Origin of the sequence: Streptomyces sp. CB00455 (genome assembly GCF_001905445.1) — a bacterium.
In the GTDB taxonomy this organism is placed as follows: Bacteria; Actinomycetota; Actinomycetes; order Streptomycetales; family Streptomycetaceae; genus Streptomyces.
Map to the genome: position 1 here is coordinate 1,012,324 of NZ_LIVQ01000001.1, position 57,066 is coordinate 1,069,389.

Consider the following 57,066-nt stretch of genomic DNA (forward strand, 5'->3'; position numbering starts at 1 on the left):
GACGCCGACACGGCCCACCGTATCGGCCTGCTCCACCGGACCGCCCCGCTCGACCAGCTGGACAAGGTGGTCGATTCCTGGACCAGGCCCCTCGTCCGACGCTCGCCCGAAGCACTCGTCCTGACCAAGCGGATGCTGGCCGGCTACGCACGGGCGGACAGGACGGCAGACGTCTCCCTGCTCGACTCCCACCTCCTGGCCGCCACTCTCCACCAGCACGCAAGGGGCTGACCCCTCCCCGGCCGACGCGGGCTTCCGGCCGCCCGCGGCCCGCCACGGCATGGGGCGGCCGGGTGCCTGTCCGCGTGGCGGGCACAGTCCGCGCGGCGAGGTACCTGCCCACGCACGACCGGATCGGGCACCTCGCGCCGGGCTCGCAGCCGCGTCGGCTGGTACTCCAGCTGGACTTCGGCATAGGTCCTGGTCAACGGCCCCAGCATGGGTACGGTCGCGGGATGATGCCGGGTTGTACCCGTACCTCGTGGACCAGCTCTCAAAAGGCGGCACAGCGGGGGCGGTGCCAGCCACTGGCACCGCGGTCCGGACGAAGCAGCGCCGGCCGTACGCCAACGGGCCCTGGCCGAAGCATGCGACCACACCGCGACCACCAGGGCTCCGGACGCACGGAAGGCCGCCCTCCCATGGATGAGAGAACGGCCTCCGACCTGCGTTTCCGCACAGTCGGGACGACAGGATTTGAACCTGCGACCCCTTGACCCCCAGTCAAGTGCGCTACCAAGCTGCGCCACGTCCCGATGCCCGCTGACCTGGGGTTTCCCCAGGTTGAACGCGCAGGAGAACAATACCGCACTTCACCGGGTGGTCGCGCGCACCTTTGCCGCCGGCGTTCCCGTGGGGACCGTCGGCGTCCATCCCGTGGACGCGGCTCACGAGGCCGTCGGCGGTGGCAGTACGGCGCTGCGCGTGTACGGCACGCGCTGGACGAGGCCGCTGAGCAGCCAGTCGAGGTCCGAGAGCAGGCAGCTGGTCTCCGTCGCCGCTCCGCTGCCCATGGGGGTGCGCTCCTTGCCGGGGTGAGGGGTCGGGATCATGCCTGGCTCTCCGACTGGGCGAGGCCGAAGCCCCGTCGGAAGGCGGCCATCAAGCCGGGGTCGTTCACGGGTTGCTCCCTGTCGTCGAGCGCGAGCCGGGGAGCGGGCGCGTCCCGCAGTTGTGGTGCGAGGTGCTGCTGGGCGTGGCGGCGGGGCAACGGAGGCCGGTCATGGACGGAGCGCACGGCGGGGACGGGCACGAACGCGTGCGACGGCGGCCCGACCGGGACCGGCACGACCGGGGGCGGCACGGACAGGGCCGGAACAGGCACGACCGGCACCGGCGCGAGGACGGGCGCGACGGGCACCGGCGTGACCGGCCCCGGCGCGAAGACGGGCGCGACCTGGACCGGCGCGAACGGCACCGGCGTGGAGACGGACGTATCCGGCGCAGGCGCGAACGGCACCGGCGTGGAGACGGACGTATCCGGCACAGGCGCGAACGGCACCGGCGTGGAGACGGACGTATCCGGCGCAGGCGCGAACGGCACCGGCGTGGAGACGGACATATCCGGCGCAGGCGCGAACGGCGCCGGCCCGAAGACGGACGCGTCCGGCGCAGGTGTGACCGGGACCGGAGCCGGTACGCCCCCGTGCGGCGCGGCCACCGGCGCCGCACGGGCCGCCTCCCGGACTGCGGGCCCGGTCGGGGAACCGGCAGCGGCAGCGGCGCCCGGCCACCTCCCGGGGGCCGCCCGGGGGGCGGTGACGCGTACCGGCTCCAGCGGCGGCGCCGCCTCCCCCGTCCCCCACGACGCGGCACGGGAGCCGTCCGCGGCGTCGGCGGCGCCCGGCCCCTGGGCGCCGAGCAGTTCCTGCGGCAGGACCAGCACGGCGAGCACCCCGCCGTAGATGTTGGACTTGAGCTCGACGGCGATCCCGTGCCGCCGGGCCAGCGCGGCCGCCACGAACAGGCCGATGCGCCCGTCCGCCGGCAGATGCCGGACGCCGACCTGGTCGGGGTCGCCGAGCAGGGCGTTCATCCGGCGCTGTTCCTCCGCCGACATGCCCAGCCCGCGGTCCTCCACCTCGACGGCGATCCCGGCCGTGACCCGCTCCGCCCGAAGCACCACGTCGGTGTCGGGAGCGGAGAACACCGTGGCGTTCTCGACCAGTTCGGCCAGCAGGTGCACGACGTCGGCGACGGCGTGGCCCCGGACGCTGCCTCCGGCCGGCGGCACGACCTTGACGCGGGTGTACTGCTCGACCTCGGCGGCCGAGGAGCGGAGCACCTCGCTCAAGTCGACGGGCCGGGTCCACTGGCGCCGGGAAGCGGAGCCGCCGAGCACGGCGAGGTTCTCGGCGTGGCGGCGGATCCGGGTCGCGAGGTGGTCGACCTGGAAGAGCTCCTTGAGCAGGTCCGGGTCCTCCACCGTGTCCTCCAGTTCGTCCAGCAGCGAGATCTCGCGGTGGACCAGGGACTGGAGCCGGCGGGCGAGGTTGACGAAGACCTCGATCTTCCGTTCGCTGTCGGACGGAGCGGCGGGGCCGGCCAGCCGTACGAGGGTCGCGTGGGCCTGTTCGCGGGCGCCGCGCAACTCCTGGGAGAGCAGCCAGAATTCGTCCACCCCGGCCGGGTCCGCGCCGGGCGGGGGCGCGGAGGGCCCGGCGCGCACCGCGCGCGGCGGGGTCTCGCCGCGCTCCAGCCGGTCGGCGGCGGTCCGCAGCTCCTGGCGGCCGCGCACGCTGGAGCGGCGCAGCGCCTCGCACCGGTCCCGGACGGCCGAGGCCGCGCGCCGGGCTCCGAGGAGGGCGGCGGCGAGGGCCCCGACGACGAGGAGGCCGCAGCCGGCGAGCACGGGCCAGAGCCGGGCGTCGCGGTCTGCGGCTCCGCCGCCGAGCTGGAGGGTGAAGATGACCGCCGCGGCGCCGCTGAGCCCGGCGGCGAGCGTGGGCAGTACGGCGGCGCGGACCAGCTGGGGCCGTATCTGCCGGGCGGGACCGGTGACGGCGTGTCTCGACGGGGCGTGGCGGGCGGCGCGGGGTCCGGACATCGGCGTCCTCGGTACGTGGGACCCGGCCCCCAGCGATCCCGGGGCCCGGTGTTGATCACCGGATACCCACGCTAGACCGCACCCTCCCGCCCCGGGCGGCCGGTTGGGGAAATTCGCGGGGGTGCTTCCCGCTCCCGGTGGAGCGCTCGTACAGCCGCCCGAATCCGCCGGACCCCGCAGTCGCGGACAGGGACCGGGCGCGAGCCCCCGGGCTCGGCACGCGCCACCCGCCGGAACGCACGTACCGGAGGCCGCCGGGCCGGAGCCGGCCTGGTCGGAAGGCCGGGTCGGAAGCCTCACCGGAGCCGGCCGGGCCGGAGCCGCCCAGGTCGGAAGCCTGGTCGGAAGCCGAGCCCGGAAGCGTGGTCGGAGCCGGCCTGGCCGGAGGCCACCCGTCCGCGACGCACACCGCCGACCGCCCACCACCCGCCACCCGCCACGGACGGACCCGTCCGCCTGCTGCCCGGCCCACGGCCTCACCCGCGGCTCCGGCCGCCCCGGGCCGAAGGCCGATGAACGGGGCCGGCCGTTACGACTGGACCGCTTCGGGCTCCTCGCGGACCACGCCCGTCACCCTGGCCGTGGCGACCACGGCCGAGGACACGGCCGGCGTGGCGGGGCCCCCCGCCACGAAGGGCCGCCACCACGGCTGCGCCGGGGCCCCGGCCGCGCCCGGCTCGAAGGGCTGGCCCGGGATCGGCAGGGCGACCGCCGCTCCGGCCCCCTCGGCGGCGGCCAGGGTGCCCCCGCCCGGCTCCTCCCACGGGTGGGGCGCCAGGTTGAAGGTGCCCCAGTGGATCGGCAGCATCGTGCCGTGCGGGGTACCGCCCTGGAGGTCGAGGTGGGCCCGCATGCCCTCCTCGGGCGTCATGTGGATGTCGGGCCAGTATTCGGAGTAGGCCCCGATCTGGATCATCGTCGCGTCGAAGGGCCCGTGTGCGGCGCCGATCTCCTTGAAGCCGGGGAAGTAGCCGGTGTCACCGCTGTGGTAGATGCGGTGCTCGTCCCCGGTGACGACCCAGGACGCCCACAGGGTGTGCTGCTGGTTGCGCAGGCCGCGCCCGCAGAAGTGCCGGGCGGGCGTCGCGGTGAGCGTGAGCCCGGCGACCTCGGTGCTCTCGTTCCAGTCGAGCTCGCGCAGCCGGCCGGCCGGGACGCCCCAGCGCTCCAGGTGCGCGCCGACTCCCAGCGGGACGGCGAAGAGCGTGTCCGTACCGGCCAGAGCCTTGATCGTCGGAAGGTCGAGGTGGTCGTAGTGGTCGTGCGAGATGACCACGACGTCGACCTCCCCCAGCGAGGCCAGCGGCACCGGCACGGGGTGCAGCCGCCTGGGCCCGGCGAAGGGGAAGGGGGAGCAGCGCTCGCCCCACACCGGATCGAACAGCACCCGCCGGCCGTCGATCTCCGCGAGGACGCTGGAGTGCCCCATCCAGGTGAGCCGCAGCCCGCTCGCGGGCGGCTTCGCCAGCTCCGCGAGGGTCGTCGGGTAGACGGGGACGGGCGCGCCGGGGTTGCGCCGGATCCGCTGCTCCTTGCGGAAGTAGATCTTGGCGAACTCCGCCATGGAGCCCGAGGGCCGGGTCCGGGCGCCGACAGGGTTCTGGAAGGTGCCGTCGGCGAAGTTCGGCGAGCGGTGGATGCGCTCCAGCCGCGCCCCGGACGGGTCCGCCCCGAAGGCTTCGGGACGCAGGGCGCGCAGCCGGGGACGCAAGGGACGGGAGCCGGTCAAGGCGCCTCCTGAAGGGATGGGGTCGGGACGGTCGTCGGTCTTCGACCATCCCAACGCACACGTGCCCCGAAGGATTCCGTACACGCGCCCCGAAGGATTGCGCTCACGGTCCCGTCCTCTTCCGCCGCGCCCGGCACGGCGGAAGAGGACGGGGACTACAGCGGCAGCAGGTCAGGCCGCTTGGCCTCGACGCGGTCCCCGGAGGACTCGCCCCGCAGCCGGCGGCCGATCCACGGCACGAGGTGTTCGCGCGCCCACTGGATGTTGTCCCGTGTCACGTCCACCGAGCCGCGCGGCCGCTGCGGGGGCCACGGCTGGTCCGGGTCGGTGGGGACCTCGAGACCGAGCACCTGCGCGGCGCGCAGCGCGACCCGCGTGTGTCCCTCGGGCGACAGGTGCAGCCGGTCGGTGTCCCAGGCCCGCCGGTCCTGTACGGACCTCAGCGACCAGAGGTCCAGGACCGGGCAGCCGTACCGGTCGGCGATGGCGCGGACGTGCGCGTTGTACGTCGCTATCTTGCCCCGGAGGTGCCGCAGGACCGGCACGCCCCGCGTGTCGAACCCGGTGGTGATCATGACCAGTCCGACGGACCCGGTGAGGTCGGCGAGGGCGGCCTCGAACCGCTCCGCCACGTGGTCGGGGTCGCTGCCGGGCCGGATGATGTCGTTGCCGCCCGCGCAGAAGGTCACGAGGTCGGGCGCGAGCGCCTTGGCCCGCGGGACCTGTTCGGCCACGATCTGGTCGAGGAGCCGGCCGCGCACGGCCAGGTTCGCGTAACGGAAGTCGTGCTCGTCACGCCGATCGGCCAGGAGCACGGCGAGCCGGTCCGCCCAGCCGAGGAAGGAGCCCCCGGGTCCTGGGTCCCCCACGCCCTCGGTGAAGCTGTCCCCGATCGCCGCGTACGAGCCGATGGTCTTGGGTGTCGTCGTCGTCGCTGCCACGGGACACCATCCTTCACCCGCACAGGTGACCTACGCCAACGTAAGCAGGGGTTGACGGACCGTGATCTACACCACCCCGGGCACGGGGGACAGGGAACAGGTCAGGCCGGGACCCCCCTCGGGCCCCGGCCTGACGTGTGTCCGCGCTCCGCGGCGGCTGCCGTCAGATGCTGACGCCCTTGGAGCGGAGGTAGCCCAGCGGGTCGATGTCCGAGCCGTAGGACGGGCCCGTGCGGATCTCGAAGTGCAGGTGCGGGCCGGTGACGTTGCCGGTGGCGCCGGAGAGCCCGATGCGCTGGCCGGCGGTGACGCTCTGGCCCGTGGAGACGGACAGCGAGGAGAGGTGGCCGTACTGGGAGTACTTGCCGTCCGCGTGCCGGATGACGACCTCGTTGCCGTAGGCGCCGCCCCAGCCTGCGGAGACCACGGTGCCCGCGCCGACGGCCTTGACGGTGGTGCCGGTGCTCGCGACGAAGTCGACGCCGGTGTGGTAGCCGGAGGACCACATGGCGCCCGCGGTCTTGTACGCGGTGGAGATGCCGCCGCTGACGGGGGCCACGAAGCCGGCGCCGCTCGGGGCGGTCGCCGGGGCGGTCGCCGGGGTCGTCGTCGTCGCGGCCGAACCGCCGCTCTGCGCCTTCTGCTTCTGCCGGGGAACCGGCCGCGGGGCGGCCGGGGCGTCCTGGACGTCCGGGGAGACCGCGCCGGCGGCCGGGGAACCGGTCGACGACCGTTCGGCCGGCGCCGGGGCAGGGGCCGCTTCGGCCGGTGCCGCCTCGCCCTTCGCGCCGAGGGTGAGCTTCAGCCCCGGGTGGATCAGGGAGGGATTGCCGCCGACGGCCTCGCGGTTGTCGGCGTAGAGCCGCTCCCAGCCGCCCCGGAGGTGGCGCTCGGCGGCGATCTTGGAGAGGTAGTCCCCCGGCACGACCGTGTAGACGGTCGGCGCGGCCTGCACGGCCGCGGCAGGGGCGGCCTGGAGCGAGACCGGGAGCTGCGGGGCCGGGGCCTGCGGGGGCATGGCGGGAGTCACGGCGGGGGCGATGGCCGGAGCGCCGGCCGCGTGGGCACCGGCGGCGCCCATCAGCGGCAGGGCGAGAGCCGCGCCACCGGTACCGGCGACGGCGAGACCGCGGGACAGGGAACGGGACTTGGGGCGGCGGTGCTTACCCTTTGCGGGCATGATTTTTTCCTCTCCGTCGCCTGCGAGGTGAGCTGTCGGGTTCGGACTGGAGATGTCCGGCCGTCCGTGTCCGGGACATGTGCGGCTTCACCCCTAGCCGTTCCGGAGGAAAGATCCCGGACGGCGGCTTACCTGGTTCCCCCGCTCCTGCCGCGCGCGAATAGTCGGGTGCGGTTTCCGGGTGGCGGCAGGATTCGGCGGTCCGCCCGGATCGATCGCGAAGGTAAACCAGTACCGCCACGGGGAACAAGCCGTGAATTCCCTGACGCATTCACAAAAATGAGGGGCCGGCGGAATTCCGGTCACCCTGCGTCCATTCCCCCACCCCAACAACCGCCCCGGCCGGGCGGTTCGCCTTTTGTGATCAGGCACGCACGGTCACCGTATGATCTGGCTCACGGGGACGTGCCCGATCTCGCCTCCGCGTACGGCAAGTTAGCGCCTAGTAGTGCAATTCGGACACCACACGACGATGCGGAGGAGTTCCCGTGACCCAGCAGATACCCACCCCGCCGGCACCTCCGCAGCCGGAGCCGGAATTGACCGGAGTGCGTAATTTCCGCGATGTGGGCGGATTGCCGACTTCTGATGGGCGAACGGTCAGGACGGGACGACTGTTCCGAAGCGGACATCTGGCACATGCCACCGAAACCGATGCGCAATTCCTCGTCTCGCTCGGGCTCCACACCGTCTTCGACTTCCGCAACGCCGCCGACCACGCACTGGAGGGCCCGGACGTCGAACTGCCCGGCGTACGGAACGTCAACATCCCGCTCTCGGACCCGGCCGACGGGCGGGAGTTCTGGAAGATGGTCCGCGACGGCGACCTCGCCCAGCTCCACGCGGTCCTGGGCGACGGCAAGGGCGCGGCCCGGATGGCGAACTCCTACCGGGGCATCATCCGGCACCGCACCGCCGAGCACGGCCGGGTGCTCCGCGCCCTGGCCGAGGACAGCGTGCCCGCGCTCCTGCACTGCGCCGCCGGCAAGGACCGGGCGGGGCTGTCGATCGCCGTCACCCTGCTGGCGCTGGGTGTCGAGCGCGAGGCGATCGTGGCGGACTACCTGGAGTCGAACGCCCCGCACCGCCGCTACCCGGTGCGCCGCAGCGGCGAGTCCGCCGAGGCCCGCTCCCCCGAGGTGATGGAGCTGCTCGCCCCGCTCTTCGACGCGCGCGCCACCTACCTGGAGGCGGCCTTCGCTGCCATCGACGAGCAGTGGGGCGGCGTGGAGCCCTACCTGGCGCAGGGCCTCGGGCTGACGCCCGCGACCCTCGCCGCGCTGCGCGACAAGCTGCTGGTGTGATCCGCAGCGGGCCGTCAGCGGTTGCCGACGGCCTGCTTCACCAGGGTCCTGCCGAACTCCCACATCAGACCCGAGCCGCCGTGTGCCTCGTCCATGACCGCGCGGAAGGCCGTCACGAACCGCTCCACGTCCCGCTCGTCCACGATCAGCGGCGGGATGAGCTTGATGACCTCCAGGTGGTCCCCGGAGACCTGGGTGAGGATCCGGTGCTTCTGCAGCAGCGGCACCACGACCATCTGCGCGAAGAGCCCCTTGCGGGCCGCCTGCAGCATGGTCCACCTGCCCCGCAGCCCCAGCGAGGACGGCCGGCCGAACTCGATGCCGATCATCAGCCCGCGCCCGCGCACCTCGTGCAGCAGCTCGTACTCGCCGACCAGGGCGGTGAGCCGGCCGCGCAGCAGGTCGCCCGTCGCCCGGGCGTTGGCGACGACCTCCTCGTCCTCCATGACCGAGAGCACCGCCAGCCCGGCCGCCATCGCTTGGGCGTTGGACCCGAAGCTCGCGGAGTGCACCAGGACCCGGTCCATGGACGAGTAGACCTTCTTGAAGATCCAGTCCTTGCCCAGGGTCGCACCGACCGGCACGTAGCCGCCCGAGAGCGCCTTGGCCACGCACACCAGGTCCGGTTCGACGCCCGGTTCGTGCTGGTACGCGTAGAAATCACCGGTCCGTCCGAGACCGGTCTGCACCTCGTCCGCGATCAGCAGGGCCTTGTGGCGGTGCAGCAGTTCCTGCGCCGCGAGCAGGTAGCCGGGCGGGGCGGAAAGCACCCCTTTGCCCTGGATCGGCTCGACCACGAGGGCCGCCACGTCACCCCGCGCCAGTTCCCGCTCCAGGGCGGTCAGGTCGCCGAGCGCGATCTTCGTGTCGGGGAGCAGCGGCGCGAAGCCGTCCCGGAAGCCGTCCTCGCCGTTCACCGAGAGCGAGCCGGTGGTGAGCCCGTGGAAGGCGTGGTCGCAGTAGAGGATCCTGGTGCGTCCGGTGGCGTACCGGGCGAACTTCAGCGCGGTCTCCACCGCCTCGGTGCCGCTGTTCCCGAAGAAGACCCGGTCCAGGTGCGGGCTGTGGGAGAGCAGCTTCTCGGCGAGCAGTCCGGGCAGTGGCTGGCAGTCGAAGCGGGTGAGGTCGGCGAGCTGGGCGTCCAGGACGTCGTGCAGGGCGCGCCGGACCACGGGGTGGTGCCGGCCCAGGCCCATCACCCCGAACCCGGCCAGCATGTCGAGGTAGTCGTTGCCCTCGGCGTCCCAGAAGTGGGCGCCCTCGGCCCGTACGTACACCTTGTCGAAGCCGATGGTGCGCAGCATCCGGGGCAGCTGGTGGTTGAGGTGGCGGGTGTGCAGCTCGTACCGCTCCCCGCCCCGCTCCGCCAGCAGGGCGCCGAGGTCGAAGCCCTGGCCCCGGCCGCCCCCGTCCCGTTCCCGGCGGCCCTGTCCGGCGGGGGTCATGCCGAGCTGCCCCGGTTGCCGGCGATCGTCTCCCGCGCCGCGCGCAGGGACTCCTTGAGCGAGCCCATGGTGGCGAGGACGGCGGTCGGCTCGTAGCCGCAGTGGGCCATGCAGTTCGCGCAGCGCGGGTCCTTGCCGCGGCCGTAACTGTTCCAGTCGGTGTCCTCGATCAGTTCCCGGTAGGTGCTCACGTATCCGTCGCTCATCAGATAGCAGGGGCGCTGCCACCCGAAAAGGGAGTAGTTCGGAATGGCCCAGGCCGTGCAGGGGAAATCGGCCTTTCCTTCCAGGAAGTCCAGGAAGAGCGGCGAGTGGTTGAGGCGCCAGCGCCTGCGGTTGCCTCCCGCGAAGGCTTTGCGGAAGAGTTCTCGGGTCTGTTCCACACCCAGGAAGTGCTCCTGGTCGGGGGCCTTTTCGTAGGCGTAGGCGGGCGAGATCATCATCTCGTCCACCTGGAGGTCGTCATTCAGGTAGTTGAGCACCTCGATGATGGTCTGGGGGGTGTCCGTGTTGAAGAAGGTGGAGTTCGTGGTCACCCGGAAGCCGCGCCTCTTCGCCTCCTTGATGGCCTCGACGGCCTCGTCGAAGACGCCCTCCTTGGCCACCGACTCGTCGTGCCGCTCGCGCAGGCCGTCGATGTGCACGGCGAAGGCGAAGTAGGGGGACGGCGTGAACTTCTCGATCTTCTTGCGCAACAGCACGGCGTTGGTGCAGAGGAAGACGTACCTGCGCCGCGCGACCAACTGCCGCACGATCTCGTGGATCTGGGGGTGCATCAGGGGCTCTCCGCCCGCGATGGACACCATGGGAGCGCCGGACTCCAGCACGGCGCCGACCGCCTGGGCGACCGGCATGCGCTGCTTGAGCACCCCGGCCGGGTGCTGGATCTTCCCGCACCCCTCACAGGCCAGGTTGCAGGCGTAGAGCGGTTCCAGCTCGACGATCAGCGGGAACTTCTCACGCTTGCGGAGCTTTTGTTCGAGAAGATAGGTCCCGACCCTGACGGTCTGGCGCAGCGGCATGGCCATCTGGCTCACCTCCTGGGGAGCAGCAAAGAACGGTGCCAGTCATAGAACGCGGGCAGTACGGCACGCAATACACGGAAGGCCGATATTCCACCGCGGACGGTGCCGATGCGGACGAGCTCGTGCTCCGGAGCGTCCACGATCACCCGGACGGCCGCAACGGCGCGGTTCGCGCCGCGGGTGGCGGTCCACAGGGTGGCCGCGGACTCCATGTCGACGGCGACGGCGCCCGTGGCGCGCAGCCGCGCGCGCTCCTGGCCGCGGACGACGTGGTCGGATCCGGTCAGAGCGCCGGTGTGCACGGTACGGCCGGGCACGGCCCGCGCCAGTGCCTCGGCGAGCAGGGCGGTCCCGGTGCACGGGACGCTCCCCCGCGGGTCCCCGGCCGCCGCGGCGACGACCAGGTCGCCGGGGTGCATGCCGGGGACGAGCCCCGCGCAGAAGCCGGTCGCCAGGACGGCGGCCCGGTCCATCCCGGGCCGCTCCAGCGCGCGGCGAACGGCCCGTTCGGCCGCCCGCGGCCCCATCCCGGTGCGCAGGATGGCGTAGGAGGCCGGCCGTTCGCCGCGTCCGCCCCGGTCCGCGCTGCGCAGCGCCGTGCGCTCGATCCGCAGTGCGCAGGCGACCAGCAGGGGATCGGGGTTGCCGGGCCGGTCCCCCTCGCCGCCGCCTGTGCCGGCGGGCATCAGGACTTCCCGGCCGGGCCGGTACGCGCTCCGGCGGGGGCGAACGGTTCTCCGTACAGGTAGCGGCCCAGCGCGGTGAGGGGGAACACCTGCCGGTACAGGTGGTAGTTGATGGAGAAGTCCCAGGGGAAGCCGGTGCCGGTGAAGTGGGGCTCGTCCCAGGAGCCGTCCTCGGCCTGCGTGCGCACCAGGTGGGCGATGCCCCGTTCGACGGCGTCGCCGTCCCGCTCACCGGCCGAGAGCAGGGCCATCAGGGCCCACGCGGTCTGGGAGGGGGTGGAGGCGCCCTTGCCGGCCCACGAGCGGTCCTTGTAGGAGCGCTGGTCCTCGCCCCACCCGCCGTCCTCGTTCTGTACGGATTCCAGCCAGCGCACGGCCCGCCGGACCGCCGGATGCCCCGGGGCGATGCCCGCGGCGGTGAGGGCCGGGACCACCGAGCCGGTCCCGTAGACGTAGTTGGTGCCCCAGCGGCCGAACCAGCTCCCGTCGGGCTCCTGCTCGGCGAGGAGCCAGGCGACGGCGCGCCGGGTCCGCGGGTCGCCGGCCCGGCCCTCGAAGGCGAGCATCTCCACCACGTGGGCGGTGACGTCGGCCGAGGGCGGGTCGATGACCTCGCCGAAGTCGCAGAAGGGCAGACGGTTGGGGAAGGGGCTGGTGTTGTCGGCGTCGAAGGCGCCCCAGGCGCCGTTCTTCGACTGCATGCCGAGGTTCCAGGACACCCCGCGGGCGATGGCGGCCTCCACCCGCGCCGGATCGGGGTGCTTGACGCGGCGCAGCGCGAGGACGACCTCGGCCGTGTCGTCGATGTCGGGGTAGGTGTCGTTGTGGAACTCGAACGCCCAGCCGCCGGGGGCGAGCCCGGGGCGGCGTACCGCCCAGTCCCCGCTGCGGACGACCTCCTCGCCGAGCATCCAGTCGGCTGCCTTGACGAGCGCCGGGTGGTCGGGGCGCAGGCCCGCGTCGGCCAGGGCGATAGCGGCGAGGCAGGTGTCCCAGACCGGTGACTGGCAGGCCTCGACCATCCGGGCGCCGTCCTCGCGCCACACCGTGAACCGGTCCAGGGATTCCAGCCCGGCGCGCATCACGGGGTGGCCGAGGTCGTAGCCGAGCAGGTGCAGGGCGATGACGGAGTACACGGCGGGCGGCTGGATGCCGCCCCAGCAGCCGTCGTTCTCCTGGCGCTCGATGATCCAGCGGGCGGCGGCGGCCATCGCCGCCTTGCGCAGCCGGCGCGGGGCGAAGCGCCGGTAGGCGTGCAGGACCCTGTCCACCCGCTGGAACGCACCGTCCCAACTGGTCAGCGGGGCGCGCCGTCTGGCGGGGTTCGGTACCTGTGCATCGGTGTGGAGCTCGTCCAGGGCGAAGGGGGCGGGGCGGACGGGGCGCAGGGCGGAGACCACGGTGAGCGGGACGATGGTCTGGCGGGCCCAGCAGCCGAAGTCGTAGATGTTCAGCGGCACCCAGGGCGGCAGGAACAGCAGCTCGGGCGGGAGTTCGGGCAGGTGGTCCCAGTTCCACCAGCCGAAGAGCGCCAGCCAGATGCGGGTGAAGACCCGGGCGGAGGCGATCCCGCCGTGGGCGCGGACCCAGGCGGAGGCGCGGGCCATGTGCGGTGCGCCGGGCGCGTCACCGGCCAGGCGCAGGGCCACGTACGCCTCGATCGTGGCGGACAGTTCGGGCGGGCCGCCGTGGAAGGTCGCCCAGGTGCCGTCGTCGCGCTGCTCGCCGCGGATGAAGAGGGCGGCGGCGTGGGTGGTCGCCTCGTCGCGGATGCCGAGGAACTGCCGGAGCAGGAGGTCCTCGGCGTCCATGGTGACGTTGGTCTCCAGGTCGCCCTTCCACCACCCCTCGGGGTCCTGGCGCTCCAGCAGGTTCCGCGTCGCCCGCAGGGTCGCCTCGTACGCGGCCAGGTCGGCCGGGTCGGCGGGCGCGGGCTGTCCGGGGAGGGAGGGGCCGTCCGGCCGCTCGCGGCCGTCCGCCGGGGGCAGGAGGAGGTCCGCGGTGATCCGGGCCGTCATCGGCGTCCCGGTCCGTGTGGTGGCGCGCCCCGCCGGCTGGCCGCCGGGGGGCGCCGTGCGGGGCCCCCCGCGCAAGGGCGCCTCCGCGAGGGCACTGGCGGTGGCCGTCGCCGTCGTGGTGGTGCCCGTGGCCGTACCCGCATGCGCGTGGATCCCGCCGCCGCCGGTGTCCGGCCCGTCGGCGGCGAAACCCGGCGGGGCGCTGCCCGCCGCTCCCCGGCCCGCCGGCCCCCTGCCCTGCTGCGCCGGGGCCGCAGCTGCGGCGGGTCCGCCCACACGGACCCGGATGGCACCCGCCTCCCCGCCGCCCGCCCGGGCGGGCGCGGACGGTGCCGGGCCGCCGGCGTGGCCGGGCCCGGAGAGGCCGGGGCGCGGCTGCGCACCGGTCCCGTTGCCGGCGCCGGCGCTCTCGGCGCTGCCGTCGGTCGTCGCTGTCATGGCTTCCCCTTCGAACAGTGTGTCCTCTGCTGTGCTGGGGTCTGCCGTCGGCCGGTGCCCGCCCTGTCAGGCAGGGGCGCCGGCCGGCGACTCGCGAGTCATATCCTCGATCGGGTGGCGATCACCGCTTGCGCACGACGACGAAGTCGGCCAGGGCCACCAGCTGGTCGCGGACCCGCTGCGGCATGTCGACGTCGTCGAGGGCGCGGATCGCGACGGCGTGCTGGCGGCGGGCCTCGTCGGCGGTCCACTGCCGGCCGCCGGCCGCCTCGATGAGCGCCGCTCGGGCCGCGAACTCCTCCTCGGAGAAGTTCTCGAAGTCGTTGCTCTTGGCATCGGCGGCCAGCAGCTCGGCGAGCTCCTCGCAGGCCGGTCCGCCGGCCGCGAGGGCGGCGACGACCGGAAGGGACTTCTTGCGCTGGCGCAAGTCGCTCCAGGTCTGCTTGCCGGTGGCCTCCGGATCGCCCCAGATGCCGAGCAGGTCGTCCACGGCCTGGAAGGCGAGACCCAGGTGGTAGCCGTACTCCTCCAGCTTGTCGGCCGTACGGTCGTCCGCGCCGCCGAGGACGGCGCCGATGGAGACCGCGCAGGCGAGCAGCGCGCCGGTCTTGTTGCCCTCCATCTCCAGGCACTCCTCGACGCTGACGCGTTCGCGGTGCTCGTAGGAGATGTCCTGCGCCTGGCCGTCGATGAGCCCCCGGCTGGCGGTGGTCAGCCGGCGCGCCGCGCGGCCCGCCTCGACGGTGCCCAGCTCCAGCAGGACCTCGTTGGCGAGGGCGAAGAGCGCGTCGCCGACGAGGATGGCCTGGGCCGGACCGTGCACCTTCCACACCGTGTCGCGGTGGCGGCGCTGCTCGTCGCCGTCCATCAGGTCGTCGTGCAACAGCGAGAAGTTGTGCACGAGTTCGACGGCGACGGCGCCCGGGATGCCGACCTCGGCGGCGACACCGGCGGCTTCGGCGGAGAGCAGCGCGAGGGCGGGCCGCACGGCCTTGCCGCCGTCGCCGTCGGCCGGGTTGCCCTGGGCGTCGATCCAGCCGAAGTGATAGGCGGCGACGGTGTCCATCGGCGCCGCGAGCCGCTCGACGGCGGCGCGGAGAGCGGGCGTCGACAGCGTGCGGCCGCGCTCCAGGAGGGCGATCGTGTCGGCCTTCTCCACTCCCCCGCCGGCCGTGCCCACAGTGGCATCCGCGTTCTCGACAGCCGGATTCCCCGGGTTCACTGGCTCTCCTCTTGTTCCTGTACGTGCTGTGCCGGTCGTGCTCGTGGTCGTCGTCATGCCGCCTCCTGCAGAGGGTGTTGGCGGGGGCGGCCGAGTGCGGCGAGCGCGGCGTGGGCCGCGTTCAGTCCGCTGCGGACGGCGCTCTCCATGGTCGCGGGCCAACCGGTCGCAGTCCACGCACCGGCCAGGTAGAGCCCCGGCGTGTCGGTCCGCGCGCCGGGGCGCAGCCGGCCGACGCCGGGCGTGGGGGCGAAGGTGGCCGTCCGCTCCCGGGTCACGAAGAAGTCCCGTACCTTGGCGCCGCGGGCGGCTGGCAGCAGCCGTTCCAGCTCGGGCAGGTACTTGCCGCGCAGCAGGGAGACGGGCTCGTCGATGTCGTCCTGGGCGACGGACTGGGACAGCGCGAGGTACTGGCCGCCGTCGGTGAGTCCGGAGGCGTCGGTACGGTCGAAGACCCACTGCACCGGGGAGCCCAGCGCGGCGAAGAAGGGCTGCTTGAGCACCTTGCGGTCGTAGACGACATGGACGTTGAGGATGGGCGCGGTGCCGATGTCGAGGAGCTTGTCCGGATCGGCGAGCGCGCCCGCGGGCAGCAGCCCGTGGGCCTCGCGCTGGGGCACGGCGAGGACGACGGTGTCGGCGGGAATCGTCTCCTCCTCCGTCCGGACGAGCCAACCGCCGCTCTGCGTACGGGAGATGTTGGTGACGCGGGTGCGCAGTGCGGTCCGCACCCCGGCCGCGTCGAGCGCCTTGCGGGCGAGGCTGTCGTGCAGGTCGCCGAGCGGTACGCGGGCCCAGCCGATGTCGGCGGCGCCGTTCTCGGAGAGCAGGCCGGTCTTGAAGACCATGGCGGCCAGGCCCAGCGAGGACTGCTCGGCGGTGGCGTTGAGCGTGGCGATGCCGACGAGGTCCCAGAGGGCTTCGATGGTGCGGGCGGACTGGCCGTAGCGGCCGAGCCAGGTCGCGAAGTCCAGGCCGTCCAGTGCCGGGTCGGCGGGGTCGAGCCGGCGCAGCGCGAGGGCGGCGCGGCCGACACGCGCGCGCTCGGCGAGGGAGAGGTGCGGATAGCGGGCCAGGGATCCCGCCAGGTGCAGGGGCACGGGCAGGGCGCTGCGGCGCAGCCGTCCCAGGCGCGGGCCGCCGGGGTGGGCGACGTCGAGGACGGGCACGTCGAGCCGGCGCTGGAGCGGGGCCAGTTCCGCCCCGCGGACGCGGTCCAGGAACCAGCGGTAGGCGGTGCAGCAGCGCAGGTAGACGTGTTGGCCGTTGTCCACGGTCAGCTCGCCGCGCTTGAAGGAGAAGGCGAGCCCGCCGAGCCGGGGGCGGCCTTCGAGGAGGGTGACCTCGATCCCCGCGTCGGCGAGTTCGAGGGCGGTGGTGACGCCGGCGAGGCCGCCGCCCACCACGACGGCGTGGCCGCCCCGGTGGTCGCTGCCGCTCATGAGCCCTCCCCCTGTGTCTGGTTGCCGGCCCATCCGGCCGGCCGGTGCCGTACGGGGCGCGCGGTCCGCCCGGCGCGGGTACGGCCCTGGTGGACAGACGCCGCCCCCGGCCGGCGGGTTGCCCGCACCGTGCTCGGGACCGGCGCGCGGCGGCCCGCACGCACGGGACGCACGGGAGCGTACCGCCGCGCCGGGGCGGTCGTCCGGTGGTCCATCAGGCCCGCCTCCGGTTGCTCTGGCGGGAGATGGTCCGCGCGTCGAGGCCGGAGAGCCCGCGCACGGCGACGTACGCCTTCTCGTGCGGCGGCAGGGAGACGCGCCCGCGCAGGACCGCCTCCGGCTCGCGCTCGATGCGGTCGAGAAGGCGGCGGTAGATGCCGGCCATGGCCGCCACGCAGGCTCCGCTGCGCCGGTCGAGCATCGGCAGGAGCCGGTAGCCCTCGGCGAACAGGGCCCGGGCGCGGCGGACTTCGTGATGGACCAGTCCGGCGAAGTCGGCGCCCGCGGGGGCCCGGTCGTGTCGGAAGGCGTCCGTGCAGCCGAATTTGGCGAGGTCCTCGGCGGGCAGGTAGGTCCGTCCGTTGGCGGCGTCCTCGCGGACGTCCCGGAGGATGTTGGTGAGCTGCAGGGCGAGGCCGAGCGTGTCGGCGTACTCCGCGGCGCGCGCGGCGCCGGCCGCTGCGGGCCCGGTGGCGGGCGCCGTCCCGAACACGCCGAGCGAGAGCCGTCCGATGGCCCCGGCCACGCAGCGGCAGTAGGCCTTGAGGTCGTCCCAGGTCTCGTAGGTCTCCCCGCGCACGTCCATCAGGACGCCGTCGATGAGTTCGTCGAGGCCGCCGAGCGGGATCGGGAAGCGGCGCGCGGCGTGCGCGAGGGCGACGGCAACGGGGTCGGTGTCGTCCTCGTCGATCTCCTCGGCCCGGATCCGGCCGAGCAGGGTGCGGGTCTCCTCCAGCCGGGCCAGCTTCACCTCGGGGGCCAGCGTGCCGTCGCCGATGTCGTCCACCCGCCGGGAGAAGGCGTACAGCGCGGACATCGCCTGCCGCTTGTCGACGGGCAGCAGCCGGATGCCGTAGGCGAAGTTGCGCGCCTGCGCGCCGGTGACGGCCTCGCAGTAGCTGTAGGCGGCCAGGACCGGTGCGGACGGCGCGTACGGTACGGACGTGTGTGCGGGGCCCTCCACGGTCGGGCTCACCCCTTTCTCGGCGCTGTGCGCAGGACGGCGGCCACCTCGCGGAGCAGGCCGCCCTTGGTGGGTTTGGGTGGGCCGGGAAGCACGTCGAATCCCGCGCCGGCGACCGCGTTCAGGGCGGCGCGCCCTCCTCCCACGAAACCCGCGAGCAGCAGCCGGAGCCTGCCGTGCACGCTGCCCACGAGCGGGATCCCCTCGTCCAGGAGCTCGCGTGCCCGTGCGGTTTCGAACGCGACCAGCGAGCGTACGGACGCGCCGGCGCTGGCGGCCTTGAGGTCGGGCTCGCCGACGTGGAAGCGCCCCATGTCCTCGGCGGGCAGGTAGATCCGGTTCCGGCCGAGGTCCTCGGCGACGTCCTGGAGGTGTTCGGCGATCTGCAGGGCGGTGCAGACGGCGTCGGAGCGGCGGATGCGCTCGGGGGTGCTCGTGCCGGTCAGGGCCAGTACGAGGCGCCCCACCGGGTTGGCGGAGAGCTCGCAGTAGGCGAGGAGTTCTCCGTACGTCTCGTAGCGCGCGACCCGTTGGTCCTGCCGGTTGGCCTCGATCAGTGCGAGGAAGGGCGCCGGAGTGAGGCCGTGGGTGCGGGCGACGGGCAGCAGGGCCCGTACGAGGGGGTGTCGCGGCAGCCCGTCGGTCCTCCCGAACACGCGCCGCAGGTCGGCCTCCAGGGCGTCGAGCAGGGCGAGCCGGTCGTCCGCCGCGGCGGGGTCCAGTCCGAGGAGCACGGCGTCGCGGCCGCCGGGGGCGAGGTCGCCGTCGCCGATGTCGTCGACGAGGCGGGCGTACCCGTAGACCGCCATCAGGCCGTCGCGCCAGGCGCGGGGAAGGAACGCGGGGGCGACGGGAAAGTTTTCGGCCGATGCCTTGGCGAGGGTGGCGCGCGTGTGGAGCGTGTCGGACAGAGGGCGGATGCCGTCCCCCCGGGTCACCGCCCGCCGCCCGGGGCGGGGACGGCCGTCGTGCCTGGGGGCCGGAGAATTCCCGTAGCCATTGCCGTCACATCTCCCGTTCTACACTGCCGACCCAATACATCCTATTTCGGACACGCCGCCTGGGTTTCCCCGGGGTGACCCTGGGCCGTTCACCTGCGGTGAATCGTCCCCTCTTGCCGCGATTGAGGACTGCTTCAGCTTACGCTGTACAACGCCGCGGAAGCCGCCTGGGTATTCGCCGCGCCACCGAATGTCGCCGGGGAACCGGACGGACATGCCGAGGCCCCCGCCGCTGAGCGGCGGGGGCCTCGGAGCCGGGCCGGGGCGCCCGGCCCGGCGGTCAGCCGTTGGACGCCTTCTCGTACGCCGAGACGACTTCCTCCGTGGGCCCGTCCATGAGGAGTTCGCCCTTTTCCAGCCACAGCACCCGGTCGCAGGTGTCACGGATGGACTTGTTGTTGTGGCTCACCAGGAAGACCGTGCCGGCCTTCTCCCGCAGTTCGCGGATGCGGTTCTCGGAGCGCACCTGGAAGCTGCGGTCACCCGTGGCCAGGGCCTCGTCGATCATCAGGACGTCGTGGTCCTTGGCCGCCGCGATGGAAAAGCGCAGACGCGCGGCCATGCCGGAGGAGTAGGTGCGCATCGGCAGGGAGATGAAGTCGCCCTTCTCGTTGATGCCCGAGAAGTCGACGATCCCCTGGTAGCGCTCCTTGATCTGCTCACGGCTCATGCCCATCGCCAGACCGCCGAGGACGATGTTGCGCTCACCGGTGAGGTCGTTCATCAGCGCCGCGTTGACACCCAGCAGCGAGGGCTGGCCGTCGGTGTACACCTTGCCCGCCTCGCAGGGCAGCAGCCCCGCGATGGCGCGCAGCAGAGTCGACTTGCCGGAACCGTTCGATCCGATCAGACCGATGGCCTCGCCGCGGTACGCGGTGAAGGTGACGCCGCGCACGGCGTGGACCCGGCGCACGCCCGGTGCATCGCCCTTGCCCCGGCGGATTATCTTGCTGAGCGCGGCGGTGGCGCTGCCCTTGCCGGAGCTGCCGGTGTTGACGCGGTAGACGATGTGCACGTCGTCCGCGATGACGGTGGGGACGCGCCCCTGGGTGTTCTCAGCCACGGCCGTACCGCTCCTCAGCCTTCCAGAAATACACGAAGCCGCCGAGGCCGATGACGACGGCCCAGCCGACAGCGAACGCCCAGACGTGCGGCGGCAGGTTCTCCGCGCCGTATTTGTCGATCAGCGCGAACCGGATCAGGTCCATGTAGATCGCCGCCGGGTTCCACTGGAGCGCATCGGCGATCCACTGGGGCCTGTCCTTGAGCATCGTGCTGATCGAGAACATGACGCCGGAGGCGTACATCCACGTACGCGTGACGAACGGCATCAGCTGCGCGAGGTCGGGGGTCTTGGAGCCCGCCCGCGCGAAGACCAGGGCGAGACCGGTGTTGAAGACGAACTGCAGCACCAGCACCGGGACGACCAGCAGCCACGACAGCCGCGGGAAGTTCCCGAAGGCCATCACCACCACGAACACGACGATCATCGAGTACAGCAGCTGCTGGAGCTGCTGCATCGAGAACGAGATCGGCAGGGAGGCGCGCGGGAAGTGCAGCGCGCGGACCAGGCCGAGGTTCCCGGGGATCGCGCGGACACCCGCCATCAGCGAGCTCTGGGTGAAGGTGAAGACGAAGATGCCGATCACGAGGAAGGGGATGTAGACCCCCTTCGGCATGCCGCGGTCCGCCTTGAGGATCAGCGCGAAGATCAGCCAGTAGACCAGGGCGTTCAGCAGCGGGGTCGCCACCTGCCAGACCTGTCCGAGCTTCGCCTGGCTGTACTGCGCGACCAGCTTGGCCCGGGAGAAGGCCATGATGAAGTGGCGCCGACCCCAGAGCTGCCGCACGTACTCGCCCAGACGGGGCCGTGCGCCGCTCACGGAGAGGCCGTACTTCCTGGCGAGCTCCGCGGGGCTCAGCCCCGCGTCGTCGGACGGCGGCCTGCTCGTGGCGAGGGCGCCGTCGTGGGTTGTGTCACTCACAAGTTGAAACTTTCGTCTTCAAGATGCGGCAGGAGGGGCATCAGGCTGGTGGCGCGAGGCCCGTGATCGCGCCATGTTCCCAGACGCGGGCCTGTCAGATGACAGGTGGTCGACCCAGTCGGGTCAACCGCCAGACCGTACGCCATCTCATCGGGCGGCGGGGACCGCAGGGAGTGGTCCACCCCTCCCTGAATCCGCCGAACCAGGCCTTCAGCGCCGGTCCGGAGGGCCTGCGCAGGAGCGTCAGCAGGAGCCAGACGCCCAGGTAGACCGGGACCAGCGGTGCGGGCAGGTTGCGGCGGGCGAGCCACACCCGGTTACGGGCCACCATACGGTGGTAGACCGCGTGCCGGGAGGGGGCGGTCTTCGGGTGCAGCAGCACCATGTCCGCCCGGTAGTCGATCAGCCACCCCGCGTCGAGCGCCCGCCAGGCCAGGTCGGTCTCCTCGTGCGCGTAGAAGAACTCCCCGGGCAATGCTCCGACCTGCCCGAACACCGTCGTGCGGACGGCGTTCGCACCGCCCAGGAAGGTGGTGACGCGCGAGGAGCGCATCGGGTCCGAGGCGCGCAGCCGCGGCACGTGGCGGCGCTGGGTCTCGCCGGTCTGCGGATCGGCGATGCGGAAGCTGACGATCCCGAGCCTGGGGTCCTCGGTGAATGCCTGCCGGCACAGCTCGGCGGTGTCGGTGCGCTCCAGGAGGCCGTCGTCGTCCAGGAAGAGCAGCACGTCGACGTCGCTGCCGCCGGGCCCGAAGGCCTCGATGCCGACGTTGCGCCCGCCGGGGATGCCCAGGTTCTCGGGCAGGTCGACGGTGCGGACGCCCTCGGGCAGCCCGGTGACCCGCACGCCCTGGCCCACCACGACGACCTCGACGGGGTCGCCCTCCTGGCGGGCCACCGAGTCGAGGAGCGCCTTGAGCTCGTCGGGCCGGTTGCCCATGGTGATGATCACGGCGCCCAGCCGCAGCGGGGCGGTCACTTGAGCCTGCTGGAGGCGAGGACCGAGACCAGGTGCAGCACCGTCTGGAGCATCGCGATGCCGGCGAGCACGGCGACCCCGAGCCGGGAGAAGAACAGGTCCCCGCGGATCTGGTCCAGGACGGCCAGCACCAGGATGAGCAGCGAGGCTTCTATGCCGAGGACCAGCCGGTGGAACTTGAGCGCGGCAGCGGCCCTGCGGGCGAGCGCCATGCCCGAGGAGCGCGGCTCGGACGCCGATTCCTTGACCGGCTCCTTGCCGACCTGGTGCCGGGCTACGCCGACCAGGTCCGTCTCGGCCTTGATCAGGATCGCGCCGAGCGCCGCGAGGGTGCCGAGGAAGGCCCACAGCCAGTCGATCCGGCCGGTGCCCCACGGGTCCGCGGCGCGCAGGCCGAAGCCGACCAGCACCGCGGCGTCGCACAGGTAGGCGCCGACGCGGTCCAGGTAGACGCCGGAGAGCGAGAACTGCTTCTTCCAGCGGGCGACCTCCCCGTCCACGCAGTCGAGCAGCAGGTACAGCTGGACCGCGACCACGCCGAGGACGGCGCCCCCGATGCCGGGCACCAGCAGAGCGGGTGCGGCGAGGACGCCGGCCAGCGTCATCACGTAGGTCAGCTGGTTCGGCGTGACCTTCGTGGTGACCAGGAGACGGGTGATGCGCAGCGAGACCTCGCGCATGTAGAGGCGCCCGCCCCAGTGCTCGCCGCTGCGCCGGTCCTTCACGCCCGCCGGGTGCACGACGGGCCGGAGTTCAGCTACGGATGGTCTTGGCATAGTCGGCGTAAGCGTCCCTGATCTCGGCGGCGGACAGGTTGAGGTGCTCCAGGATCGTGAAGCGTCCCGGGCGGGTCTGCGGGGCGTACTCCACGGCGGTGACGAACTCGTCGATGCTGAAGCCGATCTCCTCCGGGCTCACCGGCAGCCCGTGCCGGCGCAGCACGTCGACGAAGAGGCCGGACTGCTCGCCGGAGCCGCGCAGGTGCATCGCGAAGGCCGCGCCGATGCCGACCTGCTCGCCGTGGAGCGCGGAGCGGCCCGGGTAGAGCAGGTCGAAGGCGTGGCTGATCTCGTGGCAGGCGCCGGAGGAGGGGCGGGAGTCCCCGCTGATCGACATGGCGATGCCGGAGAGGACCAGCGCCTCGGAGAGCACGGTGAGGAACTCGTCGTCGCCGCATCCGCCGGGGTGGCGCAGCACGGACTCGCCCGCGGTACGGGCCATGGCCGCGGCCAGGCCGTCCACCGGCTCGCCGGTGACCTTGCGCGAGAGCTCCCAGTCGGCGATGGCCGAGATGTTGGAGATCGCGTCGCCGATGCCGGCCCGGATGAAGCGGACCGGGGCTTCCTTGATGACGTCGAGGTCGATCACCATGGCGATCGGCGTGGGGACGCCGTAGGAGCCGCGGCCGTTGTCGTTGTCCAGGATGGACACCGGCGAGCAGATGCCGTCGTGCGAGAGGTTGGTGGCGACGGCCACCATCGGCAGCCCGACCCGCGCCGCGGCGTACTTCGCCACGTCGATGATCTTTCCGCCGCCCAGGCCCACCACGGCGTCGTAGCGGCGGCCCTTTATGTCGTCGGCCAGCTTCACCGCGGAGTCGATGGTGCCGTCGACGACGGCGTACCAGTCGGCGTGGGGCAGTACGGGCTCCAGCTTGGCGCGCAGCGCGACGCCGGAGCCGCCGCTGATCGCGATCGCCAGCTTGCCGGACGCGGAGATCCGCTGGTCGGCCAGGAGGCCGGCCAGGTCGTCCATGGCCCCGCGGCCGATGTCGACGACGACGGGCGAGGGGATGAGCCTCGTCAGTACTGGCATGCGATCGTCCGGCCCTTGGCGAGGTCGTCGTGGTTGTCGATCTCGACCCACTTCACGTCGCCGATGGGGGCCACGTCGATGGTGAAGCCGTCGTTGACGAGCTGCTGGTAGCCGTCCTCGTAGTAGAGGTCGGGGTCGCGCTCGAAGGTGGTCTTCAGGGCCTCGGCCAGCTGCTCGCCGGCCTCGGGCTCGATGAGGGTGACGCCGATGTACTCGCCGGTCGCGTCGGCCGGGTCCATCAACTTGGTGATCTTGCGGACGCCGCGCTCGCCGTCCACCACGACCTTCATCTCCTCGTCGGCCAGGTTCTTGACCGTGTCGAGGGCGAGGATGATCTTCTGGCCGTCGCCGCGGGCGGCGAGCAGGGTCTTCTCGACGGAGACCGGGTGGACGGTGTCGCCGTTGGCGAGGATCACGCCCTGCTTCAGGACGTCACGCGCACACCACAGGGAGTAGGCGTTGTTCCACTCCTCGGCCTTGTCGTTGTCGATCAGCGTGATCTTGACGCCGTACTTGGCCTCCAGCGCCTCGCGGCGCTCGTAGACGGCCTCCTTGCGGTAGCCGACGACGACGGCGACCTCGGTGAGGCCGACCTCGGCGAAGTTGCCCAGGGTCAGGTCGAGAACGGTGAGGCTCTCCTCCTGGCCTTCGGGGCCGACGGGCACGAGGGCCTTGGGGAGGGTGTCGGTGTAGGGACGCAGACGGCGTCCCGCACCGGCCGCGAGTACAAGGCCGATCATGCTGGTTCTCCTTCGTCATGTACGGCGGGTGCTCCGGAGGAGACCCAGAAGCGGATGCTCTCCACGAGCACCACGAGTGCCACGGCCACGGCCATGGCCGTGAGCGCGACGGGGAAGTCCGTCTCCCGCGTCGCCAGGACGGCCGCCAGGACCGCGGTCAGCAGGACCCGGCCTTCCTGGCCGCCGATCGTCCGCACCAGCCAGTGCGGGGGCGCGCCGGTGCCTCCGCGGATGCGGTACACCGTGTCGTAGTGATGGTAGGCGACCGCCGCGACCAGTCCGAATGCCGCCGGAAGGGCTCCGGGGACGCCGGCCCCGGCCGCGAGGGCCAGCACGGTGGTGTACTCGGCGGCGCGGAAGACCGGCGGGACGAGCCAGTCGAGTGCCCCCTTGAGGGGGCGGGCGAGGGCGGCGCCCGAGAGCAGGGCGTAGAAGACGGCGGCGACGACCACCTGGCGGCTGCCGAAGGGCTGGGCCCACGCCGTCCAGAGCAGTGCGCCGGCGCCGACGACGGCTGCGGCGAGCCCGGCGCCCGGCAGCGTCCGGCCGATCAGGCGGCCGGTCAGTTCGGCCGCGGGCCCCGGGTCGGCGAGCTCGGCGAGGGCCTGGGCGGCCCGGTCGGTCCGCTCGGCCCTGCGGGTGAGCGAGCGCAGTACCCGGCCGGCGGTGGTGTACAGCGCGCCGAAGGCGCAGCCGATCAGGAGGGCGTAGAAGACGGTGCGGGGGGTGGTGACGGCGGTCAGGACCGCGATCATCGCCCAGCGCTCGCCGATCGGCAGGATGATCATGCGTCGCACCCAGACCGTCCAGCCGACGCTGTCGAGCCGTCCGGACAGCGCGGCGGTGGGGCTGGTGTTGGCGGTGGCGTCGTGGTTGGCCTCGTTGAAGGCGAAGTCGACGACGTGCCGGCAGGTCATCAGGATCATGGCGCCGAGGGCGAGGCCCCAGACGTCGTCCCCGTTCCTGGCGGCCCCCAGCGCGAGGCCCGCGTAGAAGGCGTACTCCTTGGCGCGGTCGAAGGTCGCATCGAGCCAGGCGCCCATCGTCGAGTACTGGAGCGAGTAGCGGGCCAGCTGCCCGTCGGTGCAGTCCAGGACGAAGGAGACGAGGAGGAGGACACCGGCGGCGACGTAGCCCCAGCGCTCACCGGTGGCGGCGCAGCCGGCCGCTATCAGCGCGGTGATCAGCGAAGCGGTCGTGACCTGGTTCGGGGTCAGGCCTCGGCGGGCGCACCAGCGGGCGATGTACCGCGAGTAGGGGCTGATGGCGAAGGTGGTGAAGAAGCCGTCACGGGACTTCACGGCGGTGCGCAGGCGCACGGCCTCGTCGTCGACCGCGGCGACGGCGGCGGTCGCCGCCTCCCGGTCCGCCGCGGTGGCGGGGACGGCGGCGACGAGGGTGCCGAGCTCGGGGCGCTGGACGGCCGTCCCGGCGGTCTCGACCTCGGCGGCGAGCCGGTCCGCGTACGACACGGTGCCGGTGCCGGTGCCGGCGCTGTTGTGGGATCCGGCCGCCGCGGCGGCGCCGGTGCCGGGGGCGTCATGGGCGCCGGCCCGGGCCACGGCCTTGTCGAGGGCCTCGCGGGCGCCCGGCTGCACGGCGAGGGCGCCGGTGACCGCGCAGGCGTCGAAGCGCGGGTCGGTCAGTGCGAGGCGCAGCGCGTGCAGGTGGCCGACGAAGGCGCTGTCCACGACGGCCACGCGCTGGTCGCGGGGTACGGCCGACAGCGCGGCCACGGCGTCCTCGGAGCCCGTGGCGGGGCGGACGTCGAAGCCGAGGGAGCGCAGCTCGTCCGCGAGGGGTGATCCGGGGACCGGCAGGCCGGTGAGGATGGCGGTCGGCAGACGAACTCACTCCTTGTAACGGGCGCCTCGGGGGGCGGCGGCACGTCGGCAGAGGCTATCGGATGAATGGAAGCGGGGGTTCACCGCCCGTTTGCACCCCGACAACCCTGATGTCCCGGGGCTCCGGGCCCTGCCGGGTCATCATTGACGATCACCGCGCGGTACCACAAACGGCGGCGGTGTTACGGTGGACACGCCCTTGACCGTGCCGAGTGATCGTGTCGAGTGGGAAGAGGTGGGTCGATGACCGTCGCAGTGACCGCGGCCGTGCGCCGCGGACTCCGGTTCGTCCCCCCTTCCTTCCGGGCATCCGGCCGGTCCTGATCCTGCGCTGAGCCGTCCCCGGCGTCACCGGGGCGGCCCCCGGCCGGCCGCAGCCCCCGTTCCAAGGGTCCGCATTGACCGACGACACGGGAACCATCACGTCCGGCGCCTTCCGCGAGGCGTTCCTCACCCTGCACCGCGACCTGCCCCGGCAGGCTCCGGGCTCCGACGCGTCCACCCGGCGCCTGCTGTCCCTGTGCGGACCGCTTCCCGAGCGGCCGCGCGTCCTCGACCTGGGCTGCGGTCCGGGCCGCAGCGCCCTGCTGCTCGCCGCCGAGGCGGGCGGGCACGACGCACGGGTCACCGCCGTCGACCTGCACGTCGGCTTCCTCGAAGAGCTCCGTACGGCCGCGGCGGCCCGCGCTCTCGCCCACCGCGTCCGCGCCGTGCGGGCGGACATGGGCGCGCTCCCCTTCCGCGACGGCTCGTTCGACCTGCTCTGGGCGGAGGGCTCCGCCTACGTCATCGGCTTCGACACCGCGCTCGCGCGGTGGAAGCGGCTGCTGGCCCCCGGCGGCACCCTCGTACTGACCGAGTGCCAGTGGACGGTCGGCCGGCCGTCCGCCGGGGCGCGCGCCTTCTGGGACGCGCAGTGCCCGCTGCGCTCCACCGCCGGGAACCTCGCGGCCGCCCGCGCGGCCGGCTACCGGGTGCTCGGCATCCACCACCTGCCCGACTCGGACTGGTCCGAGTACTACGGTCCGCTCGCCGAACGGGTGCGCGCCCACCCGGCGCCGGGGACCGCCGCGATGGAGGCCGCCCTGGCCGCCACCCGCGAGGAGCTCGACGTGCGGGCCCGGTACGGGCACGAGTACGGGTACACCGGGTACGTCCTGCGCGGGTGACCGCCCGCGGGCCGGGTGCGTGGAGGTGATCTGCCCCTCGTCGCTTATCACGCGGCGGGGGGCAGACATGCGCGGATCCCCGAAGTGCGGACAAGCCCCTTTTGTACGGCAGACTGAGGGCCGAAGTCCGAAGCGAAGGATGGGTATGCCGACCACACCAGCCACCGCCGCGAACAGCGCGACCAACGGCGCCGGAGCTCAAGAACCGATCATGCTCGAACTGGTCGACGAGTCCGGGAACACCATCGGCACGGCGGAGAAGCTCTCCGCCCATCAGGCTCCCGGGCAGCTGCACCGGGCGTTCTCCGTGTTCCTCTTCGACGAGCACGGCCGGCTGCTGCTCCAGCAGCGCGCCCTCGGGAAGTACCACTCCCCCGGCGTCTGGTCGAACACCTGCTGCGGTCACCCCTACCCCGGGGAGTCGCCCTTCGCCGCGGCCGCCCGGCGGACCCACGAGGAGCTGGGTCTGTCGCCCTCGCTGCTCGCGGAGGCGGGGACGGTGCGCTACAACCACCCGGACCCGGCGTCGGGCCTGGTGGAGCAGGAGTTCAACCACCTGTTCGTGGGACTGGCCCAGGCGGCTCTGCGACCGGATCCGCAAGAGGTCGGCGAGACCGCCTTCGTCAGCGCTGCGGAGCTGGCGGAGCGCCACGCCGAGGCACCGTTCTCGGCTTGGTTCATGACCGTGCTGGACGCGGCGCGGCCCGCGATCCGCGAGCTGACCGGCGAGGCCGCGGGCTGGTAGCCCGTGCGCCCGTCGGAGTCAGAGGGCGGGCGCGACCGGTGCGACCGGCGCGTTCGGCGTCGTGAGGGGCAGGGCCGCCCAGATGACCTTGCCGCCCGTCGAGGTGTGCTCGACGTCGCAGACCCCGCCGGCCTCCAGCGTGATCTCGCGCACCAGGAGCAGGCCGCGACCGCCGGTCTGGCCGAAGTCGGCCTCCAGCGCCTTGGGGCGGTACGGGTGGTCGTCCTCGACGGCCACCCGTACCCATTCCCGGCCGATCGCCACCTCGACCCCCACCTCCGGCGAGAGCAGGGCGGCGTGCCGGACCGAGTTCGTCACCAGTTCGGAGACGATCAGCAGCAGCGCGTACACGAGGTCCTGATGGGCGGGCACCCCCTGGCGCCCGAGGAGGTCCCGCACCGCGCGGCGGGCCTGCGGAACGGATTCTTCTACCGCGGGAGCGGTGAACCGCCACACTCCCTCGTAGGCGAGGGGGTCGGCCGCCGACTCCGGCTCCCCCTCCCTGGCCGGCGGGACACTCCCGCTGACGTCCATGTTGCGTCCCCCGTCTTCGCGCTCGATCGTCTCCACGCGTCCAGAGTGGTGAACACCCCGGTCCGGACCGGACCCCTGACCAGAAGTCAGCGTCAATCGGACGCTTTTTGACCACTGGCGTATGACACCGTCAATTGTTCGACTGTTCCTGATCTTCTCCGGGACGATGACGGGCCGCCACGGGCACCCCGCCCGGCCCGCCCGCCTCGGGCACCGCCTCGTCTTCCCTGACCAGACCCGGAATGCGCCGGGCCTCCGTGCCGAGCGCGATCAGGCTCGGGCCGTCGAACAGCAGGGCGAGCGAGAAGAAGGTTCCGATCACGTACGGGCTCGTGCCGGGCCGGCCGAAGGGGGGCAGGCTGCCCAGCAGGACCCGAAGGGGCCCGGTACGAGGGCGAGGCCGACCTTCCACGCCCCCCGCGGACTCCCCCGATCATGGGGTCGGGGGCCCGGGATAGCATCCGGCCCATGGACGCAGCCCACGACGCAGCCCTGCTGCACACGGTCTCCGACGGGGTCGCCACGGTCGTCATCTCCCACCCCGCCAAACGCAACGCCATGACGGCCGCGATGTGGCGGGCCCTGCCGGAGCTGCTGGCGACGCTGGCGGCCGACCCGGCCGTGCGGGTACTCGTCCTGACCGGGGCCGGGCCGACCTTCTGCGCGGGCGCGGACATCTCCTCCCTGACGGGCGACGAGGACCCGCAGGCGCTCGCCGTGGCGGCGGAGGAGGCCCTGGCCGCCTTCCCGAAGCCGACCCTCGCGGCGATCCGCGGGTTCTGCGTGGGCGGCGGCAGTCAACTGGCGGCCGCCTGCGACCTGCGGTTCGCGGAGGAGGGCGCGTCGTTCGGGGTGACCCCCGCCAAGCTGGGCATCGTCTACCCGGCCTCCTCGACCCGGCGGCTGGTGCGGCTGGTCGGTCCGGCCGCGGCCAAGTACCTGCTGTTCTCCGCGGAACTGGTGGACGCGGAAAGGGCGTTGCGGACCGGCTTCCTGGAGGAGCTGCTGCCCGCCGGCCGCCTGGACGAGCGGGTGGCCCGGTTCACCCGGGTGCTGGCCTCGCGCTCGCGGCTGACGCAGGCCGCGGCCAAGGAGTTCGCGGACGGGCGTACGGACCGCGACGGCCACTGGAGGGCCCAGGCGGCCGCGAGCGGCGACACCGCGGAGGGGGTCGCCGCCTTCCTGGAGCGGCGCCCACCCGTCTTCCGCTGGCCTACAGCGGACTGACCGCCCGGAGCCGGGCGACGAGCTCGGCCGGGGCCTTGGCGGGCGAACCCGCGTCGTAGGGCGGCTGCGGGTCGTACTCGGTCATCAGCTGGACCGTCTGGGCGTACTCGTCCCCGGCGATCCTGCCGAGCAGGGTCAGGCCCATGTCGATCCCGGCGGACACCCCGGCCGCGGTGACGTACTTGCCGTCGAACACCACCCTCTCCCCCGTGGGCTCGGCCCCGAACCGGGGCAGCCGGTCCAGGAACAGCCAGTGCCCGGCCGCCCGCCGCCCGTCGAGCAGGCCCGCGGCGGCGAGCAGGAGGGAGCCGGTGCAGACGGAGGTCGTCCAGGTCGTGGTGGCGTCGACCGCCCTCAGCCAGTCGAGGACGGCGGGGTTCGCCATCTCCACCTCGGGATGCGGGCCGCCCGGCACGACGACGATGTCGGGGCGCGTCACCTCTCCGAGCGCCTTGTCGGCGACGAGGGCGAGGGAGCCGTTGTCGGTCCGGACGGGACCGGAGCGCTCGGAGACGAAGACGGTCTCGGCGCCGTCCAGGCGGCCGAGGGTGTCGAAGGGTCCGACGGCGTCGAGGGCGGTAAAGCGGTCGTAGAGCAGTACGGCGATCTGCATGGCTCCTCCGGAGCAGTCGGGGGTGGCGCCCCTCGCCTCGGGCGGGAGCGGACCAGGGGGCGCGGGCAGGGGCGGGGGCCGAAGCGGCGGCAGTACGCGGCCGGGGGCCGGCCCGGGGTCTGCACGAAGGTTCGCCGCAGCGCCCGCGGCGTGCCGTAGCCACAGGTCCGGGCTCTGCGGGCCACACCGTCGGAGCTGTCCTCCAGGAGACGGCGCGCGTGCCCCACGCGGACGCGCTCCGCGTATCGCCCCGGCGTCATCCCCGTCTCCGCCCGGAAGGCGCGCACGAGGCGCCTCGGCGACAGGCGGGCCCGCGCCGCGATCGCCGCCAGGCCCTGCACCCCGCAGGGGAGGGCGACGAGCACCTTTCGCAACGACATGACCTCATGGTGTGACGCGTGCGCGGTGGCCGCAAGGACGGACCTCCCACCTGTCCGCCCGCCGCCCGCCGCCCTCCCCCGACCGTGCAGGGACGGCGCACCTCACCGCGCCCGGCCCGGACGCGGGACGTCGCCGGGACCTGGGCCGGACGCGGGACGTCGCCGGAACCTGGGACGTCACAGGACCCGGGTCGTCGCCGGGACCTGGGCCGTACCCGGCCCCGGCTCGTCACCCGGCCCCGGGGCGTCGCCGGGACCTGGCCCGTACCCGGACCTGGCCCGTACCCGGACCCGGCTCGTCACCCGGCCCCGGCTCGTCGTCCGGACGCGCGCGATGCCATCCTTGTCCGGGTCCCCCGCGCGACCACCCCTGTCGGAGCCTCTCCTGAACACCGTCACCGCCGAGTCCCTGTCGGTCGTCCTGCTGCTCGGGGTGCTGGCCTTCGCCGTACTGCGCCCGCGCGGGCTGCCCGAGGCCGCGGCGGCCGTCCCGGCCGCCGGGCTGCTGGTGGCGCTGGGAGTCGTCTCCCCGGCCGACGCCTGGGCGCAGCTGCGGGAGCTGCTGCCGGTCGTCGCCTTTCTCGCGGTCATCCTGGCCCTCGCCCGGCTGTGCGCCGACGAGGGGCTCTTCCGGGCCGCCGGCGCCGCCGTGGCCCGGCGGTCCGCCGGCCGGGGGCCGACCGCGCTGCTCGGCGGGGTCTTCGCCGTGGCCTCCCTCGTCACGGCGACCCTGAGCCTGGACGCGACCGTGGTCCTGCTCACCCCGGTGGTGCTGGCCGGCGCCGCCCGCCTGGGGGCCCGGCCCCGGCCGCACGTCTTCGCCACGGCGCACCTCGCGAACTCGGCCTCGCTCCTCCTGCCGGTCTCCAACCTCACGAACCTGCTCGCCTTCACCGCGAGCGGGCTCTCCTTCACCCGCTTCGCCGGGCTGATGACCCTGCCCTGGCTGGTGGCGATCGGCGTGGAGTACGCGGCGCTGCGCCGCTTCTTCCGGGCGGATCTGGCGGCGCCGGCCGCGCACGTCCCCGAGGCGGCGGAGCGGCTGCCGCTGCCGCGCTTCGCGCTCGCCGTCCTCGTGCTGACGCTGGCCGGCTTCGCCGTGGCCTCCTTCGCCGGGGCCGGCCCCGTCTGGGCGGCGCTGGCCGGCACGGTGGTGCTGGCCGTACGGGCGCTGCACCGCCGCGAGACGACGCTGCGCCGCGTCGGCGCCTCTGCGGCGCCCGCCTTCTGCCTGTTCGTACTGGCCCTCGGCGTGGTGGTGCGGGCCGTGGTGGACCACGGCCTCGGCGACGGGCTGGCCCGCATCCTGCCGGACGGGAGCTCGCTGCCCGCGCTGCTGGCGACGGCCGCCGTGGCCGCCGTACTGGCCAACCTGATCAACAACCTGCCGGCCGTGCTCGCCCTCCTCCCCCTCGCCGCCCCGCTCGGGCCGGGCCCGGTGCTGGCCGTGCTGATCGGCGTGAACATCGGCCCGAACCTGACCTACGCCGGCTCCCTGGCCACCCTGTTGTGGCGCCGCATCCTGCACGAGCACGGCGAGCGCATATCCCTGTCCGACTTCACCCGGGTCGGTCTGCTCGCGACGCCCCCGGCCCTGGCGGCCTCCGTCACCGCCCTGTGGGCCGCCCTCGGGCTCCTCGGAACCTGACGGCCGGGCCCGGATAGGATCGGCGGACCATGACTGCAACCCTCGTCGCCAAGAAGCTCACCGCCGCGCACGGTGAGCGCACGCTCTTCGCCGATCTCGACCTCGTCGTCGCCCCCGGCGACGTCATCGGCCTCGTCGGCGTCAACGGCGCCGGGAAGTCGACCCTGCTGCGCCTGCTGGCCGGGCTGGACACCCCCGAGACCGGTGAGCTGCGGCTCTCCCCGCCGACCGCCGCCGTCGGCCACCTCCCGCAGGAGCCGGACCGGCGGCCCGGGGAGTCGGTACGGGAGTTCCTGGCCCGCCGCACCGGCGTGGCCGCCGCGCAGGCGGAGCTGGATGCGGCGACGCAGGGCCTGGTGGACGGGACGCCGGGCGCCGACGACGCGTACGCCACCTCGCTGGACCGGTGGCTGGACCTCGGCGGCGCGGACCTGGACGAGCGGGCCCAGGAGGTCGCCGACGACCTCGGCCTGTCCGTCGGCCTGGACCTGCCGATGACGGCGCTCTCGGGTGGCCAGGCGGCCCGCGCGGGCCTCGCCTCGCTCCTGCTCTCGCGCTACGACGTCTTCCTCCTCGACGAGCCCACCAACGACCTGGACCTCGATGGTCTGGAGCGTCTGGAGCGGTTCGTCAAGGGCCTGCGCGCGGGCACGGTCGTCATCAGCCACGACCGCGAGTTCCTGACGCGGACCGTCACCAAGGTCCTCGAACTCGACCTGGTCCAGCAGCGGATCAACCTCTACGGCGGCGGCTACGACGCCTACCTGGAGGAGCGCGAGCGCGCCCGCGACCACGCCCGTGAGGAGTTCGAGGAGTACGCGGACAGGAAGTCCGCCCTCGAAGGCCGGGCGCAGATGCAGCGCAACTGGATGGACAAGGGCGTGCGCAACGCCCGCCGCAAGGCGAGCGACAACGACAAGATCGGCAAGAACCTGCGCGGCGAGTCGAGCGAGAAGCAGGCCGCCAAGGCACGCCAGACGCAGCGGGCCATCGAGCGCCTCGAAGTCGTCGACGAGCCCCGCAAGGAGTGGGAGCTGCGCATGGAGATCGCGGCGGCTCCGCGGTCCGGTTCGGTGGTCGCCACCCTGCGCGAAGCGGCCGTCAAGCGCGGGGACTTCGCCTTCGGTCCGGCCAGCCTGCAGATCGACTGGGCGGACCGGGTGGCGATCACCGGGGCCAACGGGGCGGGCAAGTCCACCCTCCTCGCCGTCCTCCTGGGCCGGCTGGCACCGGACTCCGGCGCCGCCACCCTCGGCTCCGGCGTCCTGATCGGCGAAGTGGACCAGGCGCGCGGTCTGTTCCTCGGCGGCGAACCCTTGCTGGAGGCCTTCTGCGCGGCGGTCCCGGAGACCGAGCCGGCCGAAGTCCGCACCCTGCTCGCCAAGTTCGGCCTCAAGGCCGCCCACGTGCTGCGGCCGGCGGCCACCCTCTCCCCGGGCGAGCGCACCCGCGCGGCGCTGGCCCTGTTGCAGGGCCGAGGGGTGAACCTGCTGGTCCTGGACGAGCCCACCAACCACCTCGACCTCCCGGCGATCGAGCAGCTGGAGTCCGCACTGGAGGCGTACGAGGGCACCCTGCTGCTGGTCACGCACGACCGCCGGATGCTGGACGCCGTCTCGGTGACCCGCCGCCTGCGGGTCGCCGACGGCCGGGTCACCGAGCTCTGAGCGGTGTCCCGCCCGTCGCGCGTGCGTCCGCAGGGGTGGCGGGCCGGCCCGGGCAGGCGGCCCGCCGCGGCTCGAGGTGCCGACCGGCGCGTACCCGACTAGCGTGTGTGGGAGAGAGCCGCAACCGCGGAACACGCCCCTGTGGCCGAAGTTCTGGGAGGGGACGGCAGGGATCGACCCCCTGGCGTCCGCCCGCTTCGGGGCCCGGGCGGCGGCTGATCCCACCGGCCGGACGTTCCGCACGTACGCGGCACCGCACCATGACCGCGCCGCAGCTGTTTCCTCCCGCGGCCGCGGCCCACCCCCTGACGCCTCGCGACGGCGCGGGAGGTGAAGGAAAGGAAATCCCATGCATGCACAGAGAGCCAAGCGTCTCTTCGCGGTTTCCGCTGCCGGCCTCCTGATGGCGGGTGGAGCCGCGCTCGGCACCGCGGGTACCGCCTCGGCGGCCGTCCCTGCCCATTCCGTCAGTTACGTCGCCGGCGGCGGCTGTTACGACGACGACGATGACGACTACGACTACGGCTGGTACGGCAACGGCGGTTGGGACGACGACGACGACAACGGTTACGGAGGACACGGCTGGTACTGACCCGTCCCGCTTCCCGGCACGATGTGCGCGGACCCTTCGCCGGTCCGCGCACCGGGGTGCCGCGGCGCGGTGTCAGTCTTCGGCAGGTCCGCCCGGCTCGCCGGCCGGGGGCCGCCGGGTCCGGGCCATCCTGCGCGCCACGAAATCGCGCGGAAGGTGGCGCGCGGCCAGCGCGTACATCCGGTAGCGGCGGCCCGTGATGCTGAGCGGGCGGCGCAGGGCGAGGTCGCGCAGGGCCTGGGCCACCACGGCCTGCGGCTCCAGCCATACGGCTTCGCGCAGGGAGCTGACGTCCATTGCGGCGCGCTCCTGGAACTCGGTCCGGGTGAATCCGGGCACCACGGCAAGGACCCGGACGCCGTACGGCTCCATGTCCACCCGCAGCGACTCGCTGAAGGCGGTGATCCATGCCTTGGCGGCCCCGTAGGTGCCGGTCGGCAGCAGACCGGCGACGGAGGAGACGTTGAGCACGGCGCCGCGGCGGCGTTCGCGCAGGCCCGGCGCAATTGCGTGGGTGAGCCGGAGCGGGACTTTGACCAGCAGGTCGAGCATCCGCTCCTCGTCTTCGACCGGGCTGTGCGGGAAGGGCGCGGGCAGCCCGAAGCCGGCGTTGTTGACGAGCACGTCCACGGGCCGGGCCCGGTCGGCGAGGCGTTCGGCGACGGCCGCGCAGTCGGCCGGGTCCAGCAGGTCGGCGGGCAGCACTTCGGACACCGTCCCGAATTCGCGGCCCAGCGCCCGCGCGACGTCCTGGAGGCGGTCCTTGTCGCGGGCCACGAGGATGAGGTCGCAGCCCTTGGCGGCGAAGCCGCGGGCGAAGGCGGCGCCCAGGCCGGCGCTGGCCCCGGTGATCAGTACGGTGGTCATGACGACTCCACTTCCCGGTGGTCCAAGGGTTCACTGCGGGCGGTGTAGGCCCTGGCCACGTCGACGAGGAACCGGGCCTCGTCCGCCAGGTCCGCGCCCTCCTGCGAGGTCTGGATCGCGGCGGGCAGCTCCAGGCCGGCCGACTCGCCGGTCTGCCCGGGCAGGCCGGCGAGTTTCGCCCGCCGCGCCTCCCGCAGTACGCAGGCCAGCGCGGCCGCGGTGCGCCGTTGCTCGGGGACCCCGTGCCCGGCGACCCGGCCGCGGGCGGTTTCCAGGGCGCCCGGGGCGACGTACTCGCCCAGGATCAGGATCGCGTCGCGCGTCTCGATGACCTTGCGGTACACCAGCAGGTTGCGCGGCACCGGCGGCCACAGCAGCTCCAGCAGCCGTCCGGCCCGCGGCTTGTTCAGGGCCACGTGCGGCACGGCCTGGACCAGGTCGCGCCACAGCGGCCACAGCCGCCAGGCGGTCGCGACGTCGGCGGCGGTACGGCGGAAGGTGAACAGGGTCGGCACGAGGATCGCGGCGGCGCGCAGCAGGCCGTGCACGTTCATCAGCAGCGGCAGGGCGGGCATCGCCCAGGTGCTGCCGGACAGGGCTTTGAGGAGGTACGCGAGCCAGAACAGGCCGGCGAGGGCGGTGCCGAGGCCGAAGAGGCGCAGCCCGGCGGCGAGGCCCCGGCTCCCGGTGCGGCGGCTGTAGCGCCAGCACAGGGCGACGCAGATGGTGTTGGCGGTGACGTGGGCGGAGATCAGCACCAGCCAGTACGCGAACGAGGGCACCGGATCGCCCACCGGCGGCATGGTGTGGGTGCCGTGCCGGGGCGCGGCCAGGTCCAGCGCCACGAGCGCGGCGAGCCAGCCCACCGTGGCGGTCCAGGCGGCGAGTTGCAGCCGGCGGCGGCCGGTGGCGGCGGCCACGAAGTAGAGGACGGCGCCCGCGGACAGGACGCCGATGAGGTTGCGGACGAGGCCGATGGTGTGGGCGTAGGCGGCATCGCGGCTCATGGCGTAGGCGACGACGGCGGGGAGGTTCAGGGTCATCGCTGCCGCGGCGGTGGCGACGGCCAGCCACAGACCGCGCTGCTGCGGGGAGCGCAGGGCGCCGGGTGCGCGGAGCAGGACCGCGGTCCACAGGCACAGCACGCTGGGCACGGCGAGCCAGTCGCCGAAGGCGGTCAGGTCAGCGGACATCGCTGCCCCGCTGATATCCCATGGCGGACTCCAGCCGGGCCAGGGTGCCCCGGGCCGGGACGGCCGAGGGCGGGCCGGCGTTCGCCGTGCGGATGCGGATCATGCTGGCGAGCATCTCCGCCTCCTGTTCCTGGCGGGTGGTGTAGTTGGTGCGTCCGAGGACGACCGGGGCCCCGTCCGCGCCCTCCTCGCCCCCCTCGCCCTCCAGGGAGTGGTGGCCGAAGAGGATGTGGCCGAGCTCGTGGAGCACGATGTGTTCGCGGTGCAGCGGGGTGGTCTGGGCCTCGTAGAAGACGTAGTCGACGCTGGTGGTGCCGACCCACAGGCCGCAGACGCCGGATTCCGCCGCCTCCCTGGGCAGGGGGTGGAGGCGGATGGGGCGGCCGCGCTGCTCGGCCATGCGGCTGCACAGCGCATCCAGGGAGAAGGGGTGGGTCAGATCCAGTTGGCCGAGAATGTTCTCGCACCGTTTGCGCAGGCTGAGTTGCCGATGGGGCATGTGATCCCTCTTCGGACCCTTTCTCGGGCAGCGTCGGTAGGCGTGTGGTGGCATGGGCATGGCGTCCTGCGCCTTCAAGGCGGCCTCGGAGAATGCGGTCCTGAGGGGGAAAAAGCGGAGGCCCGTCCGCCGAGTGACGAACGGGCGTTCCACCATGCCTACAGATCTTGTACGCGAGTTGGCAAGGGAGGTCTCCGGCTGGGGAACCTATTCGGCCACCGCATCACAAAACCCTCACACACCGGGTGGCCGCATGTCTTCGCTCACCGCTTGCGGCGCTCCTCGGGGCCGGTGAGGCCGGCGCGCCGCAGGGCGTCGGCCATCGCACTGTTGGCGGGCGCGGGGGCGGAGGCGGAAGCGGAGGCGCCACCCTGCCGCCGGCCCTGGTCCCGCTGCTGGTCCTGACCGCGCCGGCCCTGTCCCTGGCCCTGCCCGCCCTGGGAGCGCTGGCCCTGGCCCTGGCCCTGGGCGCGGCCGCCCTGGTTCCGGCCGCCGTCCCGGGCGTCCGGCCCGCCCCGCTGCTGCGGCGGACGGCCGGCGCCGCCCCGCCGTTCCTGCCGGTCCTCGCGCTGCCGGGGAGCCCCGCCGCCCGCACCGCGCTCCGCCCCCGCCTCGTCCTCCAGCCGCAGCGTCAGCGAGATCCGCTTGCGCGGGATGTCCACGTCCATGACCTTCACGCGGACGATGTCGCCCGGCTTGACCACGTCGCGGGGGTCCTTGACGAAGGTCTTCGACAGTGCCGAGACGTGCGCCAGACCGTCCTGGTGGACGCCGATGTCGATGAAGGCGCCGAAAGCGGCCACGTTGGTGACGACGCCCTCCAGGATCATCCCGGGAGCCAGGTCGCCGATCTTCTCCACGCCCTCCTTGAAGGTCGCGGTCTTGAAGGCCGGCCGCGGGTCGCGGCCCGGCTTCTCCAGCTCGCGCAGGATGTCCGTGACCGTGGGCAGGCCGAAGGCGTCGGTGACGAACTGGTCGGGCCGCAGGGAGCGCAGCACCGCGGTGTTGCCGATCAGAGCCGCCACCTCGCCGCCGGCGGTCTTGCCCATCGCCCGCACCAGCGGGTACGCCTCGGGGTGTACGGCCGAGGCGTCCAGCGGGTCGTCCCCGCCGCGGATCCGCAGGAAGCCCGCGCACTGCTCGTACGCCTTGGGGCCCAGGCGGGCCACGTCCTTGAGCCCCTTGCGGCTGCGGAAGGGGCCGTTGGCGTCGCGGTGCGCGACGATGTTCTCGGCGAGCCCGCCGCTGATGCCCGAGACGCGCGAGAGCAGCGGCGCCGAGGCGGTGTTGACGTCCACGCCGACACCGTTCACGCAGTCCTCCACCACGGCGTCGAGCGAGCGCGAGAGCTTCGTCTCGGACAGGTCGTGCTGGTACTGTCCGACGCCGATCGACTTCGGGTCGATCTTGACCAGCTCGGCGAGCGGGTCCTGCAGGCGGCGGGCGATGGAGACCGCGCCGCGCAGCGAGACGTCCATGCCGGGCAGTTCCTGCGAGGCGAAGGCCGAGGCGGAGTACACGGAGGCGCCGGCCTCGGAGACCATCACCTTGGTGAGGTTCAGCTCGGGGTGGCGCGCGATGAGGTCCCCGGCCAGCTTGTCGGTCTCGCGGGAGGCCGTGCCGTTGCCGATGGCCACCAGCTCTACCGCGTGCTCCTCGGCGAGGCGGGCCAGCTTGGCGAGGGACTCGTCCCACTTGTTGGCGGGCACGTGGGGGTAGATGACGTCCGTGGCGACGACCTTGCCGGTGGCGTCGACGACGGCGACCTTCACGCCGGTGCGGAAACCGGGGTCCAGACCGAGCGTCGAGCGCGTGCCGGCGGGCGCCGCGAGCAGCAGGTCGCGCAGGTTGGCGGCGAAGACCCGTACGGCCTCGTCCTCGGCGGCGGCGCGCAGCCGGGTCCTCAGATCGATGCCGAGGTGCACCTGGATCTTCGTGCGCCAGGCCCAGCGGACCGTGTCGGCCAGCCACTTGTCGCCGGGCCGGTCGCGGTCGGCGATGCCGAAGCGGCGGGCGATCAGGCCCTCGTAGGTGGACGGCCCGGGGACCTCGCCCGGCTCCTCCGGCTCCAGCGTGAGGTCGAGGACGTCCTCCTTCTCGCCGCGCAGCATGGCCAGGACGCGGTGGGAGGGCAGTGCGGTGAACGGCTCGGCGAAGTCGAAGTAGTCGGCGAACTTGGCGCCCGCCTCCTCCTTGCCCTCGCGGACCTTCGCGGCCAGCCGGCCGCGGCCCCACATGCGCTCGCGCAGTTCGCCGATGAGGTCGGCGTCCTCGGCGAACCGCTCGGTGAGGATGGCGCGGGCCCCTTCCAGGGCGGCGGCGGGATCGGCGACGCCCCGCTCGGCGTCGACGAACGCGGCGGCCGCGGCGGCCGGTTCGGCGGAGGGGTCGGCGAGCAGGCGCTCGGCGAGGGGCTCCAGACCGGCCTCGCGGGCGATCTGCGCCTTGGTGCGCCGCTTGGGCTTGAAGGGCAGGTAGATGTCCTCCAGCCGGGCCTTGGTGTCGGCGGCGTTGATCCGCGCCTCCAGCTCGGCGTCGAGCTTGCCCTGCTCCCGTACGGAGTCCAGGATCGCGGCGCGCCGGTCCTCCAGCTCCCGCAGGTAGCGCAGCCGCTCTTCGAGGGTGCGCAGCTGGGCGTCGTCGAGCATCTCGGTCGCTTCCTTGCGGTAGCGCGCGATGAACGGCACGGTGGAACCGCCGTCGAGCAGCTCGACGGCGGCCCTGACCTGCCGCTCCCGTACGCCGAGCTCCTCGGCGATCCTGCCTTCGATGGACGTCGTCACGATCGGGTCCCGCCTGCCTTCGTTTGCACTGGAAGGCTGCCAATTGTGGCAGGTGGCCGCGGCAGCGGAGGGTAAGCCCACCGGACGGCCGTCCCTCCGGCCGGTCAGACCTTGCCGCGCAGGTCCCCCGGGAAGGCGCCGGCGGTGGCCGCCTGCGCGACGAGGGCGCCGCCGAGTTCCCGCAGCCGGGCCACGCCGGCCGCGCCCAGGTGCTCGTAGGGGGCGGCGTCCAGCCGGTCGGTGTCGCTCTCCAGCCGCTCGCGCAGGGCGGCGCCCTCCGCGGTCAGGTTGCCGTCGGCGTCCAGGGCCCCGCGCTCGCGCAGCCGGGCGGCCGCGGCGTCCAGGTCGGACTGTTCCCAGCCCCGGACGGCCTTGAGCCATTTCGGGCTCATGCCCTTGCCGGTGGCGGTGTGGCTGATCAGTGCTTCGACGGGGTCCAGGCCGGTGAGGAGCAGGGCGGCGAGATGGCCGTCGCCGCGGTGTTCGCGCAGCAGGGTGGTGGCGTGCCACAGGCGCAGGTGCGGCTCCTCGGGGAAGGGGAGGTCGGCGTGGGCCGCGTAGAGGGGGCGGGCGTGCCGGGTGCAGCCTTCGGTGGCGCGTACGGCCAGGTCGGCGGCCTCGGCGACCTCGGGCGACTCGATGGTCCGGGCGCCGAGGAGCCGGCGCAGGGTGGCGTCGGCGGCGCGCAGCCGGGCGGCGAGGGCCTGTTCGGGCGTGATGGTCTCCCAGAGCGCCGGGAGGTGCCGGGCGACGGTGTCGTGGCGGTAGTTGTAGAAGGCGGCGGTGACCGTGCCGGCTCCGACGGCGCCCATGGCCGCGGAGCGGTGGGCGAGGTTGACGGCGATGGGGTGCGTGATCCCGAGGGCGGCGAACTCCTCGGTGATGTCCGGCGAGAAGTAGATGGTGGTGTGCAGCGGGTTGATCGCGGCGTGCCAGCAGTGCCGTGCGGCAAGGGGAGGAAGGGTCATGGACCGTAGGGTACCGACTGTTCGGTATGTCGGGTAGGCGGCCCCGGCCGGACGCCGGCGGGGACCTGTCCTTTCTGGCCTTTCTTTCGCGGTCCGCGGGCGCGCACGGGAGCGGTGCGCGCTCCTGCGGCCCGCTGCCCGGCTCGGCGTCCGCCCGTCAGCGACGCGCTCCCGGACGCGGGCCGGCGGGACGGTGTGACGGCCGAATGGCGATCGTGTGACAGGGGTGGCCATGGACATGACGTGGGGCGGCGCGGGTGAATACGGTCGAACGGAACCGACTCCCCTACCCCTTGGAGCCCTTCGTGCACCGCAAAGTCATCGCCCCGAGCGTGCTCGCCGCTTCCCTTCTGCTGGTGATCCCGGCGTCGGCAGCGAGTGCCGGTCCGGGCGCCCCGGGTATCGGCGATCCCTACTACCCGGCCAGCGGCAACGGCGGATACGACGTGTCGCACTACGACCTGCGCCTCCAGTACCAGCCGAAGACGGACCTGCTCGAGGGCACCGCGACCCTCCTCGCCACCGCCAAGCAGGACCTGTCCCGCTTCAACCTCGACTTCGGCCTCCAGGTCAGCGAGATCCGGGTCAACGGGGCCAAGGCGAAGTTCGCCGTTTCCGGCGCGCACGAGCTGGAGGTGACGCCGGCGAAGCCGCTGGCGCGCAACACGCCGCTGTCGGTGGTCGTCAAGTACGCGGGCAAGCCGTCGGAGTTCAAGGTCGACGGCTGGTCGGCCTGGGCCCGGACCCCGGACGGGGCGGTCGCGGCGCAGGAGCCGGACTCGGCCGCCTGGTGGTTCCCCAGCAACGACCACCCGCTCGACAAGGCCACCTTCGACGTCTCGGTGAACGTCCCGGACGGGCTCCAGGCGATCAGCAATGGCGTGCTCCAGTCGCAGTCCTCGAAGCTCGGCTGGACGCGCTACAACTGGCGCTCCAACAAGCCGCAGGCCACCTACCTGACCACCCTCGCGGTCGGCAGGTTCGACATCACCACGGACACGACGGCGAACGGCCTGCCGGTCCTGAACGCCTACAGCAAGGACCTCGGCGACAACGCCGGTGCGGCCCGTGCGAGCGTCGAGCGGACCACCGAGGTCGCCGAATGGCTGGAGGGCGTCTTCGGGCCGTACCCCTTCAACGCGCTCGGCGGTTACGTGCCCAACGTGACCAGCGGCTTCGCCCTGGAGACGCAGACCCGCCCGTTCTACAGCCCGCGGCAGTTCCAGAACGGCACGAACGTCTCGGTGGTCGTGCACGAGCTGGCGCACCAGTGGTACGGCGACAGCGTCTCCGTCGACGGCTGGAAGGACATCTGGATCAACGAGGGATTCGCCCGCTACAGCCAGTGGCTGTGGTCGGAGAAGGAGGGCGAGGGCACCGCGCGCGAGCTCGCCGACTGGACCTACGCCACCCGCCCCGCCGAGGACCCGTTCTGGCAGGTCAAGCCGGGTGACCCGGGCCCGGACAACCAGTTCCACGGAGCCGTCTACGACCGTGGCGCGCTCGCCATCCAGGCGCTGCGCAACGAGGTCGGCGACGAGACGTTCTTCCGGATCCTCAAGGGCTGGCCGACCGAGCGGGCCCTCGGCAACGCCAAGGTCGGCGACTTCGTCCGCTACGCGGAGAAGGCGTCCGGCAAGCCGCTGGCCCAGCTGTTCGAGACCTGGCTCTACACCCCGGGCAAGCCGGACGCCTCGGCGCTGAACCGCCCGGCGCCGGCGGCGAAGTCGCCGTCGGCCCGCTCGGGGCAGGCCGCGCCCGCCGCCGGGCAGGCGGAGCCCAAGTCGTGGAAGAAGATCGCGGCGACGAACTCCATCCACGACGACGACCACGGGCACTGACCCCCCGGAGGTCCCTGCGACCCCGCGCCCCTGAGGCCCGGGCCGCAGAACCCCCCCGGGACCCGTCAGCGGGCGGCGGCGCGCCACCGGGCGCGTGCCGCCCGCGCGACGGGCAGGTACCGCATGCGCTGCGGCAGCAGCGGTACGACGAGCCGGACGGCCGTGCTGAACCGCCGGAGCCTGCGCTCCTGGGCCGGGCTCCACTCCAGGCCGATCGCCGCGCGGGCGTCGGGCGGCATGTAGCCGACGGTCACGAAGGCCCGGAAGCGCAGGTACAGCACGCGCAGCACCGGCCACGCCAGGCGCAGCAGCAGCCGCACGGCCGGCGGACCACCCTCGGGCCGGGGCACCGGCACATCGGTGGCGACGAGTTCACGGGCGACCCGGGTGGGTTCGATCTCCTCGGCCAGCATCCGGTGGTAGTACGGCCAGAACTCCTCGATGCTCTGCGGCATGTCCCGGTCGCGCAGGCCGAGGATCCGCCCCACCTGGAGCCATTCCCGGTACAGCTGCCGTTCCTGGGCCGGTGTGATGCGGCGGAACAGGTAGCGCCCGGCGTACAGCGAGACCGGGAAACCGGTGGCGTGCACCCAGGCGTAGCAGGCGGGGTCGAGGGAGTGGTAGCGCCGCCCCCGGGTGTCGGCGCCCTGGATCCCCCTGTGCAGGCGGCGTACCCGGCGGCCCTCGGCGGCGGCGTCCCGGCCGCCGTAGACCCACAGCTGGACGGAGCGCAGCGAGCGCTCGCCGCGCCCCCAGGGGTCGGTGCGGAAGACCGAGTACTGGTCGACCCCGGCTCCCACGGCGGGGTGGGCGACCTGGAGGGTGAAGGCGGCGGGCAGCGTCAGCAGGGAGCGGATGTCCCCGGCGGTGGTCCACAGCACCCCGCCGGGAGGCGGGGGCTCGGGGTCGCCGCGGCGGCCGCCCGCCGGCCGCGAAGCCCGCTCCGCAGGCTGCTCCTTCGTACTCATACGACCAGTATGACCGGCTCCGTTCGGGGAGCTCCCCCGCGATGTCCCGGGCCGGACAGAAAGTCTTGTCACGGGTGTTACCCAGAGGTAACCGCGGCTGCTTGGATGGCGGAGCCGATCTCCCCCGCAGGAATGATGGAGACCTCATGCTGCTCACCTCGCACCGCCGTCACCGGGCCGCCGCAGCGGTCGTCGCCGCGGCCGCCGCCGGCGCGCTGGCCGCCACCACCGCACCTGCCGCCGCTGCCGCACCCGCCGCCGGGGCGGGCGCCCAGGCCGCCCCGCGGCTCAGCGTCCTGTCGTACAACGTGTTCCTGATGAGCAAGAGCCTCTACCCCAACTGGGGCCAGGACCACCGGGCAGCGGAGATCCCGAGGGCGTCCTTCTACCGGGGCCACGACGTGGTCGTGCTGCAGGAGGCCTTCGACAACGACGCCTCGCAGGCGCTGAAGGCGAACTCGGCCGCGCAGTACCCCTACCAGACGCCCGTCGTCGGCCGGAGCAAGAGCGGCTGGGACGCCACGGGCGGCGCGTACTCCTCCACCACACCGGAGGACGGCGGCGTCACGGTGCTGAGCAAGTGGCCGATCGTCCGCAAGGAGCAGGTGGTCTACAAGGACGCCTGCGGCGCCGACTGGTGGTCCAACAAGGGCTTCGCCTACGTCGTGCTGAACGTGAACGGCGCGAAGGTGCACGTGGTCGGCACCCACGCCCAGTCCACCGACCCGGGCTGCGGCGCGGGCGAGGCGGCGCAGATGCGGGCCCGCCAGTTCCGGGCCATCGACGCCTTCCTCGACGGGAAGAACATCCCGGCGGACGAACAGGTCATCGTGGCCGGCGACATGAACGTCGACTCGCGCACCCCGGAGCACGCGACCATGCTCGCCGACGCCGACCTGGCCCCCTCCGACACGCGCACGGGCCACCCGTACTCCTTCGACACCGCCCAGAACTCGATAGCCCACTACCGCTACCCGACCGACCCGCGCGAGGACCTGGACTACGTGCTGTACCGCAAGGGCAACGCCCGTCCGGCCGGCTGGGAGAACAACGTGGTCAAGGAGCAGTCCGCGCCCTGGACGGTCTCCAGCTGGGGCACGTCCTACACCTACACCGACCTCTCGGACCACTTCCCGCTGATCGGCCGCTAGCGGGGCCTGCCCGGCGGCGGCGAGACGGCGCGGCCCGGCGCGCCGCGCCGCCGATCCGGCCGGTCACCGCCGCGCCGGGCCGGCGATCTCAGCCGTCCCGGCCGGGCTCCTCGTACAGCCCCTCGATCAGCGCCCCGTACTTCTCCCTGACCACCCGGCGGCGCAGCTTCAGCGAGGGGGTGAGCTCCCCGCTCTCGGGGCCCCACTCCTCGGTCAGCACCCGGTACCGCTTGATCTGCTCGGTACGGTTGAGCCGCGCGTTGGCCGCCTCGACGGCGCGGGCGATCTCCTCCCGTACGACAGGGTGCGCGGCGAGGGCGGCGAGCGCGCCGGGCGAGGCGGCTTCGATGCCCCGGGCGGCGGCCCAGGCGGGGGCCAGCTCCGGGTCCAGCACCAGCAGCGCGACCAGATAGGACCGGCCGTCGCCGTGGACCAGGGCCTGGCCGATCAGCGGGTGTTCCTTGACCGTGTTCTCCACCAGCGCCGGCGAGACGTTCTTGCCGGTCGAGGTGATGATCAGCTCTTTCTTGCGGTCGGTCAGCCAGAGGAACCCGTCCTCGTCGAGCCGGCCGACGTCCCCGGTCGCGAACCACCCGTCGGCGTCCGTGGCGCCCTCCACCGAGCCGTCGGGCCGCAGGTAGCCGCCGAAGACGGTATCGCCGCGCGTGAGGACCTCCCCGTCCTCGGCGACCTTCAGCTCCAGCCCCTCGATCGGGCGGCCCACCGAGCCGAGACGGAAGGCGTCCGGGCTGTTGACCGTGCACACACCGGAGGTCTCGGTCAGCCCCCAGGCGTCCATGATGGTGATCCCCCAGCCCGCCCAGAAGCGGACCACGTCGATGGGCATCGGCGCGGTGGCGCTGGCCGTCCACACCAGCCGGTCCAGGCCGGCCAGGCCCAGCAGCGGGTCCAGCACCCGCTCCTTCGCGCGGCCGTACGAGGCTTCCAGGGCCGCCGGTATCGCCTCGCCGCGCTCCCGGTGGCCGGCCCGGGCCCTCGCCAGCTCGTTGGCCGCCCCGATGGCGGCGCGCTGCTGCGCGGGGAGCTGCGCGAGCACGGCCCGTACGGAGGCGGCGAGCTTCTCCCACACGCGGGGCACGCCGAAGAACTGCACGGGGTGCAGTTCGCGGACCGCCCCGGAGACGGCGGCGGGGTCGGCGCACAGCCGCACGTGCGCGGCGCGCAGCAGCGGCAGGTAGATGCCCAGGAGCCGTTCGGCGATGTGCGCGAAGGGGAGGTAGCACAGGTGCTCGGCGTGTTCGGGCAGGTCCACGTGCCGGTCGAGGCGGACGGCCTGGAGAAGCAGGTTGCGGTGGGTGAGGCGGACGCCCTTGGGGTCGCCGGTGGTGCCGGAGGTGTAGACGACCGTCAGCGGATCCTCGGGCCGGCCCTCCTGCCACGCCTTCTCGAAGGCGTCGGGGCGGTGGGTGCGGGCGCCGCTCGCGTACAGGGAGCCGTAGGTGCGGTGCGGGCCGGCTTCGGCCGGCTCGGCCACGACCAGCCGCTCCAGCGGCACCGAGGGGTCGGCCAGCAGCGGTTCCCACCGGCCCAGTTCGCGGGCGCCCTCGACGACGGCGACCCTGGCCCGGCTGTGGCGGGCGATGTGGGCGACCTGCTCGGGGGCGGAGGTCCCGTACACGGTGACGGGGACGGCGCCGAGGTGGACGAGGGCGAGGTCGCTGAGCCAGTGCTCGGGGCGGTTGCCCATCATCAGCAGTACGTGGTCGCCGCGCCCGACGCCGAGGGCGGCGTAACCGGAGGAGAGGAAGGCGACCTGGCGGCGTACCTCGCTCCAGGTGAGGGTCGTCCACTGCGCCGCCGCGGGCCCCGATCGCCAGGAGAGGGCGGGACGGGTCGCGTGTTCGGCGGCGTTGCGGGCCAGCAGGGCGGGGAGGGTGATCTCCCCGGGTCGTCCGGGCAGTCGCAGTTCGGTGGGCATGGGCAGCTCCTGGCCGTTTCACATCGTTGGTGCGACAGCAATACTGTTGAACCCAAGCTGTGGAGCAGAGAGCGAGGCGCAGACGATGGCCGACCAGGCACCCGAGCCGATGCTCACCGTCGACGAGCTGGCGGCCAGGGCGGGCGTCACCGTCCGTACCGTACGGTTCTACAGCACGCGCGGGCTTTTGCCCCCTCCCGTGATCGGCCCGCGCCGGGTGGGGCACTACGGCCCGGAGCACCTCTCCCGGCTGGCGCTCATCGAGGAGTTGCAGCACCAGGGCATGACGCTGTCGGCCATCGAGCGCTATCTGGACGCCCTGCCGGACGACCTGAGCGCCCACGACCTGGCCATCCACCGCGCCATGGTGGCCAGTTGGGCCCCGGACCGGGCCCAGGAGGCCTCCCGCGCCGAGCTGGAGAAGCGGGCGGGCCGGAGCCTGTCGGACGCCGACGTGCGACGGCTGACGGCGATGAACGTGCTCGCCGCGTCGGGGGACGGCTTCCGGGTCGACATGGGGCTGCTGCGGCTGGGGGTCGCGCTGCTGGACGTGCCGATCGCCCACGAGACGATCCTGGCGGCGCGCACCGTGCTGGTGGAGCACACCCGTTCGGCGGCGCACGAGCTGACGGCGTTGTTCCGGGACGAGGTGTGGGGGCCGTTCACCAAGGGCGAGAGCGACCCGGAGCGGGTGGAGTCGATGAAGGCGCTGTCGGCGCACATGCAGCCGATGGTGGTGCAGGCGCTGGTGACGGCCTTCCAGCGGTCCCTGAGGGAGGAGCTGCGGGCGGCGTTCGTCTCCGGTGACGGCCGGGACGCCTGAGGAATCTCCCCGGGGCTGTCACACCGCGCCCTGGTCGCGGGTCAGGGAGACGTGAACACGAACAGGATCGCCCTCGCCCTCCCGCTCGCCGCCGCGCTGCTGGCCGCGACCGCCACCACCACCCCCGCCGCCGCGCTCACCGCCGGCGGGACCCGGGCCGGCGGGCCCTGGCACAGCGCCTGGGCCGCCTCCCCTCAGGCCCCCGCCCACACCCCCTGGTATCCCAACTGGTCGGAGGCGGGCTTCACCGACCAGTCCGTGCGTCAGGTGGTGCGGGTCGGGGCGGCCGGCGACGAGGTGCGGATCCGGCTCACCAACGTCCACGGCAGGACCCCGCTGCGGCTCACCGGCGCGACGGTCGCCCGCAGCGCCGGGGGCGCCGCCGTCCGGCAGGACACGGTGCGCGCGCTGCGGTTCGGCGGCGCCGGCCCGGTGACGGTCCCGGCCGGCAGGGAGCTGTCGAGCGACCCGGTGGGCCTGCCCGTGCGGGCCTTCGAGGAGCTCACGGTCACCCTGTACTTTCGCGGGCCCACCGGTCCGGCCACCTTCCACAACGTCGCCATGACGACGAGCTACCGGGCGGCCGGCGACCACCGGCGCGACACGGCCGCGGAGGCGTTCACGGACCGGAGCCTGTCCTGGTACTACCTGGCCGGTGTGGACGTGCACGGCGCCGACCCGGGCGCGAGCCGCGAAGCGGGCCGCGGGGCCGTCGTCGCCTTCGGCGACTCGCTCACCGACGGCTTCGGCTCGACCCCCGGCGCCAACCACCGCTACCCCGACCGGCTCGCAGAGCGCCTCGCCGCCGACGGCACCCCGCGTGCGGTGCTGAACGCGGGCATCGGCGGGAACAAGGTCCTGACCGGCTCGGAGTGCTTCGGCGAGAGCGCCGTCGAGCGGTTCCGGCGGGACGCGCTCGGCCGCCCCGACGTCCGTACGGTGATCGTCCTCCAGGGCACCAACGACATCATCCAGCCGGACACGGAGGTGGACCACTGCACCGCGGGCACGCCCCGGGTCACCGCCGAGCAGCTGATCGACGGGCACCGGCGGCTCGTCCGGGAGGCCCACGCCCACGGGGTCCGGATCCTCGGCGCCACGATGCCGCCGTACCTGGGCAGCCCGGCCTGGACCCGCGCCGGGGACGAGGTGCGGACCGCCGTGAACACCTGGATCCGCACCAGCGGCGCCTACGACGGCGTCGTCGACTTCGACCGGGTCCTCGCCGACACCTCGGACCCCGCGGGCGCGAAGATCAAGGCCGAGTACGTGCTGGAGGCCGACCGGATCCACCTCACGGACGCGGGCTACACGGCGATGGCCGGGGCCGTGGACCTGAACTCGCTCTGACCTCAGGTGCGCAGGAGGGGCGGGGAGGCCCGCCGGCCTCCCCGCCCCCTCACCGTGCGTCAGTCGCCGTAGGTCTCGCCGCGCTCCGCCTTCGCCACGAGGGAGGCGGGCGGGGTGAAGCGCTCGCCGTAGGTGGCGGCAAGGTCGCGCGCACGGGCCACGAAGCCCGCCGGGCCGCCCTCGTAGCCGTTGATGTACTGGATCACGCCGCCGGTCCAGGCCGGGAAGCCGATGCCCATGATCGAGCCGATGTTGGCGTCGGCGACGGAGGTCAGGACGCCCTCGTCGAGGCAGCGGACGGTGTCCAGGGCCTCGGAGAACAGCATCCGCTCCTTCATGTCCTCGAAGGGGATCTCGTACCCGGGCTTGGTGAAGTGTTCGCGCAGGCCCGGCCAGAGGCCCGCACGCTTGCCCGACTCGTCGTAGGCGTAGAAGCCGGCCCCGCCGCTGCGCCCCGGACGGCCGAACTCGTCGACCATGCGGTCGATGACGTGGTCGGCGGGGTGCTCGGCCCAGGCGCGGCCCTCGGCCTCGAAGGCCTTGCGGGTCTCGTTGCGGATCTTGCGCGGGAGGGTGAGGGTGAGCTCGTCCATCAGGGAGAGGACCTTGGCGGGGTAGCCGGCCTGGGCGGCCGCCTGCTCCACGGAGGCGGGTTCGACGCCCTCGCCGACCATGGCCACGCCTTCGTTGATGAACTGGCCGATGACGCGCGAGGTGAAGAAGCCCCGCGAGTCGTTGACCACGATCGGGGTCTTGTTGATCTGGCGGACCAGGTCGAAGGCGCGGGCGACGGCCTCGTCGCCGGTGCGCTCACCCTTGATGATCTCCACCAGCGGCATCTTGTCGACGGGCGAGAAGAAGTGCAGCCCGATGAAGTCGGCGGGGCGCGAAACCCCTTCCGCCAGGCCGGTGATGGGCAGCGTGGAGGTGTTGGAGCAGAGCAGCGCGCCGGGGGCGATGACGTCCTGGACCTCCTGGAACACCTGGTGCTTGAGGGCGGTGTCCTCGAAGACGGCCTCGATGACGGCGTCGCAGCCCGCCAGGTCGGCCGCCTCACCGGTCGGGGTGATCCGGGCGAGCAGCTCGGCGCGCTGCGCCTCGGTGGTACGGCCCCGGGAGACGGCCTTGTCGAGCAGCTTCTCGGAGTACGCCTTGCCCTTGGCGGCGGCCTCGGCGCTGACGTCCTTGAGCACCACCTCGATGCCGGCGCGGGCGCAGGAGTAGGCGATGCCGGCGCCCATCATGCCGGCGCCGAGAACGGCGACCTTGCGGATGCTGCGCGGCTCGATCCCCTGGGGACGGCTGCGGCCGGCGTTGACGGCCTGGAGGTCGAAGAAGAACGCCTGGATCATGTTCTTGGCGGTCTGCCCCGTCACCAGCTCGGTGAAGTAGCGGGCCTCGATGGTCAGGGCGGTGTCGAAGTCCACCTGGGAGCCCTCGACGGCGCAGGCCAGGATGTTGCGCGGAGCCGGGTACGGGGCCCCGTTCAGCTGCTTCTTCAGGTTGGCCGGGAAAGCGGGGAGGTTCGCGGCGAAGCGCGGATTCGACGGCGTACCGCCCGGGATCCGGTAGCCGGGCACGTCCCATGGCTGCTGCGACTGCGGGTTCGCGTCGATGAAGGCGCGGGCCTTGGCGAGCATCTCCTCGGGGGTGGCGGCCAGTTCGTGGACCAGGCCGTTCTCCAGAGCGCGCCGCGGGTCGTACTGCGTGCCCTGGAGCAGGACCTTGAGCAGCGCGTCGGCGATGCCCATCAGGCGCACGGTGCGGGTGACGCCGCCGCCGGCCGGGAGCAGGCCGAGGGTGACCTCGGGCAGGCCGATCTTGGAGCCGGGGGCGTCCAGGGCGACGCGGTGGTGGGAGGCGAGGCAGATCTCGTAGCCGCCGCCCAGGGCGGCCCCGTTGATCGCGGCGACCACGGGCTTGCCGAGGGTCTCGATGCGGCGCAGCGAGCGCTTGATGGCGGTGCCGGTGTCGAAGGCGATCTGCGCGTCCCCGGGGCGCAGGCGGATCATGTCCTTGAGGTCACCGCCGGCGAAGAAGGTCTTCTTGGCGGAGGTGTAGATGATGCCGCGGATGGAGTCCTTCTCGGCCTCGGCCCGGTCGGCCACGGCCTCGATGGAGTCCTTGAAGGCCTGGTTCATGGTGTTGGCGGACTGGCCGGGGTCGTCGAGGACCAGGGTGACGACGCCGGTCTCGTCCTGTTCCCAGCGGATCGTGGTGGACTCGCTCATGTTCGCTACTTCCGTGTGAGAGGGGGGATCAGGGGGTGCAGGACGTTCTTCAGAGCCGCTCGACGATGGTCGCCACGCCCATGCCGCCGCCGACGCAGAGGGTGACGAGGCCGTAGCGTTTGTCCTGGCGCTCCAGCTCGTCGATGATCGTGCCGAGGATCATCGCGCCGGTGGCGCCGAGCGGGTGGCCGAGCGCGATGGCGCCGCCGTTGACGTTGACCTTGTCCAGCGAGACGCCCATGTCCTTGACGAAGCGCAGGACGACGCCGGCGAAGGCCTCGTTGATCTCGATCAGGTCGATGTCGTCGATGGTGAGCCCGGCCTTCGCGAGGGCCTTGCGGGTGGCGGGCGCGGGGCCCGTGAGCATGATGGTGGGCTCGGAGCCGGAGACGGCGGCGGAGACGATCCGGGCGCGGGGGACGAGCCCGCCCCGCTCCCCGGCCTCGCGGGTGCCGATGGCGACGAGCGAGGCGCCGTCGACGATGCCGGAGGAGTTGCCGGCGTGGTGGACGTGGTCGATCTTCTCGATCCAGTGGTACTTCTGGAGCGCGACGGCGTCGAAGCCGCCGAGGTCGCCGATGTCGGCGAAGGAGGGCTTCAGCCGGGCGAGGCTGTCGGCGGTGGTGCCGGGGCGGATGAACTCGTCGTGGTCCAGGACGACCAGGCCGTTGCGGTCGGTGACGGGGACGACGGACTTCGCGAAGCGGCCGTCCTTCACGGCGGTGGCCGCCCGCTCCTGGGACAGGGCGGCGTACTCGTCGACGTCGCGCCGGGAGAAGCCCTCGATGGTGGCGATCAGGTCGGCGCCGATGCCCTGCGGGACGAAGCCGGTGTCCCAGTTGGTCATCGGGTCGGCGAACCAGGCGCCGCCGTCGGAGGCCATCGGGACGCGGGACATGGATTCGACGCCGCCCGCCAGGACCAGGTCCTCCCAGCCGGAGCGGACCTTGGCGGCGGCCATGTTGACCGCCTCCAGGCCGGAGGCGCAGAAGCGGTTCTCCTGTACGCCCGCCACTGTGTCCGGCAGTCCCGCGGCGATGGCCGCGATCCGGGCGATGTCGGATCCCTGGTCGCCGACCGGGCCGACGACGCCGAGCACGATGTCGTCGATGGCGGCGGGGTCCAGGCCGGGGTTGCGCTCGCGCAGGGCGTGGATGAGGCCGACGACGAGGTCGATCGGCTTGGTGCCGTGCAGGGCGCCGTTGGCCTTGCCGCGGCCGCGCGGGGTGCGGATCGCGTCGTATACGTAAGCTTCGGTGCTCACTGGTCAAGCCTTTCGAGGGGAGGTTAGCCGAGCAGGGAACGGCCGATGATCTCTTTCATGATCTCGGTCGTACCGCCGTAGATGGTCTGGATGCGTCCGTCGGTGAAGGCGCGCGCGACCGGGTATTCGCTCATGTACCCGTAGCCGCCGTGCAGTTGCAGACAGCGGTCGGCGACCCGCTTCTGGAGTTCGGTGGCCCACCACTTGGCCATCGAGGCGTGGACGTGGTCCAGTTCGCCGTGGGAGTGGTCCACGATGCACCGGTCCAGGAACGCCCGGGTGACGGCGCACTCCGTGGCCATCTCCGCTATCTCGAACCGGATGTGCTGGAGCTTGGAGAGCGGTCGGCCGAACGCCTCGCGCTCCTTGACGTACGCGGTCGTGATCTCCAGCAGGTGCTCCGCGGCGGCTATGCCGGCCATCGCGATACCCATCCGCTCCTGCGCCAGATTGGTCATCAGGTGGACGAAGGCGCCGTTCAGCTCGCCGAGCAGGTTCTCCCTGGGCACGCGTACGTCGTGGAAGAACAGCTCCGCGGTGTCCTGCGCCTTCTGGCCGATCTTGTCGAGGTTGCGGCCGCGCTCGAAGCCCTCGGCGCCGCGCTCGACGACCAGCAGGGACAGCCCGTGCGCCCCGCCCTCGGGGGTGGTCTTCGCGACGACGATCACCAGGTCGGCCAGGATGCCGTTGGAGATGAAGGTCTTGGAGCCGTTCAGCACCCAGTGGTCGCCCCGGTCCTCGGCGCTGGTGCGGATCCCCTGGAGGTCGGAGCCCGCCCCCGGCTCCGTCATGGCGATCGCGGTGACCGTCCGTCCGGAACAGAACCCGGGCAGCCAGCGCCGTTTCTGCTCCTGCGTGGCCAGGGAGGTCAGGTACGGGCCGATGATGTCGTTGTGCAGGCCGATGGCGAGCCCGGGGGCGCCGGCCCGCGTGAACTCCTCGGCGATCACGGCGGCGTAGCGGAAGTCGGTGTTCCCGCCGCCCCCGTACTCCTCGGGGACGGCGAGGCCGAGCAGCCCCTGGCGGCCCGCGGCCAGCCAGGCGTCGCGGCTGACGATGCCGTCCTTCTCCCACTGCTCGTAGTGCGGCAGCACCTCCTTGGCCAGGAAGGTGCGGACGGTCTCGCGGAACGCCTCGTGGTCGGCGTCGAAGATCTGGCGCTTCATCAGACGGCTCTCTTCTCTCCTACAGCCAGCTCTTGACGGTTTCGATCAGCCGGGCCGGCTCGGGGCCGACGGGGGTGACGTTGAGCATGGTGACGCCCGCCTCGCGGAAGGCCTCGACCCGCTCGCGTACGTAGCCCTCGGGCCCGCACAGGGTGGTCAGCTCGCAGAGCTCGTCCGGGACCGCGGCCGCGGCGTCGCGCTTGCGGCCGGCCAGGTAGAGCTCCTGGATCGTGCGGGCCTCCTCCTCGTAGCCGTAGGCCACGGCGAGGTCGTTGTAGAAGTTCTTGCCGACCGCGCCCATGCCCCCGACGTACAGGGCGATCTGCGGGCGGGCGAGGTCCCGAGCGGCGGCCGCGTCCTGACCGATGGCGAGCAGTCCGCCCGCCACCGTCCGCAGCGCGCCGAGCTCCGGCGCGCGCTTCGCGGCGCCCTCGGCGAGGGGGGCTCCCCAGACCTCTCGGGCCTTCTCGGGGATGAAGAGGGTGGGCAGCCAGCCGTCGGCGATCGGCGGTCAGGCGCACGTTGGCCGGGCCGAGCGCGGCGATGTAGACGGGCACGGTGTCCCGGACCGGCCGGGTGAGGAGCTTCAGCGGCTTGCCGTGCCGGCCGCCCTTGCCGGGCGGCAGCGGCATGTCGGTGATGCCGTGGTGGTCGATCGTCTCGCGGCGCCAGATGCGGCGGCACAGCTCGACCGTCTCGCGGGTCCGGCCGAGCGGCTTGTCGTACGGCTTGCCGTGCCAGTCCTCCACGACCTGCGGGCCGGAGGCCCCGAGGCCGAGCAGCGCCCTGCCTCGCGAGAGCGCGTCCAGGCCGGCGGCCGTCTGGGCGATGAGGCCGGGGGTGCGCGAGTAGACGTTCAGGATCGCCGAGCCGATCTGCAGCCGTTCGGTGCGGGCGGCGAGGTACCCCATGATCGTCGGGGAGTCGAATCCCCACGCCTCGGCGACCCACAGGGCGTCCAGACCGGCCGACTCCAGCGCCGCGGCCTCGTCGGCGGCCCGGCGCGGATCGCCGGCGTAGTCGAGCATCATCGACAGTTCCATCAGCTCTCCTCGCCGAGCAGGGCCGGGACGTCCCAGTCGGCCGCCACCGACCGGGTGTGCGCGCCCGGCCGCGCGGGGCCGCCGGTGACGGCGGTCGGGGTCGCCGAGAAGCGCGGGGCGGGCGCGGGCTGCGTGATCCCGCCGAAGTCGGTGAAGGTCGAGCGGGCCGCGAGGTGGGGGTGGTGCGGGGCCTCGCGCAGGGAGAGGACGGGGGCCACGCAGGCGTCGGTGCCCTCGAAGAGCGCCGTCCACTCCTCGCGCGTGCGGGTCTTGAAGCGGGCGGCGACGCTCTCCCGCAGCTCGCCCCACCGGGCCGGGTCCTTGCGGGCCGGGGCCTGGTCCTCGATGCCGAGCAGCTCGGTGAACTGCTCGTAGAACTGTTGTTCCAGGGCGCCGACGGCCATGTACCGGCCGTCGGAGGTCTCGTAGGTGCCGTAGAACGGACAGCCGCCGTCGAGCAGGTTGGCGCCGCGCCGGTCCTGCCAGCCGCCGGCGGCCATCATGCCGTGGATCATCGCGGTGAGGTGCGCGGTGCCGTCGACGATGGCCGCGTCGACCACCTGTCCGGCGCCGGTGGCCCGGGCGTGCTGCAAGGCGGCGAGGACGCCGATGACCAGGTAGAGGGAGCCGCCCGCGTAGTCGCCGACCAGGTTGGCGGGGACGGCCGGGGGTGCGTCCGGGGCGCCGATCATGCCCAGCGCGCCGGTGACGGCGATGTAGGCGATGTCGTGGCCCGCGGTGTGGGCGAGCGGGCCCTCCTGGCCCCAGCCGGTCATCCGGCCGTAGACCAGCCGCGGGTTGCGGGCGTGGCAGTCGGCGGGCCCGACGCCGAGGCGCTCGGCGACCCCGGGGCGGAAGCCCTCGACGAGGACGTCGGCGCGGGCGGCCAGGTCCAGGACCCGGGCGGGGCCGTCCCCGGACTTCAGGTCGACCAGGACGGAGCGCTTGTTACGGTTGGTGACGTCGTAGGCCGGATCCACCGCGAGGCCGCCGCCGCCGGGGCGGTCCACGCGTACGACGTCCGCCCCCAGGTCGGCGAGGAGCATGGCGGCGAACGGGCCCGGGCCGATGCCCGCCAGCTCGACGACGCGCACTCCGGCGAGCGGGCCGTTCCCTGTCACTGCCATCGAGCCCCCAGCGTTTCTGGTGTGCGACTGTGTGACACAACTGATGTAACACCAGCGATGCTAGGAACGCGTTCCACTCAGCACAAGAGCAAGCGCTTAGCCGTTTGCCCGACCGGCCCGCCGGTCCGGCGGGATCCGGAGGTTCCGGCGGCCTCGCACGGCCGGTCGGTCGGTCGGTCGGCCGGTCGGCCGGTCGGCCGGTCCTCACGCTAGGGGGTGGCCGCGCGAACTTCACGGAGCCCGTCGGCCTGTCCCGCGCACTGCGCCCGCGCGGCCCGTCCATGCGGCCAGCACAGGGCGCGGGACGACCCGTCGGCCCGTCCCGCTGGCCGCCGGCCGCGGCGGCCGGCGGCGAGGGCTGCCCGCCTGGTCCGGCCTGGCCCCGGTGGCTCCGGCGGCGCCCCGGCGCACCACATACGAGGGGCCTGCCGGTGCCCGGCCCGGGCTTCCCCGCCGCGGGGGCGCTCGGGCGCCCCCGCCGCCCGACCTCACCACCCGGGCACCAGCGCGCGGCATCGAGCCGGTGCTCGTGTTCGCGAGCGCCCGGGCACCGGACCCTCGGTCGCCGTTGCCCGGGCGCCGGCACCACCGACACCTTCGGGGCGACGTCCGCAGAGGTTCCCGGCCGGTAGCGATCTCACTGTCGACACTGTCGACATGGGCGACGTCAGCCCGACGAACCGGTCCACGGGCAGGCGGGCACATCGAGGCCGTGCGCCTGCGCCGTGCGCCGGCGCCCTGCTCGCGCGGGCGGTCCGTCCGCACGCTAGCCTCGGCCCCCGACACCAGCTGAGGAGCGGTCATGAACGCACAGGCCCGACAGGACCATCCGCAACGGCCTTACGACATCGTGCTCTTCGGGGCCACCGGGTTCGTGGGAGCGCTGACCGCCGAATACCTCGCCGCGCACGCACCCGCCGGGTGCCGGTGGGCCCTGGCCGGCCGCGACCTCGCGAAGCTGGAACGGCTGCGCGAGCGGCTGGCCGCGACCGACCCGGCCTGCGCGGCCCTGCCACTGCTGCGGGCGGACGCCGCCGACCCCGCGGCGGTGCGCGAACTGGCCGACTCCACGCGGGTGCTGGCCACCACCGTCGGACCGTACGTCTGGTACGGCGCGGAACTCGTCGCCGCCTGCGCCCAGGCGGGCACGGACTACGTGGACCTGACCGGGGAACCGGAGTTCGTGGACCGGATGTACGTCGAGCACGACACGCGGGCGAGGGAAACGGGTGCGCGGCTCGTGCACGCCTGCGGT

The 57,066-nt window shown here is 73.2% G+C and carries 45 protein-coding genes, 1 tRNA gene, 4 pseudogenes and 1 riboswitch (2 of these 51 cut by a window edge); of the genes and pseudogenes, 13 read left to right on the forward strand and 37 right to left on the reverse strand.

All coding sequences use genetic code 11. The features are described from left to right. Positions 1-231, forward strand: partial view of an enoyl-CoA hydratase/isomerase family protein gene (locus AMK16_RS04645; protein WP_073908869.1) — the final stretch only. Its footprint begins 555 nt before the window's first position; 231 of the gene's 786 nt are visible here — the last part of the coding sequence; its start codon lies beyond the left edge, outside the window; its stop codon occupies positions 229-231. 450 nt (positions 232-681) lie between these two features. Here AMK16_RS04645 and AMK16_RS04650 read toward each other — a convergent pair. From AMK16_RS04650 to AMK16_RS04675, 6 genes and pseudogenes are all read right to left on the reverse strand, one after another. Beyond that, positions 682-755 (reverse strand) — tRNA-Pro (locus tag AMK16_RS04650). 106 nt (positions 756-861) lie between these two features. Continuing rightward, a pseudogene (locus tag AMK16_RS04655) lies at positions 862-1,013 on the reverse strand (roadblock/LC7 domain-containing protein); the annotation flags it as partial. 35 nt (positions 1,014-1,048) lie between these two features. Next, positions 1,049-3,046: a sensor histidine kinase gene (locus AMK16_RS04660; RefSeq protein WP_073908871.1), complete on the reverse strand. Its 1,998-nt coding sequence runs from the start codon at positions 3,044-3,046 to the stop codon at positions 1,049-1,051. A gap of 529 nt (positions 3,047-3,575) precedes the next feature. Further along, positions 3,576-4,775 carry an MBL fold metallo-hydrolase gene (locus AMK16_RS04665; RefSeq protein ID WP_073908874.1) on the reverse strand — a complete coding sequence of 400 codons (1,200 nt, stop codon included), beginning with the start codon at positions 4,773-4,775 and terminating at the stop codon, positions 3,576-3,578. 155 nt (positions 4,776-4,930) lie between these two features. After that, complete coding sequence (locus tag AMK16_RS04670) at positions 4,931-5,716, reverse strand: SGNH/GDSL hydrolase family protein (protein ID WP_073908877.1); 786 nt, start codon at positions 5,714-5,716, stop codon at positions 4,931-4,933. Positions 5,717-5,879: 163 nt separating this feature from the next. Then, on the reverse strand, positions 5,880-6,896 hold the full coding sequence (locus AMK16_RS04675) for a M23 family metallopeptidase (RefSeq protein WP_073908880.1): 1,017 nt from the start codon (positions 6,894-6,896) through the stop codon (positions 5,880-5,882). 2 nt (positions 6,897-6,898) lie between these two features. Then, positions 6,899-7,073: riboswitch (cyclic di-AMP (ydaO/yuaA leader) on the reverse strand. 311 nt (positions 7,074-7,384) lie between these two features. Between AMK16_RS04675 and AMK16_RS04680 the strand changes: the two genes are divergently transcribed. Further along, positions 7,385-8,200 (forward strand): tyrosine-protein phosphatase, encoded by an 816-nt coding sequence (locus tag AMK16_RS04680; RefSeq protein ID WP_073908883.1) that lies wholly within the window; start codon positions 7,385-7,387, stop codon positions 8,198-8,200. A gap of 14 nt (positions 8,201-8,214) precedes the next feature. Here the strand turns inward: AMK16_RS04680 and AMK16_RS04685 are convergent, their stop codons facing one another. The 15 genes from AMK16_RS04685 to AMK16_RS04755 all read right to left on the reverse strand — a co-directional run bounded on the left by AMK16_RS04685 (position 8,215) and on the right by AMK16_RS04755 (position 26,023). Next, positions 8,215-9,645 (reverse strand): aspartate aminotransferase family protein, encoded by a 1,431-nt coding sequence (locus AMK16_RS04685; RefSeq protein WP_073908885.1) that lies wholly within the window; start codon positions 9,643-9,645, stop codon positions 8,215-8,217. Further along, positions 9,642-10,673, reverse strand: coding sequence for an adenosyl-hopene transferase HpnH (gene hpnH, locus AMK16_RS04690; RefSeq protein ID WP_073908888.1), 1,032 nt, complete (start codon positions 10,671-10,673; stop codon positions 9,642-9,644). Before hpnH ends, AMK16_RS04685 begins: the two co-directional genes overlap by 4 nt. A 5-nt stretch (positions 10,674-10,678) precedes the next feature. Continuing rightward, positions 10,679-11,356: a phosphorylase family protein gene (locus AMK16_RS04695; RefSeq protein WP_073908891.1), complete on the reverse strand. Its 678-nt coding sequence runs from the start codon at positions 11,354-11,356 to the stop codon at positions 10,679-10,681. Then, a complete protein-coding gene (shc, locus tag AMK16_RS04700; protein WP_079191387.1) occupies positions 11,356-13,374 on the reverse strand; it encodes a squalene--hopene cyclase in 2,019 nt (672 codons plus the stop codon). Before shc ends, AMK16_RS04695 begins: the two co-directional genes overlap by 1 nt. A gap of 559 nt (positions 13,375-13,933) precedes the next feature. Further along, entirely contained in the window at positions 13,934-15,034 is a 1,101-nt protein-coding gene (locus tag AMK16_RS04705; protein WP_073908893.1) for a polyprenyl synthetase family protein, read from the reverse strand. Between the two features lie 53 nt (positions 15,035-15,087). Then, on the reverse strand, positions 15,088-16,476 hold the full coding sequence (gene hpnE / locus AMK16_RS04710) for a hydroxysqualene dehydroxylase HpnE (RefSeq protein WP_073908896.1): 1,389 nt from the start codon (positions 16,474-16,476) through the stop codon (positions 15,088-15,090). Positions 16,477-16,690: 214 nt separating this feature from the next. Then, a complete protein-coding gene (gene hpnD / locus AMK16_RS04715; RefSeq protein ID WP_073908899.1) occupies positions 16,691-17,671 on the reverse strand; it encodes a presqualene diphosphate synthase HpnD in 981 nt (326 codons plus the stop codon). After that, positions 17,668-18,597, reverse strand: coding sequence for a squalene synthase HpnC (gene hpnC / locus AMK16_RS04720; RefSeq protein WP_199885341.1), 930 nt, complete (start codon positions 18,595-18,597; stop codon positions 17,668-17,670). The genes hpnD and hpnC overlap by 4 nt, the downstream gene beginning before the upstream one ends. A 343-nt stretch (positions 18,598-18,940) precedes the next feature. Further along, positions 18,941-19,723, reverse strand: a complete 783-nt coding sequence (locus tag AMK16_RS04725; protein WP_073908901.1) for an ABC transporter ATP-binding protein — start codon at positions 19,721-19,723, stop codon at positions 18,941-18,943. Further along, positions 19,716-20,645, reverse strand: a complete 930-nt coding sequence (locus tag AMK16_RS04730) for an ABC transporter permease (RefSeq protein WP_073908905.1) — start codon at positions 20,643-20,645, stop codon at positions 19,716-19,718. Before AMK16_RS04730 ends, AMK16_RS04725 begins: the two co-directional genes overlap by 8 nt. A gap of 94 nt (positions 20,646-20,739) precedes the next feature. Beyond that, on the reverse strand, positions 20,740-21,585 hold the full coding sequence (locus AMK16_RS04735; RefSeq protein WP_443333537.1) for a glycosyltransferase family 2 protein: 846 nt from the start codon (positions 21,583-21,585) through the stop codon (positions 20,740-20,742). A gap of 35 nt (positions 21,586-21,620) precedes the next feature. Further along, positions 21,621-22,400 carry a CDP-alcohol phosphatidyltransferase family protein gene (locus AMK16_RS04740; RefSeq protein ID WP_073908910.1) on the reverse strand — a complete coding sequence of 260 codons (780 nt, stop codon included), beginning with the start codon at positions 22,398-22,400 and terminating at the stop codon, positions 21,621-21,623. Continuing rightward, positions 22,378-23,439, reverse strand: a complete 1,062-nt coding sequence (locus AMK16_RS04745; protein ID WP_073908913.1) for an iron-containing alcohol dehydrogenase family protein — start codon at positions 23,437-23,439, stop codon at positions 22,378-22,380. Before AMK16_RS04745 ends, AMK16_RS04740 begins: the two co-directional genes overlap by 23 nt. After that, entirely contained in the window at positions 23,427-24,179 is a 753-nt protein-coding gene (locus AMK16_RS04750; RefSeq protein WP_073908915.1) for a phosphocholine cytidylyltransferase family protein, read from the reverse strand. The genes AMK16_RS04745 and AMK16_RS04750 overlap by 13 nt, the downstream gene beginning before the upstream one ends. Beyond that, a complete protein-coding gene (locus AMK16_RS04755) occupies positions 24,176-26,023 on the reverse strand; it encodes a DUF5941 domain-containing protein (RefSeq protein WP_073908918.1) in 1,848 nt (615 codons plus the stop codon). The genes AMK16_RS04750 and AMK16_RS04755 overlap by 4 nt, the downstream gene beginning before the upstream one ends. A 398-nt stretch (positions 26,024-26,421) precedes the next feature. On the opposite strand from AMK16_RS04755, the pseudogene AMK16_RS04760 reads away from it, so the two are divergent. Further along, positions 26,422-27,186 (forward strand): annotated as a pseudogene (locus AMK16_RS04760) (class I SAM-dependent methyltransferase); the annotation flags it as partial. 151 nt (positions 27,187-27,337) lie between these two features. Next, complete coding sequence (idi, locus tag AMK16_RS04765; protein WP_073908921.1) at positions 27,338-27,937, forward strand: isopentenyl-diphosphate Delta-isomerase; 600 nt, start codon at positions 27,338-27,340, stop codon at positions 27,935-27,937. A gap of 18 nt (positions 27,938-27,955) precedes the next feature. Here the strand turns inward: idi and AMK16_RS04770 are convergent, their stop codons facing one another. Beyond that, a complete protein-coding gene (locus AMK16_RS04770; protein WP_073910480.1) occupies positions 27,956-28,471 on the reverse strand; it encodes an ATP-binding protein in 516 nt (171 codons plus the stop codon). A 130-nt stretch (positions 28,472-28,601) separates the two neighbouring features. Next, a complete protein-coding gene (locus tag AMK16_RS04775) occupies positions 28,602-28,793 on the reverse strand; it encodes a hypothetical protein (RefSeq protein ID WP_073908924.1) in 192 nt (63 codons plus the stop codon). A 146-nt stretch (positions 28,794-28,939) separates the two neighbouring features. Between AMK16_RS04775 and AMK16_RS04780 the strand changes: the two genes are divergently transcribed. Beyond that, positions 28,940-29,698 (forward strand): enoyl-CoA hydratase/isomerase family protein, encoded by a 759-nt coding sequence (locus AMK16_RS04780; protein ID WP_073908927.1) that lies wholly within the window; start codon positions 28,940-28,942, stop codon positions 29,696-29,698. On the opposite strand, the gene AMK16_RS04785 is transcribed toward AMK16_RS04780, so the two are convergent. Both AMK16_RS04785 and AMK16_RS34115 read right to left on the reverse strand, forming a co-directional pair. Then, entirely contained in the window at positions 29,685-30,311 is a 627-nt protein-coding gene (locus AMK16_RS04785) for a DJ-1/PfpI family protein (RefSeq protein ID WP_073908930.1), read from the reverse strand. The two genes, AMK16_RS04780 and AMK16_RS04785, sit on opposite strands and share 14 nt — an antisense overlap. A gap of 74 nt (positions 30,312-30,385) precedes the next feature. After that, positions 30,386-30,637 (reverse strand): annotated as a pseudogene (locus tag AMK16_RS34115) (helix-turn-helix domain-containing protein); the annotation flags it as partial. A gap of 388 nt (positions 30,638-31,025) precedes the next feature. Here AMK16_RS34115 and AMK16_RS04795 point away from each other — a divergent pair. The 3 genes from AMK16_RS04795 to AMK16_RS04805 all read left to right on the forward strand — a co-directional run bounded on the left by AMK16_RS04795 (position 31,026) and on the right by AMK16_RS04805 (position 34,598). Beyond that, the gene (locus AMK16_RS04795; protein WP_199885342.1) at positions 31,026-32,339 is read left to right on the forward strand and encodes an SLC13 family permease; all 1,314 of its coding nucleotides are present in this window, start codon (positions 31,026-31,028) and stop codon (positions 32,337-32,339) included. A gap of 29 nt (positions 32,340-32,368) precedes the next feature. Continuing rightward, positions 32,369-34,006: an ABC-F family ATP-binding cassette domain-containing protein gene (locus tag AMK16_RS04800; RefSeq protein ID WP_073908937.1), complete on the forward strand. Its 1,638-nt coding sequence runs from the start codon at positions 32,369-32,371 to the stop codon at positions 34,004-34,006. Positions 34,007-34,355: 349 nt separating this feature from the next. Further along, entirely contained in the window at positions 34,356-34,598 is a 243-nt protein-coding gene (locus AMK16_RS04805; RefSeq protein WP_073908940.1) for a hypothetical protein, read from the forward strand. Between the two features lie 72 nt (positions 34,599-34,670). Here the strand turns inward: AMK16_RS04805 and AMK16_RS04810 are convergent, their stop codons facing one another. The 5 genes from AMK16_RS04810 to AMK16_RS04830 all read right to left on the reverse strand — a co-directional run bounded on the left by AMK16_RS04810 (position 34,671) and on the right by AMK16_RS04830 (position 40,908). Further along, positions 34,671-35,465: an SDR family NAD(P)-dependent oxidoreductase gene (locus AMK16_RS04810; RefSeq protein ID WP_073908943.1), complete on the reverse strand. Its 795-nt coding sequence runs from the start codon at positions 35,463-35,465 to the stop codon at positions 34,671-34,673. Further along, complete coding sequence (locus AMK16_RS04815) at positions 35,462-36,658, reverse strand: MAB_1171c family putative transporter (RefSeq protein ID WP_073908946.1); 1,197 nt, start codon at positions 36,656-36,658, stop codon at positions 35,462-35,464. Before AMK16_RS04815 ends, AMK16_RS04810 begins: the two co-directional genes overlap by 4 nt. Continuing rightward, positions 36,648-37,157: a hypothetical protein gene (locus tag AMK16_RS04820; RefSeq protein ID WP_073908949.1), complete on the reverse strand. Its 510-nt coding sequence runs from the start codon at positions 37,155-37,157 to the stop codon at positions 36,648-36,650. Before AMK16_RS04820 ends, AMK16_RS04815 begins: the two co-directional genes overlap by 11 nt. Before the next feature lie 263 nt (positions 37,158-37,420). Then, positions 37,421-39,940, reverse strand: a complete 2,520-nt coding sequence (locus AMK16_RS04825; protein ID WP_073908952.1) for a Tex family protein — start codon at positions 39,938-39,940, stop codon at positions 37,421-37,423. 104 nt (positions 39,941-40,044) lie between these two features. Next, positions 40,045-40,908, reverse strand: coding sequence for an SCO6745 family protein (locus AMK16_RS04830; protein WP_073908955.1), 864 nt, complete (start codon positions 40,906-40,908; stop codon positions 40,045-40,047). 305 nt (positions 40,909-41,213) lie between these two features. Between AMK16_RS04830 and AMK16_RS04835 the strand changes: the two genes are divergently transcribed. Beyond that, the gene (locus tag AMK16_RS04835; RefSeq protein ID WP_073910487.1) at positions 41,214-42,749 is read left to right on the forward strand and encodes a M1 family metallopeptidase; all 1,536 of its coding nucleotides are present in this window, start codon (positions 41,214-41,216) and stop codon (positions 42,747-42,749) included. A 65-nt stretch (positions 42,750-42,814) separates the two neighbouring features. Here AMK16_RS04835 and AMK16_RS04840 read toward each other — a convergent pair whose 3' ends face one another. Then, on the reverse strand, positions 42,815-43,717 hold the full coding sequence (locus AMK16_RS04840; protein WP_073908959.1) for an oxygenase MpaB family protein: 903 nt from the start codon (positions 43,715-43,717) through the stop codon (positions 42,815-42,817). A gap of 146 nt (positions 43,718-43,863) precedes the next feature. On the opposite strand from AMK16_RS04840, the gene sph reads away from it, so the two are divergent. Next, entirely contained in the window at positions 43,864-44,868 is a 1,005-nt protein-coding gene (sph, locus tag AMK16_RS04845; protein WP_073908961.1) for a sphingomyelin phosphodiesterase, read from the forward strand. Between the two features lie 88 nt (positions 44,869-44,956). On the opposite strand, the gene AMK16_RS04850 is transcribed toward sph, so the two are convergent. Further along, on the reverse strand, positions 44,957-46,807 hold the full coding sequence (locus tag AMK16_RS04850) for an AMP-dependent synthetase/ligase (RefSeq protein ID WP_073908964.1): 1,851 nt from the start codon (positions 46,805-46,807) through the stop codon (positions 44,957-44,959). A gap of 85 nt (positions 46,808-46,892) precedes the next feature. Between AMK16_RS04850 and AMK16_RS04855 the strand changes: the two genes are divergently transcribed. Then, positions 46,893-47,630, forward strand: coding sequence for a MerR family transcriptional regulator (locus tag AMK16_RS04855; RefSeq protein ID WP_073908967.1), 738 nt, complete (start codon positions 46,893-46,895; stop codon positions 47,628-47,630). Positions 47,631-47,681: 51 nt separating this feature from the next. Continuing rightward, positions 47,682-48,980 carry an SGNH/GDSL hydrolase family protein gene (locus AMK16_RS04860; protein WP_107417045.1) on the forward strand — a complete coding sequence of 433 codons (1,299 nt, stop codon included), beginning with the start codon at positions 47,682-47,684 and terminating at the stop codon, positions 48,978-48,980. A gap of 59 nt (positions 48,981-49,039) precedes the next feature. Here AMK16_RS04860 and AMK16_RS04865 read toward each other — a convergent pair whose 3' ends face one another. From AMK16_RS04865 to AMK16_RS04885, 5 genes and pseudogenes are all read right to left on the reverse strand, one after another. Next, complete coding sequence (locus tag AMK16_RS04865; protein ID WP_073908969.1) at positions 49,040-51,211, reverse strand: 3-hydroxyacyl-CoA dehydrogenase NAD-binding domain-containing protein; 2,172 nt, start codon at positions 51,209-51,211, stop codon at positions 49,040-49,042. Positions 51,212-51,260: 49 nt separating this feature from the next. Continuing rightward, positions 51,261-52,475, reverse strand: a complete 1,215-nt coding sequence (locus tag AMK16_RS04870) for an acetyl-CoA C-acetyltransferase (RefSeq protein WP_073908972.1) — start codon at positions 52,473-52,475, stop codon at positions 51,261-51,263. A 23-nt stretch (positions 52,476-52,498) separates the two neighbouring features. Next, complete coding sequence (locus AMK16_RS04875; RefSeq protein WP_073908975.1) at positions 52,499-53,641, reverse strand: acyl-CoA dehydrogenase family protein; 1,143 nt, start codon at positions 53,639-53,641, stop codon at positions 52,499-52,501. Positions 53,642-53,660: 19 nt separating this feature from the next. After that, positions 53,661-54,684: pseudogene (locus AMK16_RS04880) on the reverse strand (LLM class F420-dependent oxidoreductase). Further along, positions 54,684-55,811 carry a CaiB/BaiF CoA transferase family protein gene (locus AMK16_RS04885; RefSeq protein WP_073908978.1) on the reverse strand — a complete coding sequence of 376 codons (1,128 nt, stop codon included), beginning with the start codon at positions 55,809-55,811 and terminating at the stop codon, positions 54,684-54,686. The pseudogene AMK16_RS04880 and the gene AMK16_RS04885 overlap by 1 nt, the downstream one beginning before the upstream one ends. A gap of 802 nt (positions 55,812-56,613) precedes the next feature. Between AMK16_RS04885 and AMK16_RS04890 the strand changes: the two genes are divergently transcribed. Beyond that, a protein-coding gene (locus AMK16_RS04890; RefSeq protein WP_073908981.1) for a saccharopine dehydrogenase family protein crosses the window boundary here: on the forward strand, positions 56,614-57,066 show its start. 747 nt of this gene lie beyond the right edge of the window; 453 of the gene's 1,200 nt are visible here — the first part of the coding sequence; its start codon is at positions 56,614-56,616; the stop codon falls past the right edge of the window.

Excerpts from the sequence above, each read along its gene's own strand:
- AMK16_RS04850 (WP_073908964.1), bottom strand. The coding sequence starts at position 46,807 with ATGCCCACCGAACTGCGACTGCCCGGACGACCCGGGGAGATCACCCTC.
- AMK16_RS04805 (WP_073908940.1), top strand. The coding sequence starts at position 34,356 with ATGCATGCACAGAGAGCCAAGCGTCTCTTCGCGGTTTCCGCTGCCGGC.
- AMK16_RS04800 (WP_073908937.1), top strand. The coding sequence starts at position 32,369 with ATGACTGCAACCCTCGTCGCCAAGAAGCTCACCGCCGCGCACGGTGAG.
- AMK16_RS04840 (WP_073908959.1), bottom strand. The coding sequence starts at position 43,717 with ATGAGTACGAAGGAGCAGCCTGCGGAGCGGGCTTCGCGGCCGGCGGGC.
- AMK16_RS04695 (WP_073908891.1), bottom strand. The coding sequence starts at position 11,356 with ATGCCCGCCGGCACAGGCGGCGGCGAGGGGGACCGGCCCGGCAACCCC.
- AMK16_RS04735 (WP_443333537.1), bottom strand. The coding sequence starts at position 21,585 with ATGGGCAACCGGCCCGACGAGCTCAAGGCGCTCCTCGACTCGGTGGCC.
- AMK16_RS04795 (WP_199885342.1), top strand. The coding sequence starts at position 31,026 with ATGCCATCCTTGTCCGGGTCCCCCGCGCGACCACCCCTGTCGGAGCCT.
- AMK16_RS04740 (WP_073908910.1), bottom strand. The coding sequence starts at position 22,400 with ATGCCAAGACCATCCGTAGCTGAACTCCGGCCCGTCGTGCACCCGGCG.
- AMK16_RS04830 (WP_073908955.1), bottom strand. The coding sequence starts at position 40,908 with ATGACCCTTCCTCCCCTTGCCGCACGGCACTGCTGGCACGCCGCGATC.
- AMK16_RS04815 (WP_073908946.1), bottom strand. The coding sequence starts at position 36,658 with ATGTCCGCTGACCTGACCGCCTTCGGCGACTGGCTCGCCGTGCCCAGC.
- AMK16_RS04660 (WP_073908871.1), bottom strand. The coding sequence starts at position 3,046 with ATGTCCGGACCCCGCGCCGCCCGCCACGCCCCGTCGAGACACGCCGTC.
- idi (WP_073908921.1), top strand. The coding sequence starts at position 27,338 with ATGCCGACCACACCAGCCACCGCCGCGAACAGCGCGACCAACGGCGCC.
- AMK16_RS04750 (WP_073908915.1), bottom strand. The coding sequence starts at position 24,179 with ATGATCGGCCTTGTACTCGCGGCCGGTGCGGGACGCCGTCTGCGTCCC.
- AMK16_RS04770 (WP_073910480.1), bottom strand. The coding sequence starts at position 28,471 with ATGGACGTCAGCGGGAGTGTCCCGCCGGCCAGGGAGGGGGAGCCGGAG.
- shc (WP_079191387.1), bottom strand. The coding sequence starts at position 13,374 with ATGACGGCCCGGATCACCGCGGACCTCCTCCTGCCCCCGGCGGACGGC.
- hpnH (WP_073908888.1), bottom strand. The coding sequence starts at position 10,673 with ATGGCCATGCCGCTGCGCCAGACCGTCAGGGTCGGGACCTATCTTCTC.
- AMK16_RS04855 (WP_073908967.1), top strand. The coding sequence starts at position 46,893 with ATGGCCGACCAGGCACCCGAGCCGATGCTCACCGTCGACGAGCTGGCG.
- AMK16_RS04810 (WP_073908943.1), bottom strand. The coding sequence starts at position 35,465 with ATGACCACCGTACTGATCACCGGGGCCAGCGCCGGCCTGGGCGCCGCC.
- AMK16_RS04785 (WP_073908930.1), bottom strand. The coding sequence starts at position 30,311 with ATGCAGATCGCCGTACTGCTCTACGACCGCTTTACCGCCCTCGACGCC.
- AMK16_RS04885 (WP_073908978.1), bottom strand. The coding sequence starts at position 55,811 with ATGGCAGTGACAGGGAACGGCCCGCTCGCCGGAGTGCGCGTCGTCGAG.
- AMK16_RS04685 (WP_073908885.1), bottom strand. The coding sequence starts at position 9,645 with ATGACCCCCGCCGGACAGGGCCGCCGGGAACGGGACGGGGGCGGCCGG.
- sph (WP_073908961.1), top strand. The coding sequence starts at position 43,864 with ATGCTGCTCACCTCGCACCGCCGTCACCGGGCCGCCGCAGCGGTCGTC.
- AMK16_RS04675 (WP_073908880.1), bottom strand. The coding sequence starts at position 6,896 with ATGCCCGCAAAGGGTAAGCACCGCCGCCCCAAGTCCCGTTCCCTGTCC.
- hpnE (WP_073908896.1), bottom strand. The coding sequence starts at position 16,476 with ATGAGCGGCAGCGACCACCGGGGCGGCCACGCCGTCGTGGTGGGCGGC.
- AMK16_RS04820 (WP_073908949.1), bottom strand. The coding sequence starts at position 37,157 with ATGCCCCATCGGCAACTCAGCCTGCGCAAACGGTGCGAGAACATTCTC.
- AMK16_RS04875 (WP_073908975.1), bottom strand. The coding sequence starts at position 53,641 with ATGAAGCGCCAGATCTTCGACGCCGACCACGAGGCGTTCCGCGAGACC.
- AMK16_RS04780 (WP_073908927.1), top strand. The coding sequence starts at position 28,940 with ATGGACGCAGCCCACGACGCAGCCCTGCTGCACACGGTCTCCGACGGG.
- AMK16_RS04745 (WP_073908913.1), bottom strand. The coding sequence starts at position 23,439 with ATGCCAGTACTGACGAGGCTCATCCCCTCGCCCGTCGTCGTCGACATC.
- AMK16_RS04865 (WP_073908969.1), bottom strand. The coding sequence starts at position 51,211 with ATGAGCGAGTCCACCACGATCCGCTGGGAACAGGACGAGACCGGCGTC.